Below are 57,671 nucleotides of genomic sequence, written 5' to 3'. Positions count from 1 at the left end.
AGAATCGTTTTAATTAGCTTTTATTATTTAATATCAAGCTTTGTCTTAGCATTATCTATTTGAACTGTATAAATACCTTTTGGTAAATAATATTTTCCATTACCAGATTTTTTAACCTTAATACTTGTATTTTCTTTCATTAAGGCTTTTTTTCCTTTTTCAGTTAATTCTAAATTGTAATCTACATAGTTAAAACCTTTATCAGCGTTAACCTTGATTCTATTTAGCTCTGCTCCTTTTTCTGATAAAATTTTAATTGTTTTTGATCCCGAATCAGCGCTATAAAATTGAATCGTTTCATTAGGCTCAAAAGCATTAGACCATTGACTACGCGAACTTCCCCAACGACCAGAAGAGCGGATAGGACTCATTTCGAAAATTGAAATCGTTTTAGACTGCATATCTGAATTCATCTTTTGCAACGTGGCAATATTCGCTTTATAAATACTTCGACCATGTGTACCTAATAATAAGTCTTTTGCCTCTGGTTGAATAACCATATCATGCACAGCAACATTTGGTAATCCGTTTGAAAACGCCTCCCAAGAGTCACCATTATTAAAAGACACATAAGCTCCATTATCGGTTCCTAAGTATAAAATACCTTCGTTTGAAGGATCTTCTTTAATTACATTTACCGGAGATGTTGGTATGTTACCACTTATATCTTTCCAAGTTTGTCCATAATTATCACTCATATAAACATATACTTTAAAGTCGTCCCAACGATATCCATTCAATGTTACATAAACACGTTCCTTTTTGTGTTGCGAAGCAATAACTCTACTTACCCATAAATCTTTTGGTAAATTTCCTGTAATATTGGTCCAACTGCCTCCAGAATTTTTAGTCACACTAACCATACCATCATCACTTCCAGCATAAATTAATCCGAATTGAAATGGACTTTCGCTAATAGAAGTTAAGGTGCCATAAGCCACATTTCCTTTTTTACCTCCATTGGTTAAATCTCCACTTATAGCTTCCCAATCGTTTCCTTTATTCATAGAACGCATTAATTTATTACCTCCTAAATACAAGATGTCTTGATTATGTGGTGATAATAAAATTGGTGTTTGCCAGTTGAATCTATAAGGTGTTTCGCCTAAAGTATGCTTTATATCTAAACGTTTAAACTCACCGGTTTCTCTATTTATTCTATAATAATTTCCGAACTGAAAACCAGTATATACTAAGTTTGCGTCTCTATTATCAATCTGTACTTGCATACCATCTCCTCCCATAATAGATTCCCATGGATATTTACCACTTTGGTGCCAGCTACTATTTTGTCTGGCATTGTTTGCACCAACCCAAACTCCATTATCTTGTAAACCACCATAAACATTGTATGGTTTTTCATTATCTACATTAATTGAATAAAACTGCCCTACTGAAAGTGAATTTAACTTTGTCCAATGCTCTCCATCATCGTAACTCATGTTTAAGCCTCCATCGTTACCATTAATTAAATGATTAGGATTGTTTGGATTTATCCATAAAGCCTGATGATCTGAGTGCACATTTTCACGACTAATAGAAGTGAATGATTTTCCACCATCTTTAGATTTTAAAAATGGAACTCCCATGATGTAGATTCCGTTTTCGTCTTTTGGACTTACTCTAATTTCTCCAAAATAATAACCATAACTAAAGTATAAGCCATCTATATAATCCTTGTGTGTTTTTTTCCATGTTTTTCCGCCATCAGTACTTTTGTAAACTTCGGCACCAACAACAGGAGTATCAAACAACATCGCATTAGCATCTTCTAGGTAGTGAGCTAAATCTATTGGTTTTACACTGCCACTACTTACTAATTGTTTAACGTTAGAAGCTCTGTATTTTTCTTGAAATCCATTAGTTTTTAAATAGGTGTTAAGCGCTTTGTCTTCGAGCTTCATAAAATCTGAAACACTCATGGTTTTAAAATCATCTTTCGTTAACCCAGAAGATTCTCTTTTTTTAGCCTCGCTTTTTCTATGAAACTGACTGTCGTGTAATGCATACACTATATTTTCGTTAAACATTGCAATACCAATTCTACCAACACCATCTCCTGTCGGAAAGCCGCTTTTTGCAGTGGACACTTTTTCCCAAGTATCTCCTCCATCTGTACTTTTATAGATGGCAGACCCTTCACCACTTCCTGTAAAATTCCATGCTTTTCGATCTCGTGTCCAAGACGATGCCATCATTACATCAAAATTACCTGGTGCGTGTTGCACATCAATAATTCCGCTCATAGTATCTACAAACAAGGTTTTGTCCCATGTTTTTCCTCCATCAGTCGTTTTATAAATACCACGTTCGTCATTAGGAGAATACAAATGACCAGTAGCTCCAATAACCACTTCATCCGGATTATTTGGATTAATAAGAATACGACCTATATGATGCGAATCTTCTAAGCCAACATGTTCCCATGTTTTACCATTATCTGTAGATTTTAATATCCCAATACCTGCATAACTAGATCGAGAGCTGTTATTTTCTCCTGTACCAACCCAAATGGTTCTGGTTTTCCAATCGACAGCAATATCTCCTACATTTTGAGTAACCGCATTATCTAAAATTGGTGTAAATGAGGTTCCATTATTAGTTGTATGCCAAACACCACCAGACGCATAACCTACATAAAACTCTGAAGGCATCTCTGGATTTGCATCTACATCGACCACACGACCACTCATCACTGTTGGTCCAATATTTTCAAAAGGCACATTTTTAACCAATGACGATTGCATCATTGCTTCTTTTTGTTCTAATGCTTTTTTTACAGTTTCAGCAGATGTTGCTGGTTGTTGCGCAATGGCAAAAAATGAGCTCACAAATAAGATGAGCGTTAGGAATTTTGAATGTGACATGTTGGTTGGTTTTTAGCTTTTTAAAACTGTCATAATTAGACAGTCTTTTTTACTTTATCAAGTTTCTAAAATTAATCATTTCCATCAGAATTATAAAGAACGACAACTAAAGTTTAACACTATCTGCTTTTTGTTTATTTGATAATTTTGACCCTCAAAATATATCAATTTCATTATTTTTTAACATTTTTTTAAATAATTTCATTACATTGAGCGCGATTAACTAATAAATTTATATTAAAATGGAAGAGTATTTACCTTTAATTATTCAATTGGTCAGCGGAGCTGTCGGTGGAAATATCGCTGGCAAGCTTATGAAAGGATCATCTTTAGGAACACTTTGGAATTCAGTCGTTGGAATTCTCGGTGGAGGACTTGGCGGAACCGTTATGGGCATGTTAGGCCTTGGTGGTGCTGAAGCTGCAGAGGCTTCTGCGAGTATGGATCTAACAAGCATTTTAGGCAGCGTTGCTGGAGGTGGTGTTGGTGGTGGTATCCTTATGGCTATTATTGGCATGGTGAAAAAAGCAATGGCTAAATAACTTTTACCAAATTATACAAATGAAGGCAATCTTATTACAGATTGCCTTTTTTTATGCCTAGCAAATTGGTATTTTTGAAACACTTAATTAAGATTTTGTTCAACAATTAGTTTTTGTCCATCTGAACTTGTTTCAGATTCTGAAATAAATTCAGAATGGCAACGATTTATATTGCAGATTAATACAATAAAAATTTTCAAATGAAATACGATTTAATAGACCGCAACCTCTTTATAAAAAACCGTAAAAACTTTGCCAAGTTTATGCAACCAAGCAGTTTGGCGGTTTTTAATTCTAACGATATTTACCCAATTAGTGCAGATAGCACCATGCCTTTTCAGCAACATAGAGATATTTTTTATTTAAGTGGTGTGGATCAGGAAGAAAGTATTTTGGTACTGTTTCCAGATTGTCCAAAGGAAAAGCATCGTGAGATTTTATTCTTAAAAGAAACCAACGAGCACATTGCTATTTGGGAAGGTGAAAAACTGACCAAAGAAAAAGCCTTTGAAACTTCTGGTATAAAAACTGTGTACTGGTTGCAAGACCTAGAAAAAGTGATGTTCGAAATTATGACCCAATGCGATACGGTTTATATTAACACCAACGAGCATTACAGAGCTAATGTAGAAACCGAAACACGCGAAGACCGTTTTACAAAATGGCTAAAAGACAAATATCCTGCGCATAGTGTGGCAAAGAGCAATCCTATTTTGCAACGTTTGCGTTCAGTAAAAGACCAGATTGAAATCGATTTAATTCAGCAAGCTTGTAACATTACCGAAAAAGGCTTTAGACGTGTTCTACAATTTACAAAACCAGGTGTTTGGGAATACAATCTCGAAGCCGAATTCATGCACGAATTCCTCAATAACCGTTCTAGAGGTTTTGCTTATACTCCGATTATAGGTTCTGGAAACAACGCTAACGTGTTACATTATATAGAGAACAACCAACAGTGTAAAGCTGGCGAATTGATTCTTATCGACGCAGGCGCAGAATATGCCAATTACTCGAGTGATATGACGCGTACCATTCCTGTTTCTGGTAAGTACAACGACCGCCAAAAAGCGGTTTACAATGCCGTCCTACGCGTAAAAAACGAAGCCACAAAAATGCTTGTTCCTGGTACGCTTTGGGAACAATACCATATTGAAGTTGGCAAACTTATGACGTCTGAACTTTTAGGTCTTGGCCTTTTAGACAAAGCCGATGTACAAAACGAAAACTCAGATTGGCCAGCCTATAAAAAATACTTTATGCATGGCACGTCGCACCATATGGGATTAGACACGCACGATTATGGTTTACTACACGAACCTATGCAAGCCAATATGGTCTTTACCGTAGAACCTGGTATTTATATTCCAGATGAAGGTTTTGGCATCCGTTTGGAAGATGATGTGGTGATACAAGACAATGGAGAACCTTTTAATTTGATGCGTAATATTCCTATTGAGGTTGAGGAGATTGAGGAGATTATGAATTCTTAAAAATATTATCAAAAATGAATAACGAGCAACGTTTATTACTTTTAGAAAAAGCAAAACAGTTTTTTAGAGATGAAATAGTTGAATCACATATTACCAGAGCCTGTGCAAAAGCTGGGAAATTATCGAATTACAATGTAAACCCTTTTCTGTTTAAGTATTTAGCTAATTTTTTAAAAGGTAACGATGACCCTAGAAGTATCGCTGAGGCTTTGGTACTACCTAGGGTATTAGGCTCATCAATCAACACTTCATTTGGTATGAGAATTCAAAAACTAATTAGTGAACTTTTTGAAGGATTCGGGTCTACAACACCAGGAATAGATATTGAATTTATTGATGCTATAGATGGTAGTAAAAAATATTGCCAATTAAAATCCGGACCTAATACAATAAACCACGATGACGTTGAAACCATATTTGGTCATTTTCAAGGGACTATTAACTTAGGCAGAACAAATAACTTAAACATCGGAATTAACGACATGATTGTTGGAGTTATCTATGGTGAGGAAATTGAATTAAGTTCACATTACAAAAGAATAAACGAAAGATACCCCGTAATTATTGGTAAATCGTTTTGGCATAGGTTAACAGGAAAAGATGATTTTTATTTTGAACTCATCGATGCTGTTGGTGATGTTGCCCTAGAAGTCGATGGAACAAAAGTATTAGAGGAAACTATTGATGCTTTATCAATAGAAATAGAAGCTAAATTTTCCTGATTATTCCGATAAAGTTTATTTAAAAACTTAATAATAGAATAACCAACTTCCAGACCCAAATTACAAGGAACTGCATTTCCTATTTGTTTATATTGCTGAGAAACAGAACCCATGAATTTCCACTCATCAGGAAATGTTTGAATTCTTGCATATTCTCTAACCGTAAAAGGTCGTGTTTCATCTGGATGACAACGCTCTGTTTGTTTTTGGGCAGGACTACATGTTAGAGTTAAGCTCGGCTCATCCCAACCAATTCTTCTTGCCATTCCTGTTTTTCCTCCCCCTAAATAAAAACTTTTACCCATAAATTCTTTCTGAATATCTAGTGGTAAATCTCTCCAATAACCTTTTGGAGGTACTAAATCTAAAACTTCCTTTTTATGTTGAGGGTATTTTGAGCCTTCAGATTTAGGAACATCAGAATCATATAAGTCCCCTTTTTTTAAAGCATCCACAAGATTATAAATTTTGTTATATGGTTTCGGATATTCATAATTAACTTCAACATCTTTTCTAATACCAACCAAAATCAATCTTTCTCGTTTCTGTGGAACATTATAATTGATAGCCTTTAACACCTTAACAGGAACAACATTGTATCCAATTTCGTCTAGAATAGATATCATACCCTGAAGTGTTTTCCCTTTTTCATGTGACAATAAGCCTTTTACATTTTCACCAATACAAATAGGAGGTTTAACCTCATTTACGACCCTTGCAAATTCATAAAACAGAGTTCCTCTTGCATCTTCTAACCCTAATTTCTTTCCTGCATAACTAAATGCTTGACATGGAAACCCACCTGTAACAACATCAACTACATTTCTATATTTTTCGAAATTAAAACTTTTGATATCACCTTCCAATACATTCCAATTAGGTCTATTTTCTCTCAGTGTTTGACAAGCCCATTTATCTATTTCATTTAAAGCAACACATTTTATTCCAGCTTTTTCTAAACCAATTGCAAGACCACCAGCTCCTGCAAATAATTCTAAAACTTTGTATTCCTTAAAAGGCTCTTCAAAATTATTCGTAGTTTCCTCAATTTCATCATCAAACAACCCAATTAAAGAATCAATTTCTGATTTCTTATAAATTCTATAATCACTAATGGGTTCTCTAGCTGCAATCAATTTTTCATCTCTATCCCATCTTCTAAGAGTTTCTTTACTTTTGCCAAGTTTTTCGGCAGCTTCTGAAAGCGAATAATAATCTTTTGTAACCATATTATACAACCTTATACAATGGTTACAAATTTAAACGTATTTTTTAAATATAAAAGATTTGATTTAAGATTTATTATACTAAATAAATTGTCAGAATAACATTCCTCTTAAACAAACTACCACACTGAGATGATTCTAGCCGATTTAAGCTCTTAATGATTTGATGATTTTTCTAAACTCCAACAACACTCTCCTCAAAAACATAACGCTGTAACTTCTGCAAGGTTTCTAACTTATCGCTAGTATTTACCAATAGTGAAATGTTGTTGTTACTACCTCCATAAGCAATCATACGTACATTAACATCTTGTAAGACTTGGAAGAGTTCTGGCGTGTCTGGATGGTAAATAATTTGGTTACCAACAAGGCAAACAATACTCATATAATCGTCGATTTCTACGGTGGCGAATTTTTCGAGTTCTTCTGTGATGGCTTCTAAATGGGTAACGTCGTCTATGGTTAAGGACACTGCAATTTCAGAGGTGGTAATCATGTCTATAGACGTTTCGTACTTTTCAAAAACCTCAAAGACTTTCTTTAAAAAGCCGTGTGCCAATAACATACGTACCGACTTTATTTTAATGGCTGTAATGCCATCTTTTGCGGCAATGGCTTTAATACCTTCACCATGAATTTGGTTGGTAATTAACGTACCATGTGCTTCTGGTGCCATGGTGTTTTTTAAGCGCAACGGAATATCTAAACTACGCACTGGCATTACCGTTTGTGGATGTAAAATTTTAGCGCCAAAATAGGCGAGCTCTGCAGCTTCGTCGTAAGACAAATGCGATAAGGCTGTAGTATCTTGCACAAAACGTGGATCGTTGTTATGGAATCCGTCAATGTCTGTCCAGATTTGCACCTCATCTGCTTCAATAGCTGAACCAATAATGGTTGCTGTGTAATCACTGCCTCCACGTTGTAGGTTGGTGATTTGGCCTTCAGCATCGAGACAAATAAAACCTTGAGTGATATAAATATCAGCGGCTTCAGAACTATTGATTAAACGATTTAGGTTTTGCTTGATGTAAAAATTATCAGGCTCGTTATTGCTATCAATTCGCATAAAATCTAAGGCAGGCAAAAGCCTTGCATTAAAACCTTCTTGTTGTAATAATCTGCTAAACATAAATGTGGATAACAACTCACCATTGGCTACTATAGTATTATGTAACAATGTGGAATGTGGTTGATTGACACATGCTAATAAGGCATCAAAAATTGAAGTAACGTACGTGCTGACTTCTTCGCGTAAGGTTTCCTGTTGAATTAAATCAGCAACCGTAGCCTTATAGGTTTGGTGCAATTGGCTAATTTTGTTTTTGGCCTGAGCAAGTTCGTTTGTTTTTATTAATTCCGAAATCTCTACCAAAGCATTTGTTGTACCAGACATTGCAGAAAGTACCACAATCTTTTTTCCGGTTGAACTTATGATGTCTTTTACATGGTTCATGTTAACTACAGAACCAACAGATGTGCCGCCAAACTTATATACTAACATAATGTGTCTATTTTAGGCTACAAATGTATAAGTGACGCTAAATATTTCCTTAGAAATGTAAAAATTAGTATAACTTTTTACAGAATGTTAATTATATAACATTTATCGGATCAATTTCAAAAACACGAATAAGTATTTGTTAAATCATATATGATATATTATATTTGATTCATGATAACGATACAAAACCTTAGAAAAGACGTTAAAACGATTTTGTTAAATCAGATGGCAGAAGGCAAAATAGCTCCTGGTCATCGTATCTCATTACCTAGTATTGCTGAGGCTTTAGAGGTTAGTGCGACTCCAGTTCGTGAAGCTTTAAGTCAATTGGTAGAAACAGGAATCGTGACGTACATTCCAAATCGTGGTTTTTTTGTTACCGAACTTAATACCAATGAAGCTTTAGAACTTTATGAACTGATAACAATGCTAGAAAGTGCTGCCGTAAAACAATCTTCATTTACAAAAGCACAGCTAGCTGAATTGAAACTGATTAATGCCAATTTTGCCAAAGCATCGCATGCTACAGAACGTCTTAAGCTGGATATGGCATTTCATAAATGCTTAATTAAATCGCACACCAATCAATATGCGCATAAACTCATAGAGGATATTCGTCTTAGGATATTTATCTATGAGCATGTGTATATGACACATGTACCACATAACAATTCTGTTGAGATGCATAACGCTCTTATCGATGCTTTAGAGAGCAATGCCCTTTCAAAAGCTATAAAAATTCTACAAGAGAATTGGGCGATTAGTATAAAACACATCAATCAAAATCATCATGAACAGTAAACACATCATAGGCTTCTTTAGCATTATTGTTTTTCTTTTAAGTTGCAGCAAAGACTCAAAAACAGAAACAAAAAGTCAGACCACTTTAGTAAAAACAGAATTAGGAAATCATATAGATAGCCTATTAACTCCTTACGTTAACAAACTCAGAACACTTACTGATAATACGACTGGTTTAGCCATTGGAATTACAAAAGGTGATGACATTATTTATGCTAAAACTTTTGGCTTTGCTAATATTGAAACCCAAGAAGAAGCTAGCTTTAAAACACGTTTTCATATCGCTTCTGTTTCCAAACCTTTTACAGCTGCAGCCATTGTAAAATTAGTTCAGCAAGGAAAACTAAAACTTTCGGATTCTATTGTGAAGTATATTCCGGAATTTACCATGAAAAGTGACGCTTATAAAAACATTACTATTCAACATATTCTTAATCACACTTCAGGTATTCCTAGACATGTAAGTGCGGACGATTGGTTAAGTCCTAAAGTTGGTATTAATGCATTGGAAGAAAATCTAGAAAACGTTAAAAACTTTGAGCTCGATTTTGAACCAGGCACACAGTTTAGTTATAGCAATTCGGCTTTTGATATTTTAGGTGTATTGATAACACGCGTAAGTGGAATGTCTTTTTCAGAATATGTTTCTAAGCACATACTCGAACCAACTGGTATGACAGAAAGCACGTATAATAAACCTATAGACAGTCTACCAAAACATTGGGCGAAATCCTATTCTTATGGACTAACTAACCAAGAATGGCAACCGTATCCGCATACAGATAAATATTTGCCAAGTTCTGGACTACAAGCAACACTATTAGACATGTGTAAATGGGGCATAATGCATGTAAACAATGGCACATACAATGGTCAGGAAGTTTTAGATAAAGCACACTTTAATAAGTTTGTTGAACCTACCTACGATACTCCTTGGGGAGATAAAATAGGTTTAAGTTGGTTTTTACAATCGTATTTAGACCGACCAATAATTATGCATACTGGAGCTGATACAGGCTTTGAGTCTATAATGTACATTTTTCCTGATGATAATATATCTATAGTAGTCATGGCCAATAGGGATTTTGCTAGAACTGGCCGAATTATTAATGCTGCTTCTGAAGTTATTTTTAATGAAAAACCAAAAGATTATAAGGTATCTGCGCGATATAAATTTTCTGAAACTTATAAATCTCAAGGATTAGATAAAGCCCTTTTACTTTGGAATGAAATGAAAACAGATACCACTGATATTTACTATGTAAATGATGAAGATATTTTAACTGTTGGTGCTATTTTAGAAAATGGTAAACATTGGAAAGACACGAAAGAAATTCTCAGCTACTACACTACAATTGATGACACATCCACTTACGCTTGGCGACTTTTAGGAAATGCACACCTTAATCTTCAAGATACCATAAATGCCAAAAAATGTTACGAAAAAACACTGGAGATTAATCCTAATTACGAAAAAGGGAAAGACGCCTTAATGCGACTAAATAACGAATAGATTAAGGATTGTAAATAAACAACCGCTCCACACTTTCTTTGGTCGATAGGTTTTCAGCATGCCAAGAAAAGGTAGTTTTTGAGCCTTTTTCCCAAATGCACTTAAAATCGTCTGGTGCATCATACTCACTTATAAAAACTTGATGGCCAGCTTTACTTTGCTGTCTGCACCAATCCCAAAATTGGTCGTGATTAAAAGCATCGCGATATTTAGTTGTTGAAGCATAAGGTGGATCGCAATACACAATGCTGTTTTTTGGAATGTCTAATTCTAAATACGATTTACAAGATAAAATCACACCATCTAAATTTGGTACTTGTTTGGTGATATTCCGATAGTGTTCGCCCCAATAATCGCGCTTACCTTCTTTATCCCGTCTGTAACCTGCAAACCATTTACCACCAAAAGAATTAAACCCAACATAACCTACCAAGTGTTTTGGGTAGTCTTCTTGGTTGTATTTTATATGCTTGTATTCTTCTTCGGTTACCAATTGTGGTGGATCCCAATTTTCAATAATTAAGGCTTGCCACATAGCCATAAGTTCTTGGTGTTGGTCATTAGCAATACGAATACCATCAACCTTGTCTATCATATTCATACCACCTGCAAACGGCTCGAGATACGTTTGGTTTGGCTGTCTATCTTTCAGAATTATAGGTAATAAATCTTTAGCAAAGCGTGCCTTGCTTCCCATGTACTTCATCCTAATTTTTTTTATTAAGTTGAAGTAGTGAAGTCAACACAAAAACGACTAAAGCAGGTAACACCCAACCCAAACTTTGACTAGCAAAAGGAATGTAACTCGTTACCGTTTTTAACCCTTCCGAAGGACTTAAAAAACCTATAACATCTGGAATGCTGAATATAAAAGTAACTATTACTACAGCTCTAAACACTAATGAGGTGGCTAGTTTTTCTGGTAATACATTCAAAAGAATTAGCACTATGGTTATAGGATAAATAAATAACAAAACCGGAATTGCCACCATTATAATACTATTAAAATCGAGCTGACCAACAACAACTCCTAGAATACAAGCAATTATTGCCGTAATAATATAAACGACTTGCGAATCGTTTAATAAGCCTTTAAAATAATCTGCGGTTCCGGCTACAATGCCAATCGCAGTCGTAAAACAAGCTAGAGAAATGAGAATACTTAAAACGGTATTTCCAAATTCACCTAAGGATGCTATACTAATGCCTCGCAGTAAATTAGCACGCTGCATATCGCTACTGAGTTCAGCGTTGACTTCAATTTCAGATCCATAATAGGCTCCAACCGAAATCAATCCTGCATAAATTACAAACAAGCCTGCACCCGCTATAAATCCGGATTGTCTGATGAGCTTGCGTTTAGATTCAAACTGACTCACCTTCATGTTTTTAAAGTTCAAGGACACAATAATTACAGCTCCAACAACGACGGCTCCAATAGCATCAAAAGTTTGGTAGCCTTCTAAAATTCCTGTAACAATTGGTGTTTCAAATTGTGAGATTCCTGTAGCAAATGTTGAAGTTGAAAGTCCAATACCAATGACTGCCAAGAGCATGATTACAATAAATGGAGTTAGAAACTTACCTATGAGATTCAAAATTTTTGAACGATTGAGGACAAATACTAAAACGAGTGAAAAGTAAATGGCACTGGTTAATAATGGACTTGTTCCAAAGGCAGGATGAATCGCAATTTCGTGCGTGGCAGCTGCTGTTCTTGGTGATGGAATTGCAACTGCTATGATATAAATAAGAATACAATAAATTAAACTAAAGGTTGGTGATACTTTTTTACCAAAATCGTATAAAGTACCTTGTAATCTCGCATGCGCTAAAATTCCGACAATAGGAATCACCACAGCAGTAATCATAAAACCTACAGTGACCCAAAACCAATTTTCACCTGCGTTATAACCTAATAATGGTGGTAATAACAAGTTTCCTGCTCCAAAAAACAGCGAGAATAAGGCAAAACTTGTGACTAAAAGTTCTTTACGTTGTATGTTCACTTAGTTGGTCTTTATTAGTTCTAAATCGTGAAAATCGAAACTAAAGTCGGTAATTGGCGCAATGTATTTCATGGTTGCAGCAACCGCTTCCTCTTTTTCATTAAAGGTGAATTGCATAAACACATCTGCATCATAACTTCGGTCATTCCATTTTACAACAAAAGTGGTTGCGTTGTATGGTAGCAGTTCACCAAACAATCTTGGCGAACGTTCACACTTAATACTGTAAGTTTTTCCATCATGAGAAATGATAATATCACCAAACCAATCATCAGTGTAGGTGCCTACAATTTGTTTTGAGTCTGGAATGGCAACGTTTGTTTTTGCTTTTTTAACCTTATTATAAACCTCAGCTTTTAAACTGTCGTTATATTTTAAGTAATCTGCATTACGTTTACCATAATTTTCTAGCCAATTACGGTTTTCATAACCTAAATACGAATCTTTAATGGTATTAGTAATAGTATTGAATGCCATACCATTCATCTGGTTCGTCAGCACAACGATGGCTAAATCTAAATCTGGAATCATGGTAAACTGCGTCACCGTTCCTATTAATCCACCTGTATGATACACTTGTTTATGACCTCCTTTTACATCTGTAAGAAACCAACCTAAACCATAACCTCTAAAGTTAGAATCGTAAATATCGGTTGCGCTTACTTTAAGCGGAGTTTGCAATTGCCAAAGCTCATGAAATTGTGCTACACTCAACAAACGTTCACCATTTTCAGTCACCGCATCATTCATTAAGAATTTTGCCCATGTTAACATATCTGGCACGTTACTTACAATGCCTCCAGCTGCATTAGCAGTTTCACTCCAATCGTGCGGAATCTGAATCACCTTACCTTCTGCTCTGGTATGAGCATCGATGATATTAGATTTATCTGTAACTCTGTTGTAGGATGCCTTAGAACTTGTCATTCCAACAGGTTTCATAATCTTGGTTTCAATAAAGTCTTCCCAAGACAAACCACTTACACGCTTTAAAACTTCACCAGCAATAATGAACATATTATTATTGTAAGCGAATTTGCTTCTAAATGAGGTTTCAGGTTCTAGATACTTTACGTTTTTAATGACATCGATAACGTTGAAATCATTTCCTTCAGGAAAAAACATTAAATCACCCGCTCCTAATCCCATACCACTTCTATGCGTCACTAAATCTCTAACTGTAAAGTTTTCGGTCACCCAAGGATCGTTTAACTGAAATTCTGGAATGTGTTTACGTACAGGATCATCCCAATTTAGCTTTCCTTCCTCAATCATCATCGCTAAAGCAAAACAAGTAAAACCTTTACTGTTGGATGCCACACCAACTAAGGTATTGGCATTCATATCTTTTTTATTGGTCAACGAACGCACTCCATGACCTTTGGCATAAACCACTTCTCCATCTTTAAAAATACCTACAGAAATGCCAGGCACATCAAAAGTGGTTAGGGTTTCCTTTATTAACTTATCGAGTTGTTGTTTTTCAATTTGAGCATATAACGTGGATGCTGAAATAAAAAGAATTACTGAAAATAAACGTTTTAAAAACATTCGATTTTTATTTAGTTTGAAAGAACTCAAATATACTAAAATGTTAGTGATGAATAGCTCTAAAGTATCTAATGAAATATATCTTTGCAGTTATGATTAAAGAATACAAAAACAGTACAATTCATTATAATGTCGAAGGAGAAGGGTCTGCAATAATTTTACTTCATGGATTTCTTGAAAATATTGATATGTGGCGAAATTTAACACCAGAGTTATCTCAAAACCACCAAATTGTTGCCATAGATTTATTAGGTCATGGAAAAACCGATTGTATAGGTTATGTGCACAGCATGGAAGCTATGGCTGAAGCAGTGCTTGCTGTTTTAAATCATTTAAATATAAATAATGCTCACTTTATCGGCCATTCTATGGGAGGTTATGTGGCTTTAGCATTAGCAGAAAACCAACCAGAATTATTTAACGGTTTGTGTTTAATGAATTCTACTTTTGAAGCTGATGATGACGAACGAAAGCTCATAAGATCAAGAGCTAATGAAATGGCAAAAACTCATTTTGAATCTTTAGTTAATATGTCTTTTGCTAACTTATTTGCTGCAGAAAGCAGAACGAAATTCGAAAAAGAATTTAATGAAGCTTTAGAATTAGCATTACATACTTCTGTCCAAGGGTACATTGCTGCGCAAGAAGGTATGAAACTAAGGCCTAATAGATTTGAAGTTTTTAATAACCTAAATTGTAAGAAGTTAGTAATACTCGGTAAAAAAGACTCATTAATTGATATTGAAAAACACGTTGAGAAAATAAAACACACTTCTATTAATTATATAGAATTGTCAGAAGGACATATGAGTCACATTGAAAATAAATCAGAATTATCTTACTTTTTAAAACACTTTGTCGAAAAATAATTCACTTAAACGTTTTATTTATCTTTTTTTTCTAAGTTTATACTCGAGATTAAAAAAATAAATGTAAACCACCATGCCATGACACCTACTAAACTTTACTGCGATTTCTTTGGTCATAACTATCAGATGACAAAAAAAGTAACCAACCATGTTAAAGAGTACACATGCAAATGCTGCAAAAAGCAATTAACTACAAATAGTAATGGTAGATTAACTGAACTGACTCCAAAATATCAAGAAATAAATTCGGCATTAGAACGTATTTACAATAATAGAATGATGCGTTTGAAGCAAAAAACACTCAGTTCGTCGATTTATTAAATGTTAATAACTTGTGAACAACTCATTTTGTTATCTTTAAGGCTCTAACACCTTTTAATCCCTTAAGAGACTAAATAAAAAATGAAAAACGTTTACTGTTCACTATTTGGCCATGACTATAAAGTCTCCAAAAATGTGACTTACCATGTTAAAGAGTATAAGTGTAAAAACTGTAAATCTGAGATGACCATTGATGGAAATGGTAATTTTATTCCTTTAACTCCAAAATTTAAAGAAATTAATTCTGTACTAAATCGCGTTCATGTGAAGCGTCTAGAAAAAAGTCAGAAGTTTGTTATGATTGATCTTTAAGTGCATTCCAACCTTTGGCAATTATAGGAATTTTTTCCTCTGCTCTAGTTACTAAATGCATTCCTCTATCTTCATCTGTCATATACCCAATTATCGTAAGATTAGGGTTTCCTTTAATCTTCGGAAAATCCTCCTGCGAAATAGTCATTAATAATTCATAATCCTCACCTCCATTTAGTGCAATTGTTGTACTATCTATATTAAACTCCTCACATGTTGAAATAACCTGTGGATCTAACGGAATTTTATCTTCATATATATCTACACCTACTTTACTTTGCTTACATAAATGAATAACCTCAGATGATAAACCGTCACTTACATCTATCATACTTGTTGGTTTTACATTAAGTTCATTTAATAACTCTACAATGTCCTTTCGTGCTTCCGGTTTTAATTGGCGCTCAACAATATAAGTGTACATTGATAAATCTGGTTGATTATTTGGGTTGACTTTAAAGACTTCTTTTTCGCGTTCTAAAATTTGTAATCCCATATATGCACCTCCTAAATCTCCAGTGACAACTAATAAATCATTTGGTTTTGCACCTGAACGCAATACAACCTTATCCTCGTCAACCTCTCCAATGGCCGTAACAGAAATTATTAATCCAGATGTTGACGATGTAGTATCACCTCCAACCACATCAACATTATATAATTTTGCTGCGGTAGTAATACCAGCATACAACTCTTCTAAAGCTTCAAGAGGAAAACGATTAGAAACTGCAATAGATACTGTAACCTGAGTAGCAGTAGCATTCATTGCATACACATCAGATAGGTTAACTATCAACGCTTTGTAACCCAAATGCTTTAAGGGTACATAACTCAAATCAAAATGAACTCCTTCAACTAATAAGTCAGTAGAAACGACCACTTGTTTCTTTTTAAAACTTAATACTGCAGCATCGTCACCAATACTCTTAACAGTCGACTTTTGAGAGACTTTAAAATGTTTAGTTAGGTGTTCAATAAGTTTAAACTCTCCTAAATCACTTAATGGAGTACGCTGTGGATTTTTATCTTCTATCATATTGCAAAAATATTATGCCTTTTTTGAATAGCAAGACATTAATGGCATTATTTATGAGGCTATTTATTACAAATGTATTTTTTACAGTAAATTGCTAAAAAAAGAGTCCATGAAACGAAATGCCCTAAAGAATATTATTTCAATTTTATCGATATGTGTAATCTGTATGTTCTTGCAAAACTGTTCTAATGAAGATACAGATAATCCTAATTCTGATATTGATAATGACACTATTTTAAATGCATTTGATAATTGCCCTTCTATTGCAAATGTAGACCAACTAGATTCTGACAATGATGGCATTGGTGATGTTTGTGATGATGACGATGATAATGATGGTGTGTTAGATGTAAATGATAATTGCCCATTAATAGCAAATCCAGGTCAAGAAGATAGTAATAATAATGGTCTTGGGGATAGTTGTGATGGTGACAATCTTCCTCAATTTCCATGTGTCAATGGCTTAGCTGGAGGTTATCCATGTAGCGGTTTTGATTTAATGAGTCATATTTCTGCTGAAGAATTAGGTGGTTCTGGTGCTGAAGGCAATGATTCTTGGGGTTGGACAGATCCTGACACTGGTAAAGAATATGCTTTAGTTGGCACAACTTCAGGCTCAGCATTTGTTGATATTTCTAGTCCGGCAAACCCAATTCTCTTAGGTCGACTACCAACAGCTACTACGACTAGTCTTTGGAGAGATATAAAAGTTTATAATAATCATGCTTTTATCGTTAGTGAAGCTACAGATCATGGCATGCAAGTTTTTGATTTAACACGTTTAAGGAATGTAGCTAATCCACCAGAAACATTTTCAGCCGACGCTAATTATAACGGTTTTGGTAGTGCTCACAACATTGTGATAAATGAAAATTCTGGTTTTGCTTACGTTGTAGGTTCTAACACGTTTAGTGGAGGCCCTCATTTTATAAATATTCAAAACCCAACTAATCCTATAGCAGCAGGAGGTTACGCTAGTGATGCTTATTCTCACGACGCTCAAGTTGTAACGTACAATGGACCAGATGCGGACCATACAGGTAAAGAAATTTTAATTGGAAGTAATGAAAACGAAGTTGTAATTATAGATGTTACCAATAAAAATGCACCAACTCAAATTTCGAGTATAGATTATAGTAATATTGGCTATACACATCAAGGATGGTTTACAGAAAATATGCAGTACTTTTTACTGGGAGATGAAATTGATGAAATTGACTTTGGTGGGAACTCAAGAACTATTGTATTCGATTTTACAGATTTAGATAACCCAGTATTTCATATGGATTATTTTGGGCCAACAGAAGCTATTGACCATAATGGTTATGTGGTCGGTAACACTTTTTACATCGCTAATTATGCCGCTGGAATGCGCGTTATTGATATCTCAAACATTGCTTCTGGAGTAATGACGGAAACTGGATATATTGACACTTATATTGCTAACGACAATACCGACTTTAATGGTGCTTGGAACATTTATCCATTTTTTGAAAGTGGAAATATCCTTATAAGTGATATTGAAGGAGGTATGTTTATTGCTAGAGCAAATAACTAAGACATGTTATTTAAGGCCTCACGTTATATTATATTTTTTCTGTTACTTCTAAATTGTAATAGTAGTGACGACTCTAGCCCTATTGATAACACTGTAACCTATGTAAAGACCTTTGGTGGAAGCAAAAATGATAGTGCGCAATCTGTTGTGGCAACCACTGATGGAGGTTATGCAATTTTAGGTTTTACCCAAAGCATGGATGGAGATATTACTGATAAGCAAAATGAAAGTTTTGATTATTGGGTTTTAAAATTTAATGCTGAAGATGAATTGCAATGGCAAAAAACTTATGGTGGCACTGCAGATGAAAGAGGTAGTGACATTATACAAACACAAGATGGAGGATATGCAATTCTTGGTTATAGCTTCAGTAGCGATGGAGATCTAACAGAAAATGCAGGTTTACAAGATTATTGGCTAGCAAAACTAGATGCTAACGGAAATATATCTTGGCAAAAATCGTTTGGATATCAAGGAGCAGATTCTGGTATATCAGTGATTCAAACTAATGATCAAGGGTATTTAATCTCTGGTATATTAGATGTAACCGCTTCTGGTGGTTTGGGAAATTCTTCTCGAAGTGGAGAAAGTCTGCATGCAGGTGGCGATTATTGGGTTTTAAAATTAAACGCATCTGGTAATGTTGAATGGAGCAGATACTTCGGTGGCAATTTTACTGATACTCCGGAAGGAATAATCCAAACAGATGATAATGGTTTTATTATCGCAGGAGGTTCAGATAGTGATGACACAGATATTTCTAACAATATTGGCTCTTATGATTTTTGGGTGATTAAAATTTCCGCTTTAGGCGATTTAATTTGGGAAAAATCATATGGTGGAGATCAAATTGACGAAGCAAGAGCTATTGTAAAGTCTAGTGATGGTAATTTTATAATTGCTGGCGACACAAGAAGTGATAATAATGATGTCTCTAATAATATTGGAGCTGCAGATTTGTGGCTAATTAAAATATCACCAAACGGAAATTTACTTTGGGAAAAAACTATTGGAGGTTCAAGTTTTGATGTATCTCGTTCTATCGTAAAAACTCAAAATAATAGCTTTTTATTAGCTGGAAGTTCTAGAAGCAGCGATATAGATGTATCTGAAAATAAAGGTCAAAATGACGCATGGGTTTTAGAAGTAGATGCAAATGGAAATCTGCAATGGGAAACCACCATTGGAGGTTCTAATGTTGATTTTGCATATGGAATTGCACAACTTAACGATGCCTCTATTATTGCGGTTGGAGATAGCACAAGTAATGATGGAGACATCATAGAAAATAAAGGTTTCACTGACTTACTAATTATTAAAATTGATTAAAAATGAAGAAAATTTTGCCTCTTTTCTTAATTACACTACTCGGTTTTTACTCTTGCAGTGAAGACAATGATGATAATTTAACTCCAAATGTATCAACAACTTTTAATTTTACTCATAATTGGGATGAAACGATAATTACTAATACCGATTTCAACACCATTCAATTTACTAATGCCAATGGAGACCAATTGAGTATTGAAAGACTACGCTATGTCATTTCCGATATTACTTTTACATCTAGTACAAATGAAATTATTGAATTAGACGTTTATAATTTAGTGGATGTCACCAACAATACCAATTTAAGTTTTACACCAGAAACCCAAATACCAACTGGCAACTACAATGTGTCATTTACCTTTGGATTAGATAATGAAGACAATGCTGAGAATTATCTCGATTTAAATTCTGAATCTTTTAATGTACCAGACATGTTAGGAGGCGGTTACCACTATATGCAGTTCGACGGAAAGTTTATCAATTCAAACGCACAAGAACAAGGATTTAATTATCATGTTATTCGAGCTGTTGATAATCCTGGAGCAAATCCCACATTTCCTCAAGACACTTTTTTTAAAGTAGATTTAGGTGAAATTGCAATAACCAACAACATTGATATTGAAGTAAATATGAACATCGCAGAGTGGTTTAAAAATCCTAATCTTTGGGATTTAAATGATTATAACCAAATGCTAATGCCAAATTCTACAGCCCAAATCATGATGTTTGAAAATGGGCAGAATGTTTTTAGTTTGGGAGATGTTAATCAATAATTAGTTATTTATATGCTTAAAAAGTGGTTATATATAGTTCCTTTGAGTATTTTTTGTTTGAGCTGTTCAAATGAAGAAACAGGCTATGAACCTACTCCTCAACCACTAGATATTCCAATAATATTTTCAGATAATATTATTCCTCCCGTAATTCCAAATGATAATCCACAAACGGTTGAAGGTATAGCTCTTGGAAAAAAACTTTTTTTTGATAAAATACTTTCTGCCAATGGAACACAAGCTTGTGCTAGTTGTCATGCACCTCAAAATGCATTTACTGATAATACTCCCACAAGTAGTGGCATAGACGGTGTTTTTGGAACTCGAAATTCCATGCCACTTTTTAATCTCGCATGGAATTATAATGAACGTTATAACTGGGACGGAACTGCGCTTAGCTTGGAGAGACAAGCGGAAGAACCCGTAGAAAATCCTATTGAATTGCACAGCAATTGGGATGACGTAGTAGATAGACTTCAACAACATCCTGAATATCCCGAATTATTTAGATTAGCTTTTAAAACTAGTACGATTACAAAAGAGTTAACCACAAAAGCTATTGCACAATTTGAACGCACATTAATCTCTGCCAATTCAAAATTCGATAAATATACTCTAGGACAAGCAAATTTAACATCTCAAGAACTAAATGGCCTAGATATTTTTTTAAGAGAAGATAAAGGAGATTGCTTTCATTGTCATGGCAGTCCAAATAACCCGTTATGGACTGATAATTTGTTTCATAATAATGGCTTAGACAGTAGTTTTTTAGATTTAGGATTAGGAGAAGTCACAGGCGACCCTAATGATAACGGAAAATTTAGATCACCTTCGTTACGTAACTTGGCATTCACAGCTCCTTATATGCACGATGGTCGTTTTAGTACCTTAGATGAGGTTATTAATCATTATAGTGAAGGACTTCAAGATTCTCCTACAATAGATCCATTAATGAAAAAAATTGACGAAGGAGGCGTACAATTAACTACTCAAGAAAAAGCAGATTTAAAAGCATTTCTATTATCCCTTTCTGACCCATCTTATATAAATAATCCTGAATTCCAAAACTAAATTTGTAAGAAAAGGATTATGTTTTTAAGTATTTCATCGAAAAATGAAGTATTTAAGCATTTTTTAGGTACTATTTTTGCTAAATTGTTTTTCCCTAAATTAACCCTACTTATGAAATCTAATACAAACAAAAACCTACCATGTGCCATTTTTGGGCATAATTATATAAGATCAAAAACCAACATAGATTACACAGTAGAACTGACTTGTACTCATTGCGATGTAGTTGTTGTTACTGACGATAATGGTAATTTCGATACTAATACTGTCACCAATACACAACTTAAAGACACACTACAAAAGTTGTATCGACTTAAACAACGCACCTTAAAAACTAAAGCATCTTAATACCTACTTAATTAGTTCTTAAAACTTCATAACCAAAGACTATTAAATCATATCCTAATATAATGTTAGGTTATATGGTAAAAAGAGACTTATATCGTATCTTTGCCCTCTATTTAGAGATAATCTATATAAGAATATGATAAAAGTTTCTGAAACAGCTAAAAAGAAAGTCGTAGAATTAATGACTGACGACGGCTTTAATCCCACAACCGATTTTGTTAGAGTTGGTGTAAAAAGTGGTGGTTGCTCTGGTCTATCCTACGATTTAAAATTCGACAATAAGCAGGCAGAAGAAGATAAAGTCTTTGAAGATAATGGTGTTAAAATTATTGTTGACAAAAAAAGCTTCTTATACCTTATTGGAACAACTTTAGAATATTCAGGAGGATTAAACGGAACTGGCTTTGTTTTTAACAACCCAAATGCCAACCGAACATGTGGTTGTGGAGAATCATTCTCACTTTAAAAAAGATTTATGAGTAAGTATACAGAAGACGATTTAAGGGAAGAATTAAAAACCAAAGAATATGAATATGGTTTTTACACAGATATAGAATCTGAAACATTTCCGGTTGGTCTAAATGAAGATATTGTAAGAGCTATTTCTAAGAAAAAGGAGGAGCCAGAATGGATGACAGAATGGAGATTAGAGGCTTTTAAATCTTGGAAAGAAATGACCGAGCCAGATTGGGCTAATGTGCATTATAAAAAACCAGATTTTCAGGCTATTTCATATTATTCGGCACCAAATAGCAAACCAAAATATGATAGTATTGACGAAGTTGACCCTGAGCTTTTAGCAACTTTTGAAAAATTAGGGATTTCGTTAGACGAACAAAAAAAGCTTGCTGGTGTTGCAATGGATGTCGTTGTAGATTCTGTTTCAGTGGCTACAACATTCAAAAAAACCTTAGCGGAAAAAGGTATCATCTTTATGAGTATTTCTGAAGCGATTAAGGAGCATCCAGAATTAGTAAAGAAATATATTGGTACTGTTGTACCTCAAAAAGACAACTTTTATGCAGCATTAAATTCTGCTGTGTTTAGCGATGGATCGTTTTGCTATATTCCAAAAGGAGTACGTTGCCCTATGGAATTGTCAACCTATTTCAGAATTAACCAAGCAGGTACAGGTCAGTTTGAAAGAACATTAGTTATTGCAGACGAGGGTAGTTATGTAAGTTACCTAGAAGGATGTACAGCGCCTAGCAGAGATGAAAATCAATTGCATGCTGCTGTAGTAGAACTTATTGCTCTTGATGATGCTGAAATAAAATATAGTACTGTACAAAACTGGTATCCAGGAAATGCTGAAGGTAAAGGTGGTGTTTTCAACTTTGTAACCAAAAGAGGTCTTTGTGAGAAAAATGCGAAAATCTCATGGACTCAGGTTGAAACAGGTTCTGCTGTAACATGGAAATATCCTTCATGTATATTAAAAGGTGATAATTCAGTAGGTGAATTTTATTCAATTGCTGTGACTAATAATTATCAGCAAGCAGATACTGGTACAAAAATGGTTCACTTAGGAAAAAACACCAAGTCAACTATTATTTCTAAAGGAATTTCAGCTGGTAAATCTCAAAATTCTTATCGTGGGTTAGTTCAAATAAATTCTAGAGCAGATAATGCACGTAACTTTTCTCAGTGCGATAGTTTACTAATGGGTAATGAGTGTGGTGCGCACACATTTCCGTATATAGAAGCAAAAAATAAATCAGCCCAAATAGAACATGAAGCTACAACTAGTAAAATTGGTGAAGACCAGATTTTCTATTGTAACCAACGTGGTATTGATACAGAAAAAGCTATAGCACTTATTGTTAATGGCTTTAGTAAAGAAGTATTAAATAAACTCCCAATGGAATTTGCTGTAGAAGCTCAGAAATTATTAGAAATAAGTTTAGAGGGAAGTGTAGGTTAAATTCAAATTAAAAAGATTCCTGCCTTTGCAGGAATGACAAAGAAAAATGAAAAAAATAATTGTCATTTTAATTGCTTTAATTAGTTTTTCAAGTTGCAAAAACGAAGCAAAACAAAAGGTTAATCTCGAAGAGAATCGAGCAAAGTCTTACGACGCTAACGACGGATTAATAACAATGAGAGGCGAATATGTGTACTATACTGATGCAGCCGTTTTACAAACAGCAAATGAAATTTATGGTGTTGTTATAGATGATAATTTACAGCTTTTAGAAGAACAAGTTAAACCGTTTAAAAAAGAAGCAACCGATATGGTTCCTGTAACTGTTAGGGTAAGGAAATTTGAAAAACCCGAAGGTGAAGAAGGCTGGCAATACAGAGTAGAAATTAAAGAAATTTTAAAGGTGGAAGCACCAGACCAAAATAAAGAAGACGTTATAAAACTAGGAAATTAAGACTATGTTAAAGATAAATAACTTACATGCAAGTGTAGAAGATAAAGGAATTTTAAGAGGTATTAACCTAGAAGTTAAAGCAGGAGAAGTACATGCTATAATGGGACCAAATGGTTCTGGAAAAAGTACTTTAGCCTCTGTAATTGCTGGTAAAGAAGAGTATGAAGTTACTGAAGGAAATATATTACTAGAAGGTGAAGACATTGAAGAATTAGCTGCAGAAGAACGCGCTCACAAAGGTGTGTTTTTGTCGTTTCAGTATCCTGTAGAAATTCCTGGAGTTAGTGTTACTAACTTTATGAAAACTGCAATCAACGAAACACGTAAGGCAAAAGGATTAGAAGATATGCCGGCTAATGAAATGCTAAAAATGATTCGTGAAAAATCAGAACTTCTAGAAATAGACCGTAAATTCTTGTCTCGTTCGCTTAACGAAGGGTTTTCTGGTGGTGAAAAAAAACGTAACGAAATCTTTCAAATGGCTATGTTAGAGCCAAAATTAGCCATCTTAGATGAAACTGATTCTGGTTTAGATATCGATGCGCTTCGTATTGTTGCTAATGGAGTTAATAAATTAAAATCTAAAGACAATGCCGTAATTGTAATTACACATTACCAACGTCTATTAGATTATATAGTGCCGGATTATGTACATGTACTGCATAATGGTAAAATTGTAAAATCCGGAACTAAAGAATTAGCACACGAACTAGAAGCTAAAGGTTACGATTGGATTAAAGAAGAAGTAGGAGCGTAAATTAATATAGTTTGTTATTCCTGCGAAAGCAGGAATCCAAAATAAACTATAAGTTAATATTAAAAAGATTCCTGCCTTCGCGGGAATGACAGAAATATGGAATTAAAAGAAAAACTAGTATCGTCGTTCATGGCCTTTGAAAATACAGTAGATGTAGATTCTCCTATACATGATATACGAACTGAAGCCATAAAAACATTTGAAACTGAAGGTTTTCCTACCAAAAAGCAAGAAGCTTGGAAATACACCTCGTTAAATTCTGTTTTAAAACACGACTATAGCGTATTTCCTAAGCACGATAATGCTATTGAGTTTAAAGATGTTAAGAAGTATTTTATTCATGATATTGATGCCTATAAAATCATTTTTATTGATGGTAAATATGCGTCGCACTTATCTCAAACTACTCATGATGGCATAGATGTTTGCTTAATGTCTTCTGCCCTTTCAAAACCAAAGTACAGAATATTAATTGAAAATTACTTCAATAAAATTGCTTCTAAGGATAGCTTATCGTCTTTAAATACGGCATTTTCTTCTGAAGGAGCCTATATTCATATTCCAAAGAATAAATTGGTAGATAAACCAATACAAATTATTCATTTTTCTACAGGTAATGAAGCTGCTTTGATGTTGCAACCTAGAAACTTGGTTGTTGTAGATGAGAATTCTCATGTACAAATTATTGAGCGTCACCAAAGTTTAACGGATAATCCTGTTTTAACAAATTCTGTGACAGAGATTTTTGCAAATAAACGGGCTATTGTAGATTATTACAAGATTCAGAACGACAGAGAATCTGCTTCTTTAATAGACAATACTTTTGTTAATCAAAAACAAGAAAGTTTAGCTAAAGTGCATACGTTTTCATTTGGAGGAAAATTAATTAGAAACAACCTCAACTTTTATCAAAATGGTGAGCGTATAGATTCTACAATGAAAGGCATTACTATTATTGGTAATAAACAACATGTAGACCATAACACATTAGTACATCACATAGAACCAAATTGCGAGAGCCATCAAGATTATAAAGGCATTTTTAATGATAGTTCTACTGGTGTTTTTAATGGAAAAGTCGTAGTAGAAAAGGAAGCTCAAAAAACAAATGCGTTTCAAGCAAATAACAACATTCTAATAAGTGATAAAGCAAGCATTAACACTAAACCTCAATTAGAAATTTTTGCCGATGATGTAAAATGTTCTCATGGTTGTACAATTGGGCAATTAGATGAAAGTGCTATGTTTTATTTACGTTCTCGTGGAATTCCAGAAAAAGAAGCTAGAGCTTTATTAATGTTCGCCTTTAGTAATAACGTTTTAGATTCCGTGAAAATTCCTGAAATTAAGAGTAGAATTACTAAGATAATTGCTAACAAACTTGGTGTTAATATTGGGTTTGATTTGTAATTAAATTTAAAAGGATATTTTTAGAATCAAAACCAATCACTAATATGAAAAAATTATTTCTACTAGCATTTCTTTTAATTTCATTCTTGGTTCAGTCGCAAGACTTTTCTTATGGAGCCTTATTCGGTTCTAACCTATATAAAACTTCAATTGATGGTGATTTGCGCAATAAAGGTGGTTTAACAGCTTTTAACATTGGTATCTTCGGAAGCAAAAAAATTAATGAAAGCTTTGGCTTACAACTCAATGCCTTCTTTGGTAAGTCTGTAGAAAATGGTTATAGCTCTTACGATAGTGATACTTTTGATTTCACAGGTAAGATAAACGTGAACAAATTCAATACTCAATTACTTTTAAAATATGATGTTAATGAGTCTTATGGAACAGGCCTTTATTTTCTTATAGGTCCTAGATTAACTTTCATTTCAGAAGCAAAGAAAAGATCTGATGAGACAGACTTTTCAAATCTCTATAAAGATTCTAATATAGGTCTAAGTGGTGGTTTCGGTTCAGACTTATTAAATCATTTTAATATTGAATTTCTCTTAGATTATGGTATACCTAGCGTTATTGATGTAAAAAATAACAAAGCGAGTACTTTTGGCGGCTATCTTAACATTTTAGTTAATATTGAATCAATAATTAATAACTAATGTTAAACGTAAGTGAAATAAGAAAAGACTTTCCAATCCTTAACCGCAAGGTTAACGGAAAACCTTTGATCTATTTTGATAATGCCGCAACCTCACAAACACCACAGCAAGTTATTGATGTTATTGTAGATTATTACAGTAACTATAATGCCAATATTCACAGAGGTGTTCATAGCTTAAGTCAAGAAGCAACTGATGCCTACGAGCAAGCACGACTAAAAATTCAAAAGCATTTTAACGCTAAGCACCCTTACGAAGTAATTTTTACTTCTGGTACAACACATGGTATCAATTTGGTTGCTAATGGGTTTTCTTCACTTTTAAAAAAAGGAGATGAAATCATTGTTTCTGCTTTAGAGCATCATAGTAATATAGTACCATGGCAAATGCTATGTGAACGTACAGGTGCAAGCCTGAAGGTTATTCCTATGAACGAAAGCGGTGAATTAATACTGTCTAAATACGATACTTTATTAAATGAAAACACAAAACTGGTTTTTGTAAATCATATTTCTAATGCTTTAGGCACAATTAATCCTATTGAAACTATAATAGAAAAAGCTCATAAGGTTGGAGCTGCTATATTAGTAGATGGAGCACAATCTTGTCCTCATATAAAGCCAGATGTTCAAAAATTAGATGTAGATTTTTATGTCTGTTCTGCACATAAATTATGTGGTCCTACTGGAGTTGGAATGCTCTATGGAAAAGAGGATTGGCTAAAGAAATTACCACCTTATCAAGGAGGAGGCGAAATGATTGCCGAAGTTACTTTTGAAAAAACTACATACGCAGACTTACCGCATAAATTTGAAGCTGGTACTCCAAATATTAGTGGAGGCATTGCTTTTGGAGCAGCCATAGACTATATGAACAGTATTGGTTTTGATAACATTGCCGCTTACGAACATGAACTTTTAGACTATGCAACTCAGCAACTTCAACAAATTGAAGGTTTAAAAATTTATGGAACTGCGAAAGAAAAAACCTCTGTTATTTCTTTCAATGTTGGCACTATTCATCCATACGATGTTGGCACTATTTTAGATAAAATGGGTATTGCTGTACGTACTGGTCATCATTGTGCACAACCCATTATGGATTTTTATAAAATTCCTGGTACTATTAGAGCGTCCTTTATGTTCTATAATACCAAAGAAGAGATTGATACATTCGTTGCCGCTCTAAAAAAGGCAATTATGATGCTGTCTTAAACTTTGGCATCAAAAGTGTAACTTACAGTTTTAAACACTTATATAAATGAAATTTTTACTTAGCATATTTACACTTATAATAGTTGCTCAATCTTGCAATACTACGAAAGAAACTATAGAGAACGAGAACTTAAATAGTATGAAAAAAGAACACATTACACTTTCTGGAAGTTATACTATTTCTCAAGTTGGTGATAACAAATCATTATCTCCTAAACTCAATATTTCATTTGATGAAAATTCTAATAAAGTTACTGGTTTCTCTGGTTGCAATACTTTCTTTGGTACTTATGCTGTTGAAAACAACAAAATAAGTTTCAGCCAAATGGCTACATCTAAGAAATTATGTCGTCCAGAAATCAACGACATAGAAAGTCAAATTTTAAAAGCATTGAACGATGCAGATTCTTTTTCTATAAATGGTGAAGACCTAATATTATTGAATAACCAAACGGTTCTATTAAATGCAACAAAATCAATTATTGCAATAAAAAATAAAGTTTCTAGAGGTAATTCTGGGATTGGTGTAACCTACCAAATTACATCGAGAGGTATTTTTGAATATATTCATATTTCCGAATCCACAATTTATTATTCTACGGATAGAGGATTAAAATCTATACATAACTATAGTAATAACAAAGAAGATTGGACTCAAATCAACACTTTAATTGACGCTATTGATATAGAAAATTTGAGAAATTTAGAAGCTCCTTCTCATAACAGAGCAACTGATGGTGCTGCAGAAGCTACTTTAAGCGTTAAAATGGGAGATGTTTTGCATATCTCACCTTCATTTGATCATGGAAATCCGCCAGAAGAAATTAAAGCATTAGTTAATAAAGTGTTATCCATTAAAGAAAATACAGTAAAGCAATAGCTATTTTGTAATTTTGCATTAAAGAATTAGACTATGACAATAGAAGAAGTTCAAAATGAAATAATAGATGAATTTTCAATGTTTGAAGATTGGGAAGAACGTTACCAATACATGATAGACTTAGGGAAAACATTGCCGCTTATTGACGAAAAATATAAAACCGAAGACAATATAATTAAAGGTTGCCAAAGTAAAGTTTGGGTGCATGCAGATATGCAAGAAGATAAGGTAAACTTTACAGCAGATAGTGACGCGATAATTACCAAGGGTATCATTGCTATATTAATTCGTGCTTTTTCTAATCAACATCCAAAGGATATTATTGAAGCCAATACAGACTTTATTGATAAAATCGGTTTAAAAGAGCATTTATCACCAACAAGAGCTAATGGCTTAGTGAGCATGATTAAGCAAATAAAAATGTATGCAATAGCATACCAAACACAATTAAATTAAAATGAGCGATACAACTATAGATACAAACGTACTTGGAGATAAAATAGTAAGGGTTTTAAAGACTATTTATGATCCTGAAATTCCAGTAGATATTTACGAATTAGGATTAATCTACGATGTTTTTGTTAACGAAGATTATGATGTAAAAATCCTTATGACATTAACAACTCCAAACTGTCCTGTGGCTGAAACTTTGCCATTAGAAGTAGAAGAAAAAGTAAAATCACTCAATGAAGTAAAGGATGCAGAAGTAGAAATTACTTTCGATCCACCTTGGACTCAAGATTTAATGAGTGAAGAGGCCAAGCTAGAACTTGGTATGCTATAAAATTAGTTGGCAGTATTCGATTTCAGTTTTAAGTACGTACTAGAGCTCTAAAACTAATTTTAGTTTAATATCTCACAGGCTAAAACTATAAATTAGTGCTAAATTTTCAGTTTTTCTTAAACTTAAAAAAAGAATAACAATCAATGCCAAGACGCACACCTACCTCTTTAAAAGATGCTAAAAAAACTAGTATTAAATCTTCATTTAATGCCTTAGTTTACATTCCTAGATTTTTTAAAGAAATTTGGAAGGTTAACAAAAAACTCTTCCTGTTATCTGCATTTTGCAGACTTATCGGAGCTTTACTTCCTGTTATTATTTTATGGGTTGGTAAATTGATTATTGACGAAATTATTTTACAAGTATCAATAGACAATCCAGACTATTATTTGCTTTGGACTTATTTGGCCATTGAATTTGGGTTAATTGTTATTTCAGATTTAATTAGTAGAGCCATTTCGTTAACCGATGGTTTACTTGGCGATGAATACAATATTGCAACTTCGGTTACTATCATAAAAAAAACGAATAAAATTAATATTAGTTTATTAGAAGATTCGGAATTTTATGATAAGCTCGAGCGTGCCAGAACACAGACTACAGGTCGTGTGGCATTAATGTCTAATGTTTTAGGACAAGCGCAAAGTACCATATCTATCGCTACGCTTGTTGCTGGTTTAATTTATTTTGAACCTTATCTTATTATTCTTCTGGTATTAAGTATTATTCCATCTTTTATAAATGAAGTGCGTTTTAGTCAACAACAATATTCCTTAGCTAGAAGTTGGACATCTGAACGTAGAGAATTAGATTATTTGCGATTTATTGGAGCAAATGATAAAACGGCAAAAGAAATTAAGCTCTTTGGGTTAACTGATTTTGTTGTGGACCGTTTTAAAAATCTTTCGGAAGAGTATTATCAACTCAATAAAACGTTAGCCATTAAACGTTCTGCTTTAGGGTTTGTATTTAACGTTTTAGGTTCTCTAAGTTATTATGGCGCTTACGTATTTATCATTTACCGTGTGCTTTCCGGAGCCATAACACTTGGTGAACTTACTTTTTTATCAGGCTCGTTTAACCGATTGATGCGTAATCTTCAAGACTTCTTTTCGAAATTCACGCGAATTTCAGAAAGTGCATTATACCTAAAAGATTACTTCGATTTTATTGATATTTCAATTGTATCAAAAACTAAAGAAGACATGTCTTTACCTAAAAAGATTGAAAAAGGCTTTGAATTTAAAGATGTACGGTTTGCATATCCAAATTCTGAAATTGAGATATTAAAAGGTGTAAGTTTTACACTTAAAGCTGGTGAGAAATTAGCTTTTGTGGGTCAGAATGGTGCTGGCAAAACTACTTTAATCAAATTATTGTTACGCTTTTACGAACCTACTTCTGGCGAAATATTATTAGATGGTGTAAATATTAATCGTTTTAACTTGGCAACATATCAAGAGTTTTTTGGTGTTATATTTCAAGATTTCTTTAGATATGAATTTACAGTGAAAGAAAATATAGCCATCGGAAATATAGATGAACTAGATAACCAACCAAAAATTGAAAACGCTGCAGAACTCAGTTTGGCAAATGACGTTATTGCCGAATTGAAAAACGGATATAACCAACAATTAGGCAAGCGTTTTTTAAACGGACAAGAACTGTCTGGCGGACAATGGCAAAAAGTAGCATTGGCAAGAGCTTATATGAAAAATGCTGAAGTAATGATTTTAGACGAACCAACATCTGCATTAGATGCCAAAGCAGAAAGTGAAGTTTTCGGTCGTTTTATAGGCTTAACAGAAGGTAAAACAAGTATTATTATTTCGCATAGATTTAGCACAGTGAGACAAGCAAATAGAATTTTAGTATTAGAGCATGGTAAAGTTTTAGAAATAGGAACACATGAAGAACTTATGAAAAACAAAACGTTGTATTCTGAATTGTTTACTCTCCAAGCAGAAGGCTATCAGTAAAACAATTATCTTTGTAGAATGGCAGAAGAGATTATAAATAGAGTTGCTAATAGTAAACTAAAAGTCATAGATTTAGAGGACTATTACCCAATAGGTCAACGGGTACTTTTTGATATAAAAGATTGGTTGCTAGAAGGTTTAGTACTTAGAGAAAAAGACTTTAGGGCTTTTGTTATTGAGCACAATTGGTCGCAATATCAAGATTGCTATGTCGCATTACATTGCTCAACGGATGCTATAGTACCAGATTGGGCTTATATGCTTATTTCATTAGAGTTAGAAGCATATTCTAAACTTACAATAATTGGTGATTTAGAGCAGTTAGAATCTATTATTTACACTACGATTATTTCAGAATTAGATACATCTTTGTATAAAGATTTGCCTGTAATTATTAAAGGCTGTTCTCAGAAACCTGTGCCAGCAAATGCATTGGTTTTATTGTCTCAACGACTAAAACCGGTTGCAAAATCTATAATGTTTGGAGAAGCATGTTCCTCTGTTCCGCTATTTAAAAGAAAATAAAACTCTAAAAGTGTGACTTTGAGTAAATTTTATGGTCTAAAAAGTGATTTCAAACTTTTAGATAGAAATCAATTAAACTTATATTTGCAACTTATAAAAATTAACACAATTTATTATGAACAAAAAATTATTATTAATAGCAATTTTAATGTTAGGCGTTACTTTTGGTTATGCTCAAACAAAAGAAGAGTTACAAGCTCAAAAAGCTGAAAAACAGGCTGAAGCAGATAAATTTCAGGGTGAAGCTAATGCAATACAAGCTCAAATCGATGCTTTACCAGGATGGCGCAAAGGTGCTTTTGGTACTATAGGCGGAAGTTTATCTAACTTCAGTGATTGGTATTCTCAAGGCACTCCAAATAACGTGTCTGGTAATATTGGTATTACTGCAAACGTATTTGCAAACAAGATTGAGGAAAAGTATTTCTGGAGAAACGCACTTACAGCTAATTTAAATTGGGTTAAATTAGACGATAAAGATAACGGTACAGATGCTGATGACGATTTTAACCCAACTACAGACGTATTTAATATTTCGTCTCTTTATGGTCGTAATATTAGTAAAACATGGGCTGTATCTGGTTTAGCAGAATACAGAACAACATTATTAGATAATTTTAATGATCCTGGATTCTTAGATATTGGTGTTGGTGCTACTTGGACTCCTATTGAAAATTTAATTGTTGTAATTCACCCATTAAACTACAACTTTGTATTTGCTGATAATGATGCAGCCTTCGATTCTTCTGCAGGTGCTAAAATCGTAGCTGATTATACTAGACAAATTGGTGCAATTAATTTTAAAACTAATTTCTCTACTTTTCAGAGTTATAAAGATGGAGACCTTTCTAACTTTACTTGGACCAACTCTTTCAGCTATACATTATGGAAAATGATTGGTGTAGGTTTTGATTTTGCTTTAAGAAGCAACAAGCAAGAAGCTGCAAACTTTCAAGGTGTTGACTTAAAAGATGCTGATAATAAGTTACAGTCTTACTACACAATTGGTTTAAGCTACGCTTTCTAAATAAAACTTTTTAACCATAAAAAAAACCTGTCAATTTCTCGACAGGTTTTTTTGTTTTAATTAAACTTCTTCTTTTTATTCTTTTTCTTAAATAAGCGCTTTATAAACCCATCACGTTTTGTAGGCTCACAACTTAAATCTTCTAAAACATCTTCAGTTGTTGTTTCAAATTTAGCGTTTGTAATTTTATCAAACCTTTTATCCTTATTGAGCTTCTGATAAAACTTAGCAAAAATTGGTAATGCTGAATTTGATCCTTGTCCTATTGCAGTCGATTTAAAACCGATACTATGGTTATCATTGCCAACCCAAGTAATGGTCACTAAATTTGGCGTTAGTGCTACAAACCATCCATCTCTATTATGTTGTGTGGTACCTGTTTTGCCAGCTATAGCATTATTTAACCCGTAAGTATTTCTTAATCTTGATGCTGTGCCTTTATTTACAGTAGATTTCATCATTTCTAACATTACTTGTCTTGTATAATTACTAAAAGCTTGTTTTTTAGAAACGTCTGGATTAAAACTAGCAATAACATTTCCAAATTTATCTTCAATTTTAGTGATATAGAAGGGTTTTACTGCTTTACTGTTATTTACATAACTAGCATAGGCACCAGTTAATTCTTTTAGATTAATTTCACCAACACCTAGTGCCAATGAGGGTTTATTTGGCAGTTCTTTAGAAATTCCTAATTTTTCTACCTGTTCTAATACTTTAGGTATACCAACTTTCTCTAAAACTTTAACTGAAATAGTGTTTACAGAATTACTTAAAGCATTCTCTAAAGTGTAATTAATATATGGGTCTTCTTCCTTACTTCCAGCATTGCTTGGCGTCCAATCGTTATAATTGGTATAAGTAACTTCATTTAATGAAAAGTAAGTACATGGATCTAGACCATCTTCAATGGCTGCAGTATAAACAAAGGGTTTAAAGGTAGAACCCACTTGCCGTTCACTTTGAGAAATATGATCGTATTTAAAAAATCGGTAGTCTATACCACCAATATAAGTTCGCACAGCACCAGTAGATGGCTCAATAGACAGCATACCTGTGTTTAAAAACTTTAAATAATGTCTTAAACTGTCGATAGCAGAAATATTTCTAATAGTATCACCTTGCCAACTAAATAATTCTACATTGCGTTTTAAACTCAAGGAATCTTCAATTTGAGAATCACTTAATCCTAAAGCCTTGTAACGCTTTACAACTGGTAAATTGTTTATAACTGATTTCAAGATTTTTGTATTCTGATTCCAAGGAGCTTTCTTACCATATGATGCTTCAAAATCGTGCTGCAGTTTACTTACATGAGATTTCATTGCAGTTTCGGCAATTTCTTGCATCTCATAATCTAAAGTGGTATGAACTACCAAACCATCTTTATATAAATTATAAGAATCACCATCTGGAGTTTTTATGGAATCTAAAATAGCCAATAACTGCTTCTTTACTTCTTCTCTAAAATAAGGGGCTACACCAACATCATGATTAAAAGAACGATAGTCTAATTTGAGCTCTTGATTTGTATAATATTCTAAAGAATCCACTGAAAGATAATTGTAGTTAACCATTTGATTTAGTACCACATCTCTTCGACCTTTGCATCGTTCTAAATGCAATCTTGGGTTATAATAGGTATTTGCCTTTAAGGTTCCTACCAGAGTAGCAGCTTCATTTTTAGATAATTCATTTACACTTTTATTAAAAAATTTAAGCGATGCGCTTTCTATACCATAAGTATTATCAGAAAAAGGAACTGTATTAAGGTAAAGCGTTAGAATTTCGTTTTTAGAGTAAATTTCTTCAATGCGTTTTGCTATTATAGATTCTTTAAACTTATTAATAAGCATACTAAACATGGCATAGTTCTTTCTGCCATACAAGTTTTTTGCAAGTTGAAGTGTTATTGTGCTTCCACCACCTGCAGATTTATCTTGAAGAATTAAATTCTTTACAAAAACACGCATTAAACTTATATTGTCTATACCATCGTGCTCATAAAATCTACTATCTTCTGTGGCAACCAAAGCGTCAATTAGATGTTGAGGTAAATCATTGAAAGTCACAGGCTGTCTATCGAAGATGTAATATTTACCTATTAATTTTCCGTTTTTATCTAATAGTTGTGTTGCTTGTTCTTGTTTTATAGAACTTAGATCTTCTGTTGTTGGTAATTTTCCGAAAAAACCAAAGTAAATACTAATATACAAACCAACTAAAAATAATAAAATGGATGTAATTACAATTACAATCCATTTTACCCATTTATTTTTCGTTATTTTTTTTAACCAAACTCTAAAATCCATGTAGACTACGTTTTCTATTCTATATCTTCAACGTCTGGATATAGAAAATGATTGTAAGGAAAACGAGTTATATGAATCTCTCTCACTTCTTTATAAACACGCTTTCTAAATTCATCGAGATTTTCTTTGTTTAAAGCTGATATAAACAAGGCGTTATCACCCACTCTAGACATCCATGTTTTTTTCCATTCTTCAATAGAATAATTTGCCTCAGTTCGCTCGGCTATTAAATCGTCCTCATCAAAAGGTTCGGCTTCATAAGCATCGATTTTATTAAACACCATAATAGTTGGTTTGTCCTTACTATCTATATCATCTAAAATCTGATTAACCGATTCTATATGTTCTTCAAAATTAGTATGAGAAATATCTACCACATGTAATAATAAATCAGCTTCTCTTACTTCATCGAGCGTACTTTTAAAAGACTCTACTAGCTGTGTTGGCAGTTTTCTAATAAAACCTACAGTATCACTAACTAAAAAAGGTAAGTTACCAATAACCACTTTACGCACAGTAGTATCGAGTGTAGCGAACAATTTGTTCTCAGCAAAAACATCGCTCTTACTTATAACATTCATTAAAGTTGATTTCCCCACATTGGTATAACCAACTAAGGCGACTCTAACCATTTTACCACGATTACCGCGTTGCACAGCCATCTGCTTATCAATGGTTTTAATCTTAGCTTTTAATAAAGCAATTTTATCACGTACAATACGTCTGTCTGTTTCTATCTCTGTTTCACCAGGTCCACGCATACCAATTCCACCTTTTTGTCTTTCGAGGTGTGTCCACATACCTTTTAATCGAGGTAATAAATATTCGCATTGTGCTAATTCTACTTGTGTTCTGGCATAACTAGTTTGTGCGCGTTGAGCAAAAATATCTAAAATGAGGTTGGTTCTATCTAGAATTTTACAATTAAGAATCTTACTTATATTTCTTTCTTGTGCAGGTGATAATTCGTCATCAAAAATTACAGTGCCTATATCATTTTCTTCAACAAAATGCCTTACATCTTCCATCTTCCCTGTTCCAATAAAGGTCTTTGGATTAGGCATCGCCATTTTTTGGGTGTAACGTTTTATAACTTCACCGCCAGCCGTATAAGTTAAAAATTCTAATTCGTCTAGGTATTCTTTAGACTTTTCTTCGTCCTGATCTTGTGTAACAACACCTATTAAAACAACTTTTTCTAGTGCTATATCTTTTTTTTCTATCATATACTATATAAAGTACAAAGTTAAACAAATGCTGTATTCAAAATAAGGTTTTAAAATCATATATTTATTGCATGGCAAATAATGATTCTAATAAATTCTCCATTGCATTTTATAATATCGAAAACTTGTTCGATATAGAAAATGATCCCAATACTAATGACGATGACTTTTTACCAACTTCTAAAAAAAGATGGACCCAAAAGCGTTACCAAAATAAACTAATGAAATTAGGATCTGTAATTTCAAAAATAGGAGAAGATAAGACTAATACTGCACCTGCAATAATTGGATTGGCCGAAGTTGAAAACAGTAAAGTATTATCGGATTTGGTTAGAAGTAAAAACTTAATTAATGAAGCTTACAGCTATGTGCATTACGATTCATCTGATGAGCGTGGTATAGATGTAGCACTACTGTATAAAAATGATGTTTTTAAAGTTGAAAATTCTGAAACCTTTTCTGTATACCTTCAAAATGAATTAGGAGAACAAGATTACACAAGAGACATTCTTATGGTTCAGGGCAAATTGCACCATGAAAGTGTTTATATTATAGTTAACCATTGGTCATCTAGAAGAGAAGGTGAAAAAGAAACTGAGTACAAACGTATAGCAGCTGCAAATAAGGTAAACACTATTATTTCTATGCTAAAAAAGGATGAACCAAATGCTAAGATTATTGTTATGGGAGATTTTAATGATAACCCAAATAGTAACAGTATCATCTCAATGGAAAAAGAGAATAATTTGTATAACCCTTACAAGACCGTTTGGTCTCGAGAAAAAGGAAGCTTAAACCATAATTTTCAATGGAATCAATTTGACCAGATATTGTTTTCAACAAACTTTTTTGATCTTAATACTACCTCCCTAAGTTTTGATCATGCAAATGTCTTTAACTCTAAATTCTTAACACAATACCATGGCAAATATAAAGGACAACCTTTTAGAACCTATGTAGGTAAAAAATACAAAGGAGGTTATAGTGACCATTTTCCTGTGTATATAGTATTAAAGGCATCATAAAAAAATGCCTTAGTCATTTTATCGATTAATAAAGCACTTCATCTATTATAACATTGTTAACATCTTGTTAATAGCCATTTTTTATATATTCGGTACTGCATTGAAAAACACGACTAACCAACGTAGCTAATGCAATCAACTGCCCCTTATTATTATTAACATTTCAATTCCTTTATAATCAAGATATTATAGAGGGATAATAATTTTTAACAAACCGATTAATAATGAAAAAGATTACTCTAATTTTATTTATGCTAGGGTTTTTCCTAACAGCTAGTGCGCAATATGACTTTGCTCCGATTGTTGGCCCTACAAATGTAGCTTCAGGATCACCTGTTACTATTAACCTCAATGATGCAGCCAATGCAGCAGGTGTGACAGCATCCACTACTGGATCGTATGATTCCTTTTCTATAACAGTAGATTGGGTCGCTGGTGGTGGAAATCCTTGGTCTAGTGAAGCTGATATTACAGTAACAACGACTGCTGGTGCTGTTCTTATAGATCCACCAACTGCTGGTGGTCTTGGAAGTAATGCAAATACCACCCTTACCTTTGAAGGTGATTTTACTGCAATTTACGATCCTACAACCGATGGTTATATAGATTTAATACTTAACCAAAGTTTTGGTGGTTCTAATGCAGATTGGTCAAATATTACTGTAACGTTATTTGAAAGTCCTTCATGTATAGAACCTTCTAGCATGAGCGTATCGGGTGTAACTTCAGACTCAGCAATTTTAGACTGGGTTGCAGGAGATGCTGAAACTTCATGGAATATTGAATATAATAGTGGTGCAGATTTTACACCTGGAAATGGAGAAGAAGAAAATGCTTTGTCAATTACAACTTCACCCAATACAACTTTAACAACTCTAACACCTGCAACTACTTATTATGTATATTATCAAGCAGATTGCGCCGCAAACGGCCTAAGTCTTTGGGTTGGACCTTTTATTTTTGGTACTGAGTGTGTAACGTTTACTGCACCATTTACTGAAGATTTTGAAAATGCAGGTGATATTCCATTATGTTGGTCTATGACAGGTGAAAATTGGTTGTTTGATGATGATGCGTCTGGTAGCCATGTAGGTGATAATGGAACTATAACTGGAAGTACAGCGTCTAACAATTATTTTGCATGGAGTGATGCCTCAGGAAATGATGGACCAAGAACATTAACGAGTCCATTGGTAGATGTAAGTGGCTTAACAACGCCAGCACTTTCTTTTTACGAAATTAGTGATAACGAAGGTAATGCAAATAGTAATTTAAACGTTGAAGTATGGGATGGTGCTGCTTGGAACGATATGGGAACTTTTAACACTAATACTGTTGGTTGGGAGCTCAAAATAATCGACTTAGGTAGTTTAACAATCACTGGAGATGTGCAAGCTCGATTCACATTTTCTGAAACTGAAACTGGAGATTTTTATGATGACATTGCAATTGATGATGTTACTTTCGATGAAGCTCCAAGTTGTTTTAACCCTTCTATGCTAATGGTTAACGCTATAACATCAAATAGTGCAGAATTTAGCTGGACTCAAGGTGGTACAGCAGTATCATGGAATGTTGAAATTGTACCTGCAGGTACGGCACCAACAAGTACACCAACTGCGTCTAATGTTACTAATCCGTATGACGCATCTAGTTTAAGTGCAGTAACAAGCTATGATTTTTATGTGCAAGCAAATTGTGGAGCTGAATTAAGCGGATGGACGGGACCACTTACTTTTACAACATTATGTGATGTTTTTGTACCAGATTATATTGAAAACTTTACTACAGTTACTGCTACTGTTCCTCCAAATTGTTGGGAAGAGGCAGATAGTGGTAACGCAACAACTGGTCCAGGTGATTTAGGTGCAGGTTCATGGACAGCTGATGAGTTTCTTAATGTTGGAACAGATGACGGAGCATATAAAATTAACTTGTTTGCTGCTTCTAAAAGTGATTGGATTATTTCACCACAATTTGACTTAACTGGTGGTCCATTTCAAGTAGAATTTGATTTTGCTATAACAACTTGGAATAGCAGTACAGCTACTGAACCATTAGGTTCTGATGATACCGTACAATTATTAATTACTACAGATAATGGAGCCAATTGGACTGAATTATTATTATACGATAGCTCTTCTGTAGTTCCTATTCCTGGTATACACCCAGTAGTAGATTTAACAGCATACAGTGGTCAAATTGTACAGTTTGGTATATACGCTTCAGAAGGTACTGTTAATGACCCTGAAGACATTGATGTTTTTGTAGATAATTTTAGAGTTAGAAATATACCAACTTGTCCAGAACCAACAGATTTAACTGCTACTAGTATAGACTTAACTTCAGCAGAAGTTAGTTGGACAGAAGCTGGAACTTCAGCAGCTTGGAATATAGAATATGGTGAAACTGGTTTTGCTTTAGGAACAGGAACTGTTGAAGCAGGTGTTTCAACAAACCCTTTTACTTTATCAAATTTAAATCCAGATACAAGTTACGAGTTTTATGTTCAAGCGATTTGCGCACCAGGTAATGAAAGTTCTTATGCTGGACCTTTCCAATTCTTTGTAGGTTATTGCGAATCCTTACCTTCAAGTAACGATGGTAGTGGTGTAAATAATGTAACTATTGGTATAATAGATTTCCCTAGTTTAGGAGATGTAACGTATGAAAATCAAACTTCACCTGTTATTAATGTTTTTCAAGGTATTAATACTACAGTAGAAATAGAATTTGGCCATACATTCTCTTATGACACTAATATTTGGATAGATTTTAATGATGATGTTGTCTTTGATGCATCAGAATTAGTTTTCCAAGGAGAATCTACAGGTGGTAGTAATCCACACACATTAGATGCCTCTTTTGTAATGCCATTAACAGCAACATTAGGAGAGCATAGAATGCGTATTGGCTCTGCTGATTTTGGTCAAGCAACGCCAGATCCATGTTATGACGGTGCTTGGGGTGTAACTCTTGATTTTACAGTAAACATTCAAGAATTAACGTGTACACTTCCTGAGGCAGACTATACTGTAGTGCCAGATTGTGATAATGATCAATTTTATATAGATGTAAATGTTACAAGTTTAGGAGATGCTACATCTTTAGAAATTTCAAATAATCTAGATACTTCAACAGTACAAGCTACAGCAACACAGGTGTATCAAGCTGGTCCATTCCCATTTGGTAGTACTGTAAAAGTATTTGTAACCAATGAGCAAGACAATAATTGTGTAATTAGTAGTGAAAACTTTGAAGTGTTGGCTTGCCCACCACTCAATGATGATTGTGTTGGAGCAATTGCTGCTGTTGTTAATGCAACTAGTACTTGTGATGACGTTACTTCTGGTACTATTTTGGCAGCAACACCTTCTGGAGTTCCTGATGGTACTTGTACTGGTAGCACAAATGATGATGTTTGGTTTACTTTTGAAGCCTTAGCAGAGCTACAAATCATTTCCATACTTAACATCACAGGTGGAACCTTTAATATAGATCACGCTGTATATAGTGGCTCATGTGGAACCTTAACAGAATTATATTGTTCTGATGATGATGCTAGTGTAACACCTCAATTAACAATAGGTGAAACCTATTATATTAGAGTTTTTAGTGGAGGTAGTCAACCTGAAACTTCTACTTTCGATTTATGTATTAGACCTGCACCTACAAATATTATTTGTGAGAATGCTGAAAATTTCTGTTCAGTTGGTGGAGGTCCACTTACAACACCAAATATTATTGGAATACCAAGTAGTGGTCAAGTAGCGTGTTTATTTACAGCACCTAACCCAACTTGGAATATTATTCAGATAGGTGATCCTGGTTTAATTGAAATTGAAATTAACCAACAAGATTCTAATGGAAATGGTCTGGATGTGGATTTTGTGATTTGGGGACCTTTCACCTCTGTTGAACAAGCTTGTACTGATATTTTATTAGAAGATTGTCCAACATGTCCGAACAATACTACAAACCCTAATTTCTATCCGTTTGGTAATATCGTAGACTGTAGTTATTCTGCAGCTTCTGTAGAAAACCTTACAATTGATAATGCTCAATCTGGTGAAATTTATATGTTATTAGTTACTAACTTCAATGGTAATGCTGGAGATATAACTATTGAACAAACTAATACTGGTGGAGGTAATATTGAGGCAGAAATTACAGCTGAAATTACAAGTAACGAAGTTGTATTTATAGATACAGATTCTAATCCTGCTACTCCAGTAGAAGCTAATGTTTGTGGTTTTGATTCTGTAACCATTGAAACAAACTCACCTTTTGCAGATGAATTTGTTTGGTATAAAGATGGTTTTGTAATGGAAGGAGAAACTTCTTCTACTTTAGTAGTAACAGAATCTAATAATTACCAAGTACAGGCTTATGATAATCAATGTGGTGCTGAAGCTTTTTCAGATATTGTAATTATAAACTTATATACAGATCCTGGAAATATAGATCTTGAGCCTATTTCTGTTTGTGATAGCCAAACATCTTTAGGTGAAGAATTCGATCTTGGTGAATATACAACATCGCTAAATCTTGGAGATCAATATGCTATAAGCTATTATACAAATACAACAGATGCTAATCAGGCTATTAACCCTGTGGGTCCTATATATACATCAACTGGAGAAACTTTAGTTGTACGAATTGAAGATATAAATGCTTCAAACAATGGGTTCTTAGGTTGTAGATCTTTAGTAGATCTAGAATTAATTGTTGGTCCAGACTTATGTGTTTTCCCTCAAGGAATTTCACCTGGAGTATCACCTGGTATTAACGATAGTTTTGATCTTAGCAATTTTGATGTGACCAAGCTTGAAATTTTTAATAGAAATGGTACACTAGTATATTCTAAAAAGAATTACACTAATGAATGGGTAGGACAAACCAATGATGGAAAAGAACTACCAGTAGGTACTTACTTTTACACTATGGAATATGCAGGTGGTACGCAAGTAAGAAGTGCTTGGATATATATAAACAGATAATCGACTAACTGAATCAACTTAAATTATAATATGAAAAAACTCTCTATTATAGCGGTTTTGCTTTTAGCATTGCAAATGCACGGGCAACAAGACCCTCAGTACACACAGTACATGTATAATATGAATATCATTAATCCAGCCTATGCAGGCTCACGAGAGAATCTTTCTTTCGGACTATTGTACAGAAAACAATGGAAAGGTATTGATGGTGCTCCAGAAACAGGAACATTTTTTGCACACTCACCTGTTGGTAATAATCTTGGATTAGGTATGTCTGTTATTGCAGACCAAATTGGTCCTGTAAAAGAAACTAATGTTTATGCAGATGTCTCTTACACCTTAAATTTAGGTGGTGAGCACAAACTAGCTTTTGGTGTCAAAGGTGGTGTTACTTTACACAACATTGGATTAAATGATTTAGATGTTATTGATGCATCTGATCCTTTTTTTAGTGAAAATGTAAATGAAATGACACCAAATATTGGTGCAGGTTTCTTTTATTACACTAACAATTACTATTTATCCTTATCTGTACCTAACTTATTATCATCAGTACATTTAGATGCAAATGGTTTTAAACTAGGTTCAGAAACTCAGCATTATTTCTTTACTGGTGGATATGTTTTTGATTTATCAGAAAATACAGAATTAAAACCATCGTTTATGGTAAAGTCTGCATTTGATGCGCCAACATCGTTTGATGTAAATGTAAATGCGCGTTTCTATAGAACATTTGAAGTGGGATTATCTTATAGACTAGATGATTCGTTCTCTGGGTTAATTAATTTCGCCCTTACACCGTCTTTGAGAATAGGTTATGCGTATGACGCAATAACATCAGATATTAAGGCATATGCACCAGCATCTCATGAGATAATGTTGTTATTCGATCTTAATTTCCCAACACGAGTTTCTCGTTCACCTAGATACTTTTAATCAGTTAAGCTAAATCAATTATGAAAAACTTTAAAACATTATTATTTATTACGTTGATGAGTAGTTTTTGCTTAACTGCTCAAAACAAAGACACCAAAAAAGCAGATAAGCAATTTTCGCGATTTGAATTTGTGGATGCGGCAAAAAGCTATAATAAACTTGTAGAACAAGGTAAAGCTGATACATATGTATATGGTCAGTTAGCAGAAAGTTATTATAACATTTTTAATACAGTTGAAGCAGAGCGTTGGTATGCCAAAGCTTTAGAAACTTCTGATGACGCAGAAATGGTTTACAAGTACGCTCAAATGCTAAAGGCAAATGGTAAGTACGAAGCTTCTAACCAACAAATGGAACGTTTTGCTACAATGCGACCATCGGATGATAGAGCTACAGCTTATAGAAAAAACCCTAATTACCTTCCAAAAATTTTAGAACAAGGTAAAAAGTTTAATGTGCAAAATGCAGATTTTAACTCAGAGCAGTCAGATTTTGGTGGCACTTTACATGATGGTAAATTATATATTACTTCTGGTCGTAACGATAACCGTAAAACTTACGGATGGAACGAGCAACCATTTTTAGATATTTACTCAATGACTAAAAATAGTGATGGTTCTTACCAAGCTGCAGAATTAGCCAACAATAAATTAAACACAAAATATCACGAAGGTTTAGTAACATTTACACCAGACGGAAATACCATGTATATGTCTAGAGAGAGTTACTTTGAAAAAGATTACCAAAAAGATTCTTTAAGTAGTACTCGTTTTGGTCAGTTGTACCTATATAAGGTAACTAAATTAGGTTCAGACTGGGATACTGTAGAGAGTTTAGCAATTAATAGCTACAACTATTCAGTTAAAAATCCTTCTGTTAGTCCAGATGGTAGTACTTTATACTTCTCATCTAATATGCCAGGTGGTTTTGGAGATTTTGATATTTACAAAGCACCTATAAATGAAGATGGAACATTAGGAGAACCAGTGAATTTAGGTCAAAAAGTTAATACGGAAGGTCAAGAAATGTTTCCTTTTATCAGTAGTAACAATACACTTTATTTCTCATCTAATGGTCACTTAGGACTTGGTGGAATGGATGTGTTTTTTACCAGAGAAATTGATGGAAAGATGGCACCAATAAGAAATGTAGGAATCCCTGTTAATAGTAATGCAGACGATTTTGCATTTTCAATTGATGAAGAATCTGAAGAAGGTTTTGTATCATCAAATAGAGAAGGTGGAAAAGGTAGTGACGATGTTTATCTAATTAAGAAACTACAACCTTTATGTGATGTCTTAGTAAGTGCAACTGTTTTAGACGATAAAACACGTGAACCTATTAGCGGTGCTTCTGTATCTCTTTATGATGCTGAAGGTAATAAAGTAACTTCTAAAACAACAAATGATGAAGGTATTGCAGAATTTATCATTGAATGTGAAGAGGATACAGAATTAGAAGTTGTAATGGACGGCTTTGATAGTAAAAAAGTAGCTGTAAAAGGTTCTAGCGAAGAGGAAAACAATGTTCAGATTTCATTAGATCCTATTGAAAAGCTAATTGTTGAAGATAAAATTGAACTTGCGCCTATTTATTTTGAGTATGATAAATCTAACGTGACTGCTCAAGCAGCATTTGAATTAGATAAATTAGTACAGATAATGAATAAATATCCAGATTTAGTGATAAGTGCAACTTCTCACACTGATTATATAGGTTCTAATTCTTACAACTTAAGATTATCTGATCGTAGAGCAAAAACTACAGTTCAATATGTTATTTCAAAAGGTATTGATGCATCTCGTATCTCTGGAGTTGGTAAAGGAGAAACTGAACCAAAAATAGATTGTGGTACAAAATGTACAGATGAAGAACGTCAATTAAATAGACGTTCTGAATTTATCATTGTTAGTGGTGGACCACAACCACAATAAACTAATATTTTTAAATAAAAAAAGGCTCTGAAAATTCAGAGCCTTTTTTATTTTATCTTAAAGGTAACCCTTTTCCTGCCCACCAAGGATGCATTTCTATTACCAAACGACCGGCTTTTACCATCGGATCAGAATTTGCTAGACTATCTGCCATCGTTAAAGTTGGTACACTATAAATAGTAATTCCTCTTATATCACCATCATCACCAAACGGACCTGAAATATCCGCATAACCCAATTCATACATTTTACCTAAGTGTGCCAAATGCTCTTTTTGAAGTCTTGCGGCTTCTTCCTCATTTTGGTTACGAATGGGTCCTCTTTTTAAAAAAGCAATAAAATACTGCTGCATTAACATAGTATCTTGCGTTTTCTCATTGACGTAATCAAAAACTTGATAGCCCTTTTCAATAAGTTTAGCTTTTAGTTCTGTAGTTGATGGTTCTGTGATGTTTTCCTTATTATCTTCTATGGACTGAGAATTGTTAGTCTCTTCAACAACCATTTTAGACTTAATATTAGAGTCGTTTTTACATGCCACAATCGTGCAACAAAAAATTAATGCTAAAAATGTCTTTTTCATTATTTCCAGTTTTTAAAGGGTTTTTTACTTAATTGCGAATTATAATATTTTATATCTCCCGTGACTTCTTTTCCTAACCAGTCTGGCTTTATAAACATTTCATCTTTAGTGTTTAATTCTACCTCTGCAATCACTAGGCCTTTGTTATCGCCAAAAAATTCGTCAACTTCAAAGGTGTGGTTTCCATATTTCACTTCAAATCTTATTTTATCAATGATGCCTTCTTCACATATTTGTAAAAGATGCTCCGCTTCTAGTTTAGGTATTTCTCTTTCCCATTCAAATCGAGATAAGCCATCATCACTAGACTTACCTTTTATAGTTAAATATCCTTTATCTTTTTTTAATCTTACGCGAACTGTTCGTTCTTTTTCACTATTTAAAAAGCCTTGCTTTATAGCATAACTATTAAATGCTTCCGTTTTAAAATTATTAGATGTAACTAAATATTTACGTTCTATTTCTATCATGAAAAAGTAAAAAAGATATTTAATGTCTAAATTTACAGTATGCTTAACGATTTACCAATAAGAAAGATAATTCATGTAGATATGGATGCATTTTATGCGTCTGTAGCACAATTGGACAATCCCGAACTTAAAGGAAAAGCGATCGCCGTTGGTGGTGGAGGAAAACGCGGTGTAATAAGTGCTGCAAGTTACGAAGCTCGAAAATTTGGCGTAAGAAGTGCTATGTCTGGACAATTAGCCATAAAACTTTGTCCAGAATTAATTTTTGTACGCACAGATTTTGAACGCTACACAGAAATATCGAAACGCATTCGAAAAATTTTTTATGAATACACGGATTTAGTAGAACCGTTATCGCTAGATGAAGCTTACCTGGACGTTACAGAAAATAAAAAAGGGCATCCTAGTGCCACTTTAATTGCCCAAGAGATAAGAACAAAGATATTTAACGAAGTAGGCTTAACAGCTTCCGCAGGTATATCAATTAATAAGTTTATTGCTAAAGTTGCAAGTGATTACAATAAACCCAATGGACAGAAAACAGTTAATCCAGAAGATGTGCTCCAATTTTTAGAAGATTTAGACATAAGAAAATTCTATGGAGTTGGTAAAGTTACTGCCGAAAAAATGTACCAAAAAGGCATTTTTACGGGTAAAGATTTAAAATCGAAAAGTATAGAATACTTAGACGAAAATTTTGGGAAATCTGGTCGTTATTATTATTACGTTGTACGCGGTATACATAATAGCGAAGTAAAACCGAATCGTATAAGGAAATCTTTAGCCGCAGAACGAACGTTTAGCGAAAATTTATCTTCTGAGATATTTATGTTAGAAAAATTACAGCACATAGCCGAAGAAGTTTCTAAAAGATTAAATAAAAGTAAAGTCTCTGGTAAAACGATAACACTTAAAATAAAATATAGCGACTTTACTTTACAAACAAGAAGCAAAACATTACCTTATTATGTATGTGAAAAAGCTATAATTCTAGAAACTGCAAAAGATCTACTTTATCAAAATACCCTCAATAATTCCGTAAGACTTTTAGGCATTTCCATATCTAATTTAAACACCGACCTTAAGAAGCCTAAACCATCACAAAAAGAAAAAGAATCTGTTAGTGTACAGTTAAAATTTGAATTTTAATGTTGTGATTTTCTTAAGTTTAAGATATCTATTAAATAATTACTCATGAAATTAATTAATCTATTACTATTTATAGTTTCCTTTTTAGTACTAATATCGTGTAAAGAGAAGGAAACTATAATACCAGAAACTACCACTAAACAAATAGAAACCACCAAAAATGGTGTGCAACCTTTTGCAGAACACATCTTTTCTAAATTTACTAATGTTAGGGATTTTACAATTAATTCGGAGGAAAACGAAGCTTATTTTACATTGCAAAGTCCAGCAAGAGAACTTTCTGTAATCATGAAAATTGAAAAAAAAGCTAATGAATGGCAAACACCTCAAATATGTAACTTCTCAGGAAAATATACAGATTTAGAACCTTTCTTATCACCAGATAATCTAAAACTTTTTTTTGTGTCCAATAGACCTATTGCAGTAGATAGTACCAACACAAAAGATATGGATATTTGGTATGTTGAGCGCAAAACTAAAACAGCAGCCTGGTCTAAACCAAAAAATATTGGTGCACCAATAAATACAGAGGCTGATGAATTTTATCCTTCAGTGGCAACTAATGGAAACCTTTATTTTACTACTATTAAAAAAGAATTAGCATCTGAAGATGATATTTTTATGAGTAAATGGAAAAACAATGCCTACTCAGAACCAACAATTTTAGGTGAAGGCGTCAATACCAAAGGAGCAGAATACAATGCCTTTATTGCACCAGACGAATCTTATATAATCTTTGGTGGTTGGCGACGACCAGATGCACTTGGCTCAGGGGACATGTATATTAGTAAAAATGTAGATGGCAAATGGACAACAGCCGAAAACCTAGGTAAAACCATTAACTCTAAAGGGATGGAGTTTTGTCCTTTTGTAATGAATGGCACATTATATTTTACGAGTAGAAGAAGCAATGTAACCATGAATGAAGATGGTTTTAGTGACGCTGAAGAATTATTTTCTGAGATTAATAAATATGATAATGGCGCAAGTCGCATTTATCAAGTAGATTTTAAAACTTTTATAAGCCAATGATTATTACCATAAATAATATTGAAATTAACAAATACGAATTGCTTCATTTAATCAATAATGGTAAAAAGCTAAGTGCCATAAAGTTAATTAAAGACAAAACTAAATTGAGTTTAAAAGACTGTAAAGATATTGTCGATAATTTAGAAGTAAATTCTAATTACTATGAAGGAGACACTGTTTTAAAAACGGAAGTAAGTAGTTTAAAAGTGCATAACCGAACTGTACAGCGTAAAAAAGGAAATCATATCATATCAAGCAATTCTTCTAATACTAAGAACTATATCATTGTATTTTTATTGATTGGCATAGCTATTTTACTTTATATGTATAATATGAAGTAATTTTTCTTTAACCCTTGACTTTCTGAAAAATTTCAACGAACTTCGTTAACTTCTGATATAAGTTATTGAAACAAAATCATATCATTATAGTTGTAATTCATATGAGAAAAATCATTTACATATTAATTTCAGTCGGACTTTTTAGCTGTAATGAACCAGCTAAAAAACAAATAATAGAAGAAATTGTACCAAGACAATTAATAATTTATGAAATGGATACAATTAAGAGAAAAGATGACTATAAATTGACTATAAAAAATAAAGATAGTCTTATCCAATATGAATACATAAATCTGGTGGATTCAACCAAAAATATGGATTTTAAATTTATTAAAAGTTCTAACAAAATCCATTTTGGAAATACAGAATTTTTACTTGAAGAAAAAAACCTAATTCAAAACAAATATAAATTTGACAGATACGAAACCAAACCAGTTACAGACGGTATGGGTTCACTATATTTCAATTTAGATTATGGAGTTTTAGGATTTGATAATGGCTGGGGAATGCAATTTCATTATCTGACAGAAGAAAATAAGTCACAATTCGATTTACCACTCTTTTATATAATAGGTGACTCGGAACAATAAAATACGTGTTACAACAACGTAAATAAAAAATCGCGCGAGTCTTGGCTAACACAAAGGTTTGGGCATTTTTGAAAAGTCTTCAAATTTTTAAATTTGACGACTTTTCAAAAATAAAATAATTAATAAAGTTTAAAACTTCGGCTTATATTTAATCCAAAAATTATCGCTTATTTCAGTGGTACTTTTCGTATACAAGACCGTTAACGAAAAATTCTCTTCTAAAAACTACAACTCTCTATCTCAGTAACTCTTAGAGTATTTACCATACCTTTGGCTTGTATTGGCATTGCTGCTAAGCTAATAAGCATATCACCAACATCTAAGTAGCCTTTTTTACAAGCAATGGCATTTACATCTTCTATAGTTTCGTCTGTACTTACAAACTTATCGTAATAGAATGCTTTTACTCCCCAAAGTAAACTGAGTTGGGTTAAAATACGCCTGTTAGATGTAAATACTAAAATATGAGCAGAAGGTCGCCACGCAGAAATCTGAAATGCTGTATAGCCACTATTAGTTAATGTAGAAATGGCTTTTGCATTAATTTCATTAGCCATATTAGCAGCATGGTAACAAATCGATTTTGTAATGTAACGTTTGGTACGAATATGAGGTGGAGATTGTGGTACTTCAATTAATGGCGAATCTTCTACACTGCGTATAATATTTGCCATTTGGCGAATCACTTGCACAGGATATTGACCAACAGACGTCTCACCAGATAACATTACTGCATCAGCACCATCCATAACAGAATTGGCAACATCATTAACCTCGGCACGTGTTGGTGTTAAACTTGTAATCATTGTTTCCATCATTTGGGTGGCAATAATCACTGGTATTCTGGCACGTTTGGCTCTAAGTACTAATTGTTTTTGAATTAATGGTACTTCCTCTGCAGGAATCTCTACACCCAAATCGCCTCGAGCTACCATTAAACCATCGCAATAAGCTACAATTTTATCAATATTCTCAACAGCTTCCGGTTTTTCAATCTTAGCTATAATCGGAATTTTATGATTACTGTGCTCATTGATAAGCTTTTCTAACTGCATTAAATCTTCGGCATGTCTTACAAAAGATAATGCTATCCAATCTACTTTTTGGCCTATTGCAAAAATGGCGTCCTCAATATCTTTTTCGGTTAAAGCTGGTTGCGAGATGTTTGTATTTGGTAAGTTAACACCTTTCTTAGATTTTAAAGGACCACCTTGTATAACTTTAGCTTTTACCTCAGTTTTCTTATCCGTAGAAACAACTTCAAAAATTAATTTTCCATCATCTAATAAAATGCGTTCTCCTGGTTTAGCGTCTTGTGGGAAACTATCATAGGTCATGTAAACTCTATCTTTTGTACCTTCAAAACGTTTTCCTGTCGCAAAAATAATTTCATCCCCTGGATTTACAACCACCTCACCTTTCATTACACCAACTCGCAATTTAGGGCCTTGTAAATCACCCAAAATTGATGCATTGTAACCAAACTCATCGTTGAGCTCTCGTATCATTTTTATACGTTCTTCAACATCTTTATAATCTGCATGCGAAAAGTTGATTCTAAATACATTAGCACCTTCATCTAACATTGCTTTTAAAACATCTTTACTGCTTGTTGCAGGACCTAATGTTGCTACTATTTTTGTCTTTTTATTTGGCATTAATTCAAAAAATTAAATGGTCTTTAGATTTTATTTTTAACGGATCTACCGTATAACTTGTTATAATTTGTGGAATGGCTTGTAACTTACTTAAGATTAGCTTTTCATTTACATTCTGTATTTCATCAGAAATTTTAATGAAATAATCTACTCGATTGTATTCAGAAATTAAATGAAATGTTTTTAGAACCTTTTCACTAGTCTCAAACAATGTACCTGTACTAGACAAACTATCTTCTTCCTTTTTACATACATTAGAAATTAAATTCCAAGTAATGTATTCTGTCTCATTATTCCATTCAAAAAAACTATAAGACGATTCTAAATATTTAATATCTATGTCTTCTGCTTTTCGTTCTAGATTTATGTCTAAATTCTTGTTAAGCAAATAGGCTAAACGATAATCCTCTAGCCTACAATGAATAGCAATAAGCTTGTAGGTATCGTCATAGAAATCATCTACCAGAAGTTTGTGTAAAGCCATATTCTATAAGCTTGAATGGTAAATATAGTATAATAAAAGCTTAGTTTTATTAAGATTTGGTTAATCTTATCCTATAAAATTTACGAAAACGTTATAGTTGTAAGGTATTGAATACGGATAGTTAAATGAGCTTGGTAATTTGATTCTGAAATGCAAAGAATGCACGTTTAGAGGCTTTTTCTTCTGCCTTCTTTTTTGAAGTTGCTCTTGCTTTAGACACCACTTTATCGTTGATACTTAATTTTACAGAGAAATGTTTAAGTTCGTCATTGCCTGTATCTTCATACACTTCATAATCGAAAGTGTTTTTCTCTTTTTGACACCACTCTATAAGTAAACTCTTGTAACTGATTACTTTACCTTCTAAAGTTTCTATATCTACATAAGGGTTAATAACACGTCTGTAAATAAATTTTTCACAAAACTTATAACCTTTATCTAAATAAATAGCGCCAACTAAAGCTTCAAAAAGATTGCCATGAATATTATTTCCGAAATTAGATTTTGAGATTCTACTTTGTACCAAATCTATAAGCCCTAAATCTTTTCCTAACTCGTTAAGGTGCTCTCTACTAACTACTTTAGAGCGCATTTTTGTTAAGTATCCTTCATCACCATGTGGTACTTTCTCAAACAAATAGGCTGCTATAACAGAACTTAGCATTGCGTCTCCCACAAACTCTAAGCGTTCGTAGTTAACCGCATTCCCCTTTTTGTCCTTAATATTCATAGAACGATGGGTAAATGCCTTAATATATAGTGATTTAGATTTCGGTTTAAACCCAAGAATTGTTTTGAGTTGTAAAAAAAAATTCCCGTCTTCTTCAGTACGGGAATTTTTTAATATGTTACGAATGATGCTCATTCGGGATTTAATCTAATTTTTTAAATAATACACAAGCGTTGTGACCGCCAAATCCAAATGTATTACTCATTGCTACTTTAATATCTCGTTTCTGAGCTTTATTGAGCGTTAAATTTAATTCTGGATCTATGTTTTCATCAACCGTTTCGTGGTTAATTGTTGGTGGTATAATACCATGCTCCATGGCTAAAATTGAAGCAATAGCTTCAATAGCTCCAGCAGCACCCAACAAATGACCTGTCATAGATTTTGTAGAATTAATATTTATGTTTTTAGCATGGCTACCAAATACTTCTGATATAGCTTTTAACTCTGCAACATCACCTAATGGTGTTGATGTTCCATGTGTATTAATATGATCTACATCTTCAGGATTTAAGCCCGCATTTTCTAAACAATTTTTCATTACCGCTATAACACCAATACCTTCAGGATGTGGTGCTGTCATATGATATGCGTCAGAAGATAAACCACCACCTACAACTTCTGCATAGATTTTAGCTCCTCTTGCTTTTGCATGTTCGTACTCTTCTAAAACGATAGAACCTGCTCCTTCACCTAATACAAAACCATCTCGGTTTGCATCAAAGGGTCTAGATGCTGTTTCTGGACTATCATTACGCGTACTCATGGCATGCATAGCGTTAAAACCTCCCATACCAGCAATAGTAACTGCAGCTTCACTTCCACCTGTAATTACAACATCACAATGTCCTAAACGAATTGTATTTAGAGCATCGATCATTGAATTTGCAGAAGATGCACAAGCAGAAACTGTTGTGTAGTTTGGTCCCATAAAACCATATTTTATAGATATGTTTCCTGGCGCTATATCAGCAATCATTTTTGGGATAAATCTTGGATTAAATCGAGGTGTACCATCACCAGCAGCAAAGTTTAACACCTCTTCTTGAAATGTTTCTAAACCACCAATTCCTGCTCCCCAAATGACTCCAACTCTCAACTTGTTTATAGCGTCTAGATCTAATTTTGAGTCTGCAATTGCTTCATCCGAAGCTACCATTGCATACTGCGAAAACTTATCCATTTGACGCGCTAACTTTCTGTCAATAAAGTCAGTAACTTCAAAGTTTTTTACTTCACAAGCGAACTGTGTTTTGAACTTTTCAGCATCAAAATGCGTCACAGGTGCAGCACCACTTTTTCCACTAATTAGGGCATTCCAATATTCATCTTTGGTATTGCCTATTGGTGTAAGTGCACCTAAACCGGTAACTACGACTCGCTTTAATTCCATAAAAATAAAGTTATTATTTTGCTTCTTCTATATAAGAGATAGCTTGACCAACTGTTGCAATGTTCTCAGCTTGATCGTCTGGGATTTGAATATCGAATTCCTTTTCAAATTCCATTATTAATTCTACAGTATCTAATGAATCCGCTCCTAAATCGTTAGTGAAGCTAGCTTCAGTTACAACTTCGTTTTCATCAACACCTAATTTATCTACGATAATCGCTTTTACTCGTGATGCAATGTCTGACATAATTTTTTAATTTTAAGTTTTAATTAGATGGCAAAAATAAAAAACTTTATTTGATTAATCACCTTTACCGATAAAATGTGCTTTTAATTTAGTAAAAATAAAGATAAAGTATTTTGGTTTTACCCTAATTGTTAATTATTATTCTTTTTTTTGTTTTGAATAATTGAAGAAATATACCTGTAAATGAAACGTGTTGTAATTTTTGCGTCCGGAAGTGGCTCTAATGCTGAAAATTTAATTAAGTTTTTTCACAACAACGATAATGCGTCTGTTATTCAGGTATTAACTAACAATCCTTATGCCAAAGTATTGGATCGCTGTAAAAAACTCAATGTTAGCGCATTATCTTTTAATAGGGTTGCGTTTTCTAAATCAGATGACGTTTTAAATATACTAAAAGCTTCGCGGCCAGACCTTATTGTGTTGGCTGGTTTTCTTTGGAAATTTCCTGAGTTTATTTTAAAAGAATTTGAGAATAAAGTTATTAATATTCATCCTGCATTATTACCAAAATATGGAGGAAAAGGTATGTATGGTATGCATGTTCATGAAGCTGTAGTCGCCAATAAAGAAACTGAAACAGGCATTACAATCCATTACGTAAACGAAAATTATGACGAGGGTGCTATTATTTTTCAGGCCAAATGTGAAGTAAGCAATTCAGATTCTGCTAAAGATGTTGCTGAAAAAATTCATTTATTGGAAATGGAGCATTTTCCTATCGTGGTGGATGATTTACTCAAATCCCAAATTTCAAAAACTAAAATCCAAAGTGATTAGTGAAAATTAGTGTCAAAATAATTTATGTCAAAAAAAAAGAAAAAATATTACACTGTTTGGAAAGGTCACAAAACAGGAGTTTTTGAGAAATGGGATGACTGCAATGCCCAAATTAAAGATTTTAAAGGAGCTCAGTATAAATCATTTTCAACTTTTGAAGCTGCAAAAAAAGCCTTAAACATTAATTATAAAGATTACATTGGTAAATCTAAATCTTTTAAAAGTGAACTCACCGAAGTGCAACTAAAAAAAATAGGTCTGCCCAATTATAATTCTATTTCTGTAGATGCGGCTTCAAGCGGAAATCCTGGAAAAATGGAATATAGAGGTGTAGATACAAAAACTAAAAAACAACTTTTTATTCAAGGGCCATTTGAAGAAGGGACTAATAATATAGGTGAATTTTTAGCATTAGTACACGGCTTAGCCTTTTTAAAACAACATAATAGTGACCGCATTATGTATACAGACTCAAAAACAGCAATGAGTTGGGTACGAAAAAAAAAGTGCAACTCTAAATTAAAGCGTAACGCAAAAAACAAACCTGTTTACGATTTGGTAGAGCGTGCAGAAGAATGGCTAAAAACCAATGAATATACCACTACCATTGTAAAATGGGAAACCAAAGCTTGGGGAGAAATTCCTGCTGATTTTGGGAGGAAATAATATCTCTTTAAAGACAAAATCATTATTTCACAAGGAATATATTTTATGTAAATTTGCACTCTAATTCAAAATTACTTTATGAGTAAATTAGTAATTGTCGGGACAGTAGCTTTTGATGCTATTGAAACTCCTTTTGGTAAAACCGACAAAATTCTAGGTGGTGCAGCCACTTATATAGGTTTATCTGCTTCAAACTTTAATGTGGATTCCGCAGCAGTCTCTGTTGTTGGTGGCGATTTTCCAAAAGAATATCTAGATCTTTTAGAAAATAGAAATGTAAACATAGAAGGTATTGAAATTGTTAAAGATGGTAAAACCTTCTTTTGGAGTGGAAAATATCATAATGATATGAACTCTCGTGATACATTGGTTACTGAGCTAAATGTATTAGAGTATTTTAATCCTGTTGTGCCTAATAATTATAAAGATGCTGAAGTGGTAATGTTAGGGAATTTGCATCCTGCAGTACAACAAGGTGTGTTAGATCAAATGACTAAAAAACCAAAATTAGCCATTTTAGACACCATGAATTTTTGGATGGATATAGCGTTAGATGATTTATTGTCTGTAATTAAAAATGTGGATCTAATTACCATTAATGATGAAGAAGCAAGACAATTATCTGGTGAATATTCTTTAGTGGTTGCTGCAAGAAAGATTCATGAAATGGGACCTAAATATGTAGTGATTAAAAAAGGAGAACATGGAGCTTTATTGTTTCATAATGATAATGTTTTCTATGCGCCAGCTTTACCATTAGAAGAAGTTTTTGATCCAACTGGTGCAGGCGACACATTCGCTGGAGGTTTTGCTGGATATTTAGCTAAGACAAATGACTTTTCTTTTGAGAATATGAAAAAGGCCGTAATATACGGATCTACATTAGCATCATTCTGTGTGGAGAAATTTGGCACAGAAAGAATGCTTAACTTAACAGATAAAGAAATTTATAAACGTTTAGACCAATTTAAAAGTCTAACACAATTTGATATAGAATTAACTTAAACTAACGCGCTCAAAATTGAGCGCGTTTTTTTATCCTAAATAAGTTTAGGATCTAATTAAAAATAAACGAACAGCGTAATTATACCATGAGTGATGCTTTAAAACATGAGTGCGGTATTGCACTTATTAGACTTTTAAAACCATTAGAATACTATAAAGAAAAATATGGTAGTGCTTTTTATGGAGTTAATAAAATGTATTTAATGATGGAAAAACAGCACAACCGTGGACAAGACGGAGCTGGTTTTGCTAGCATTAAATTAAACACCAATCCAGGAGAACGTTACATAAGTAGAGTGCGTTCTATTGCACAACAACCAATTCAAGATATTTTTGCTCAAATTAACGAGCGTATTAATAAAGAGTTAACTGCACATCCAGAATATAATAATGACGTTGCTGCTCAAAAAAAGAACATACCTTATATAGGTGAAGTTTTATTAGGACATGTTCGTTATGGTACTTTTGGAAAAAACAGTGTAGAAAGTGTTCATCCCTTTTTAAGACAAAATAACTGGCAGCATAGAAACTTAATTATGGCAGGAAACTTTAACATGACTAATGTTAAAGAGCTTTTTGGCAACCTTATAGATTTAGGACAGCATCCAAAAGAATACACAGACACCATTACAATAATGGAGAAAATTGGTCATTTTCT

The 57,671-nt window shown here is 33.4% G+C and carries 53 protein-coding genes (1 of these 53 only partly in view); 37 read left to right on the top strand and 16 right to left on the bottom strand.

The genetic code is table 11. From position 1 onward, the window contains the following. Positions 1-23 precede the first annotated feature (23 nt). Complete coding sequence (locus H8K90_RS05915) at positions 24-2,867, bottom strand: WD40/YVTN/BNR-like repeat-containing protein (RefSeq protein WP_186844996.1); 2,844 nt, start codon at positions 2,865-2,867, stop codon at positions 24-26. A 242-nt stretch (positions 2,868-3,109) separates the two neighbouring features. Here H8K90_RS05915 and H8K90_RS05910 point away from each other — a divergent pair, with 242 nt between their 5' ends. The 3 genes from H8K90_RS05910 (at position 3,110) to H8K90_RS05900 (ending at position 5,624) form a co-directional block, all read left to right on the top strand. After that, entirely contained in the window at positions 3,110-3,409 is a 300-nt protein-coding gene (locus tag H8K90_RS05910) for a hypothetical protein (RefSeq protein ID WP_186844995.1), read from the top strand. A gap of 200 nt (positions 3,410-3,609) precedes the next feature. Then, entirely contained in the window at positions 3,610-4,902 is a 1,293-nt protein-coding gene (locus H8K90_RS05905; RefSeq protein WP_186844994.1) for an aminopeptidase P family protein, read from the top strand. Positions 4,903-4,916: 14 nt separating this feature from the next. Beyond that, the gene (locus tag H8K90_RS05900; RefSeq protein ID WP_186844993.1) at positions 4,917-5,624 is read left to right on the top strand and encodes a PmeII family type II restriction endonuclease; all 708 of its coding nucleotides are present in this window, start codon (positions 4,917-4,919) and stop codon (positions 5,622-5,624) included. On the opposite strand, the gene dcm is transcribed toward H8K90_RS05900, so the two are convergent. Then, positions 5,510-6,853 carry a DNA (cytosine-5-)-methyltransferase gene (gene dcm / locus H8K90_RS05895; RefSeq protein WP_186844992.1) on the bottom strand — a complete coding sequence of 448 codons (1,344 nt, stop codon included), beginning with the start codon at positions 6,851-6,853 and terminating at the stop codon, positions 5,510-5,512. The two genes, H8K90_RS05900 and dcm, sit on opposite strands and share 115 nt — an antisense overlap. Positions 6,854-7,025: 172 nt before the next feature. Further along, positions 7,026-8,354 carry an aspartate kinase gene (locus tag H8K90_RS05890; RefSeq protein ID WP_186844991.1) on the bottom strand — a complete coding sequence of 443 codons (1,329 nt, stop codon included), beginning with the start codon at positions 8,352-8,354 and terminating at the stop codon, positions 7,026-7,028. Positions 8,355-8,525: 171 nt separating this feature from the next. Between H8K90_RS05890 and H8K90_RS05885 the strand changes: the two genes are divergently transcribed. Beyond that, positions 8,526-9,155, top strand: coding sequence for a GntR family transcriptional regulator (locus tag H8K90_RS05885; protein WP_186844990.1), 630 nt, complete (start codon positions 8,526-8,528; stop codon positions 9,153-9,155). Next, positions 9,145-10,668, top strand: a complete 1,524-nt coding sequence (locus tag H8K90_RS05880; protein WP_186844989.1) for a serine hydrolase — start codon at positions 9,145-9,147, stop codon at positions 10,666-10,668. The genes H8K90_RS05885 and H8K90_RS05880 overlap by 11 nt, the downstream gene beginning before the upstream one ends. Before the next feature lies 1 nt (position 10,669). Here the strand turns inward: H8K90_RS05880 and H8K90_RS05875 are convergent, their stop codons facing one another. Genes H8K90_RS05875 through H8K90_RS05865 form a run of 3 tightly spaced genes read right to left on the bottom strand, consistent with a single transcriptional unit; the run spans position 10,670 to position 14,228 of the window. Further along, entirely contained in the window at positions 10,670-11,365 is a 696-nt protein-coding gene (locus H8K90_RS05875) for a DNA adenine methylase (protein ID WP_186844988.1), read from the bottom strand. A gap of 10 nt (positions 11,366-11,375) precedes the next feature. After that, positions 11,376-12,677 (bottom strand): branched-chain amino acid transport system II carrier protein, encoded by a 1,302-nt coding sequence (gene brnQ, locus H8K90_RS05870; protein WP_186844987.1) that lies wholly within the window; start codon positions 12,675-12,677, stop codon positions 11,376-11,378. Further along, a complete protein-coding gene (locus H8K90_RS05865) occupies positions 12,678-14,228 on the bottom strand; it encodes a serine hydrolase (RefSeq protein WP_186844986.1) in 1,551 nt (516 codons plus the stop codon). A gap of 71 nt (positions 14,229-14,299) precedes the next feature. Here H8K90_RS05865 and H8K90_RS05860 point away from each other — a divergent pair, with 71 nt between their 5' ends. Continuing rightward, positions 14,300-15,097, top strand: coding sequence for an alpha/beta fold hydrolase (locus tag H8K90_RS05860; protein WP_246457531.1), 798 nt, complete (start codon positions 14,300-14,302; stop codon positions 15,095-15,097). A 78-nt stretch (positions 15,098-15,175) separates the two neighbouring features. Next, positions 15,176-15,418, top strand: a complete 243-nt coding sequence (locus tag H8K90_RS05855; RefSeq protein WP_186844985.1) for a hypothetical protein — start codon at positions 15,176-15,178, stop codon at positions 15,416-15,418. A 295-nt stretch (positions 15,419-15,713) separates the two neighbouring features. Here H8K90_RS05855 and thiL read toward each other — a convergent pair whose 3' ends face one another. Continuing rightward, complete coding sequence (gene thiL / locus H8K90_RS05850; RefSeq protein WP_186844984.1) at positions 15,714-16,766, bottom strand: thiamine-phosphate kinase; 1,053 nt, start codon at positions 16,764-16,766, stop codon at positions 15,714-15,716. Between the two features lie 109 nt (positions 16,767-16,875). Between thiL and H8K90_RS05845 the strand changes: the two genes are divergently transcribed. The 18 genes from H8K90_RS05845 to H8K90_RS05760 all read left to right on the top strand — a co-directional run bounded on the left by H8K90_RS05845 (position 16,876) and on the right by H8K90_RS05760 (position 33,452). Further along, positions 16,876-18,324 (top strand): choice-of-anchor B family protein, encoded by a 1,449-nt coding sequence (locus H8K90_RS05845; RefSeq protein ID WP_186844983.1) that lies wholly within the window; start codon positions 16,876-16,878, stop codon positions 18,322-18,324. A 3-nt stretch (positions 18,325-18,327) separates the two neighbouring features. Then, positions 18,328-19,653: a hypothetical protein gene (locus H8K90_RS05840; RefSeq protein ID WP_186844982.1), complete on the top strand. Its 1,326-nt coding sequence runs from the start codon at positions 18,328-18,330 to the stop codon at positions 19,651-19,653. A gap of 2 nt (positions 19,654-19,655) precedes the next feature. Next, complete coding sequence (locus H8K90_RS05835) at positions 19,656-20,426, top strand: MbnP family protein (RefSeq protein WP_186844981.1); 771 nt, start codon at positions 19,656-19,658, stop codon at positions 20,424-20,426. Positions 20,427-20,483: 57 nt separating this feature from the next. Then, complete coding sequence (locus H8K90_RS05830) at positions 20,484-21,497, top strand: cytochrome-c peroxidase (RefSeq protein WP_343043635.1); 1,014 nt, start codon at positions 20,484-20,486, stop codon at positions 21,495-21,497. Between the two features lie 111 nt (positions 21,498-21,608). Continuing rightward, complete coding sequence (locus tag H8K90_RS05825; protein ID WP_186844979.1) at positions 21,609-21,845, top strand: hypothetical protein; 237 nt, start codon at positions 21,609-21,611, stop codon at positions 21,843-21,845. 136 nt (positions 21,846-21,981) lie between these two features. Beyond that, a complete protein-coding gene (locus H8K90_RS05820; protein ID WP_186844978.1) occupies positions 21,982-22,311 on the top strand; it encodes a HesB/IscA family protein in 330 nt (109 codons plus the stop codon). Positions 22,312-22,320: 9 nt separating this feature from the next. Then, positions 22,321-23,769, top strand: coding sequence for a Fe-S cluster assembly protein SufB (gene sufB / locus H8K90_RS05815; RefSeq protein WP_186844977.1), 1,449 nt, complete (start codon positions 22,321-22,323; stop codon positions 23,767-23,769). A 46-nt stretch (positions 23,770-23,815) separates the two neighbouring features. Further along, positions 23,816-24,223 (top strand): hypothetical protein, encoded by a 408-nt coding sequence (locus H8K90_RS05810; protein WP_186844976.1) that lies wholly within the window; start codon positions 23,816-23,818, stop codon positions 24,221-24,223. Positions 24,224-24,227: 4 nt separating this feature from the next. Next, a complete protein-coding gene (gene sufC, locus H8K90_RS05805; protein WP_186844975.1) occupies positions 24,228-24,980 on the top strand; it encodes a Fe-S cluster assembly ATPase SufC in 753 nt (250 codons plus the stop codon). 96 nt (positions 24,981-25,076) lie between these two features. Further along, a complete protein-coding gene (sufD, locus tag H8K90_RS05800; RefSeq protein ID WP_186844974.1) occupies positions 25,077-26,390 on the top strand; it encodes a Fe-S cluster assembly protein SufD in 1,314 nt (437 codons plus the stop codon). A 44-nt stretch (positions 26,391-26,434) separates the two neighbouring features. Then, positions 26,435-27,043 carry an outer membrane beta-barrel protein gene (locus H8K90_RS05795; RefSeq protein WP_186844973.1) on the top strand — a complete coding sequence of 203 codons (609 nt, stop codon included), beginning with the start codon at positions 26,435-26,437 and terminating at the stop codon, positions 27,041-27,043. Then, on the top strand, positions 27,043-28,257 hold the full coding sequence (locus tag H8K90_RS05790; protein ID WP_186844972.1) for an aminotransferase class V-fold PLP-dependent enzyme: 1,215 nt from the start codon (positions 27,043-27,045) through the stop codon (positions 28,255-28,257). The genes H8K90_RS05795 and H8K90_RS05790 overlap by 1 nt, the downstream gene beginning before the upstream one ends. A gap of 46 nt (positions 28,258-28,303) precedes the next feature. Then, entirely contained in the window at positions 28,304-29,137 is an 834-nt protein-coding gene (locus H8K90_RS05785) for an META domain-containing protein (RefSeq protein ID WP_186844971.1), read from the top strand. 33 nt (positions 29,138-29,170) lie between these two features. Beyond that, positions 29,171-29,593 (top strand): SufE family protein, encoded by a 423-nt coding sequence (locus H8K90_RS05780; RefSeq protein WP_186844970.1) that lies wholly within the window; start codon positions 29,171-29,173, stop codon positions 29,591-29,593. Position 29,594: 1 nt separating this feature from the next. Beyond that, positions 29,595-29,921, top strand: coding sequence for a DUF59 domain-containing protein (locus H8K90_RS05775; protein WP_186844969.1), 327 nt, complete (start codon positions 29,595-29,597; stop codon positions 29,919-29,921). Positions 29,922-30,064: 143 nt separating this feature from the next. Further along, a complete protein-coding gene (locus H8K90_RS05770) occupies positions 30,065-31,900 on the top strand; it encodes an ABC transporter ATP-binding protein (RefSeq protein WP_186844968.1) in 1,836 nt (611 codons plus the stop codon). Positions 31,901-31,918: 18 nt separating this feature from the next. Then, positions 31,919-32,425: a DUF2480 family protein gene (locus H8K90_RS05765; RefSeq protein ID WP_186844967.1), complete on the top strand. Its 507-nt coding sequence runs from the start codon at positions 31,919-31,921 to the stop codon at positions 32,423-32,425. Between the two features lie 115 nt (positions 32,426-32,540). Beyond that, positions 32,541-33,452 (top strand): DUF3078 domain-containing protein, encoded by a 912-nt coding sequence (locus H8K90_RS05760; RefSeq protein WP_186844966.1) that lies wholly within the window; start codon positions 32,541-32,543, stop codon positions 33,450-33,452. Positions 33,453-33,508: 56 nt separating this feature from the next. Here the strand turns inward: H8K90_RS05760 and H8K90_RS05755 are convergent, their stop codons facing one another. Together H8K90_RS05755 and hflX are read right to left on the bottom strand one after the other, a co-directional pair. After that, positions 33,509-35,764, bottom strand: a complete 2,256-nt coding sequence (locus H8K90_RS05755; protein WP_186844965.1) for a penicillin-binding protein 1A — start codon at positions 35,762-35,764, stop codon at positions 33,509-33,511. Positions 35,765-35,778: 14 nt separating this feature from the next. After that, positions 35,779-36,990, bottom strand: a complete 1,212-nt coding sequence (gene hflX / locus H8K90_RS05750; protein ID WP_186844964.1) for a GTPase HflX — start codon at positions 36,988-36,990, stop codon at positions 35,779-35,781. Between the two features lie 71 nt (positions 36,991-37,061). Here hflX and H8K90_RS05745 point away from each other — a divergent pair, with 71 nt between their 5' ends. From H8K90_RS05745 to H8K90_RS05730, 4 genes are all read left to right on the top strand, one after another. Further along, on the top strand, positions 37,062-38,015 hold the full coding sequence (locus H8K90_RS05745) for an endonuclease/exonuclease/phosphatase family protein (RefSeq protein WP_186844963.1): 954 nt from the start codon (positions 37,062-37,064) through the stop codon (positions 38,013-38,015). 224 nt (positions 38,016-38,239) lie between these two features. Next, positions 38,240-43,015 carry a fibronectin type III domain-containing protein gene (locus tag H8K90_RS05740; protein WP_186844962.1) on the top strand — a complete coding sequence of 1,592 codons (4,776 nt, stop codon included), beginning with the start codon at positions 38,240-38,242 and terminating at the stop codon, positions 43,013-43,015. Positions 43,016-43,045: 30 nt separating this feature from the next. Continuing rightward, positions 43,046-43,951 carry a PorP/SprF family type IX secretion system membrane protein gene (locus tag H8K90_RS05735; RefSeq protein WP_186844961.1) on the top strand — a complete coding sequence of 302 codons (906 nt, stop codon included), beginning with the start codon at positions 43,046-43,048 and terminating at the stop codon, positions 43,949-43,951. Between the two features lie 20 nt (positions 43,952-43,971). Beyond that, positions 43,972-45,885: an OmpA family protein gene (locus H8K90_RS05730; protein ID WP_186844960.1), complete on the top strand. Its 1,914-nt coding sequence runs from the start codon at positions 43,972-43,974 to the stop codon at positions 45,883-45,885. 52 nt (positions 45,886-45,937) lie between these two features. Here the strand turns inward: H8K90_RS05730 and H8K90_RS05725 are convergent, their stop codons facing one another. Beyond that, positions 45,938-46,468: a YciI family protein gene (locus H8K90_RS05725; RefSeq protein WP_186844959.1), complete on the bottom strand. Its 531-nt coding sequence runs from the start codon at positions 46,466-46,468 to the stop codon at positions 45,938-45,940. After that, positions 46,468-46,938 (bottom strand): CYTH domain-containing protein, encoded by a 471-nt coding sequence (locus H8K90_RS05720; RefSeq protein ID WP_186844958.1) that lies wholly within the window; start codon positions 46,936-46,938, stop codon positions 46,468-46,470. Before H8K90_RS05720 ends, H8K90_RS05725 begins: the two co-directional genes overlap by 1 nt. 39 nt (positions 46,939-46,977) lie before the next feature. Here H8K90_RS05720 and dinB point away from each other — a divergent pair, with 39 nt between their 5' ends. The 4 genes from dinB to H8K90_RS05700 all read left to right on the top strand — a co-directional run bounded on the left by dinB (position 46,978) and on the right by H8K90_RS05700 (position 50,050). Then, positions 46,978-48,087: a DNA polymerase IV gene (gene dinB, locus H8K90_RS05715; protein WP_186844957.1), complete on the top strand. Its 1,110-nt coding sequence runs from the start codon at positions 46,978-46,980 to the stop codon at positions 48,085-48,087. Positions 48,088-48,132: 45 nt separating this feature from the next. Next, positions 48,133-49,119 (top strand): TolB-like translocation protein, encoded by a 987-nt coding sequence (locus tag H8K90_RS05710; RefSeq protein ID WP_186844956.1) that lies wholly within the window; start codon positions 48,133-48,135, stop codon positions 49,117-49,119. Next, entirely contained in the window at positions 49,116-49,460 is a 345-nt protein-coding gene (locus H8K90_RS05705; protein WP_186844955.1) for a hypothetical protein, read from the top strand. Before H8K90_RS05710 ends, H8K90_RS05705 begins: the two co-directional genes overlap by 4 nt. A 101-nt stretch (positions 49,461-49,561) precedes the next feature. Continuing rightward, a complete protein-coding gene (locus H8K90_RS05700) occupies positions 49,562-50,050 on the top strand; it encodes a hypothetical protein (protein WP_186844954.1) in 489 nt (162 codons plus the stop codon). Between the two features lie 218 nt (positions 50,051-50,268). Here H8K90_RS05700 and pyk read toward each other — a convergent pair whose 3' ends face one another. The 5 genes from pyk to H8K90_RS05675 all read right to left on the bottom strand — a co-directional run bounded on the left by pyk (position 50,269) and on the right by H8K90_RS05675 (position 54,562). Continuing rightward, complete coding sequence (gene pyk, locus H8K90_RS05695; protein WP_186844953.1) at positions 50,269-51,708, bottom strand: pyruvate kinase; 1,440 nt, start codon at positions 51,706-51,708, stop codon at positions 50,269-50,271. A gap of 4 nt (positions 51,709-51,712) precedes the next feature. After that, positions 51,713-52,192, bottom strand: coding sequence for an IPExxxVDY family protein (locus tag H8K90_RS05690; RefSeq protein WP_186844952.1), 480 nt, complete (start codon positions 52,190-52,192; stop codon positions 51,713-51,715). Positions 52,193-52,313: 121 nt separating this feature from the next. Next, positions 52,314-53,057 (bottom strand): ribonuclease III, encoded by a 744-nt coding sequence (rnc, locus tag H8K90_RS05685; RefSeq protein ID WP_186844951.1) that lies wholly within the window; start codon positions 53,055-53,057, stop codon positions 52,314-52,316. Positions 53,058-53,064: 7 nt separating this feature from the next. Next, positions 53,065-54,315, bottom strand: coding sequence for a beta-ketoacyl-ACP synthase II (gene fabF, locus H8K90_RS05680; RefSeq protein WP_186844950.1), 1,251 nt, complete (start codon positions 54,313-54,315; stop codon positions 53,065-53,067). Positions 54,316-54,328: 13 nt separating this feature from the next. Further along, positions 54,329-54,562: an acyl carrier protein gene (locus tag H8K90_RS05675; RefSeq protein ID WP_008269813.1), complete on the bottom strand. Its 234-nt coding sequence runs from the start codon at positions 54,560-54,562 to the stop codon at positions 54,329-54,331. A gap of 183 nt (positions 54,563-54,745) precedes the next feature. On the opposite strand from H8K90_RS05675, the gene purN reads away from it, so the two are divergent. The 4 genes from purN to H8K90_RS05655 all read left to right on the top strand — a co-directional run. After that, a complete protein-coding gene (purN, locus tag H8K90_RS05670; protein ID WP_186844949.1) occupies positions 54,746-55,342 on the top strand; it encodes a phosphoribosylglycinamide formyltransferase in 597 nt (198 codons plus the stop codon). A gap of 24 nt (positions 55,343-55,366) precedes the next feature. Beyond that, entirely contained in the window at positions 55,367-56,008 is a 642-nt protein-coding gene (locus H8K90_RS05665; RefSeq protein WP_186844948.1) for a ribonuclease H1 domain-containing protein, read from the top strand. A gap of 78 nt (positions 56,009-56,086) precedes the next feature. Beyond that, entirely contained in the window at positions 56,087-57,013 is a 927-nt protein-coding gene (locus H8K90_RS05660) for a PfkB family carbohydrate kinase (protein ID WP_186844947.1), read from the top strand. A gap of 86 nt (positions 57,014-57,099) precedes the next feature. After that, on the top strand, positions 57,100-57,671 hold the start of the coding sequence (locus tag H8K90_RS05655; RefSeq protein ID WP_186844946.1) for an amidophosphoribosyltransferase. Its footprint extends 1,327 nt past the window's final position; 572 of the gene's 1,899 nt are visible here — the first part of the coding sequence; it begins with the start codon at positions 57,100-57,102; the stop codon falls past the right edge of the window.

This window comes from Winogradskyella echinorum, assembly GCF_014297365.1.
Classification (GTDB): Bacteria; Bacteroidota; Bacteroidia; order Flavobacteriales; family Flavobacteriaceae; genus Winogradskyella; species Winogradskyella echinorum.
This window is presented reverse-complemented; position numbering and strand designations above follow the sequence as displayed.

Coding starts and splice junctions, on each gene's coding strand:
- H8K90_RS05915 (WP_186844996.1), bottom strand. CDS start 2,867: ATGTCACATTCAAAATTCCTAACGCTCATCTTATTTGTGAGCTCATTT.
- H8K90_RS05910 (WP_186844995.1), top strand. CDS start 3,110: ATGGAAGAGTATTTACCTTTAATTATTCAATTGGTCAGCGGAGCTGTC.
- H8K90_RS05905 (WP_186844994.1), top strand. CDS start 3,610: ATGAAATACGATTTAATAGACCGCAACCTCTTTATAAAAAACCGTAAA.
- H8K90_RS05900 (WP_186844993.1), top strand. CDS start 4,917: ATGAATAACGAGCAACGTTTATTACTTTTAGAAAAAGCAAAACAGTTT.
- dcm (WP_186844992.1), bottom strand. CDS start 6,853: ATGGTTACAAAAGATTATTATTCGCTTTCAGAAGCTGCCGAAAAACTT.
- H8K90_RS05890 (WP_186844991.1), bottom strand. CDS start 8,354: ATGTTAGTATATAAGTTTGGCGGCACATCTGTTGGTTCTGTAGTTAAC.
- H8K90_RS05885 (WP_186844990.1), top strand. CDS start 8,526: ATGATAACGATACAAAACCTTAGAAAAGACGTTAAAACGATTTTGTTA.
- H8K90_RS05880 (WP_186844989.1), top strand. CDS start 9,145: ATGAACAGTAAACACATCATAGGCTTCTTTAGCATTATTGTTTTTCTT.
- H8K90_RS05875 (WP_186844988.1), bottom strand. CDS start 11,365: ATGGGAAGCAAGGCACGCTTTGCTAAAGATTTATTACCTATAATTCTG.
- H8K90_RS05865 (WP_186844986.1), bottom strand. CDS start 14,228: ATGTTTTTAAAACGTTTATTTTCAGTAATTCTTTTTATTTCAGCATCC.
- H8K90_RS05860 (WP_246457531.1), top strand. CDS start 14,300: ATGAAATATATCTTTGCAGTTATGATTAAAGAATACAAAAACAGTACA.
- H8K90_RS05855 (WP_186844985.1), top strand. CDS start 15,176: ATGACACCTACTAAACTTTACTGCGATTTCTTTGGTCATAACTATCAG.
- thiL (WP_186844984.1), bottom strand. CDS start 16,766: ATGATAGAAGATAAAAATCCACAGCGTACTCCATTAAGTGATTTAGGA.
- H8K90_RS05845 (WP_186844983.1), top strand. CDS start 16,876: ATGAAACGAAATGCCCTAAAGAATATTATTTCAATTTTATCGATATGT.
- H8K90_RS05840 (WP_186844982.1), top strand. CDS start 18,328: ATGTTATTTAAGGCCTCACGTTATATTATATTTTTTCTGTTACTTCTA.
- H8K90_RS05835 (WP_186844981.1), top strand. CDS start 19,656: ATGAAGAAAATTTTGCCTCTTTTCTTAATTACACTACTCGGTTTTTAC.
- H8K90_RS05825 (WP_186844979.1), top strand. CDS start 21,609: ATGAAATCTAATACAAACAAAAACCTACCATGTGCCATTTTTGGGCAT.
- H8K90_RS05820 (WP_186844978.1), top strand. CDS start 21,982: ATGATAAAAGTTTCTGAAACAGCTAAAAAGAAAGTCGTAGAATTAATG.
- sufB (WP_186844977.1), top strand. CDS start 22,321: ATGAGTAAGTATACAGAAGACGATTTAAGGGAAGAATTAAAAACCAAA.
- H8K90_RS05810 (WP_186844976.1), top strand. CDS start 23,816: ATGAAAAAAATAATTGTCATTTTAATTGCTTTAATTAGTTTTTCAAGT.
- sufC (WP_186844975.1), top strand. CDS start 24,228: ATGTTAAAGATAAATAACTTACATGCAAGTGTAGAAGATAAAGGAATT.
- sufD (WP_186844974.1), top strand. CDS start 25,077: ATGGAATTAAAAGAAAAACTAGTATCGTCGTTCATGGCCTTTGAAAAT.
- H8K90_RS05795 (WP_186844973.1), top strand. CDS start 26,435: ATGAAAAAATTATTTCTACTAGCATTTCTTTTAATTTCATTCTTGGTT.
- H8K90_RS05790 (WP_186844972.1), top strand. CDS start 27,043: ATGTTAAACGTAAGTGAAATAAGAAAAGACTTTCCAATCCTTAACCGC.
- H8K90_RS05785 (WP_186844971.1), top strand. CDS start 28,304: ATGAAATTTTTACTTAGCATATTTACACTTATAATAGTTGCTCAATCT.
- H8K90_RS05780 (WP_186844970.1), top strand. CDS start 29,171: ATGACAATAGAAGAAGTTCAAAATGAAATAATAGATGAATTTTCAATG.
- H8K90_RS05775 (WP_186844969.1), top strand. CDS start 29,595: ATGAGCGATACAACTATAGATACAAACGTACTTGGAGATAAAATAGTA.
- H8K90_RS05770 (WP_186844968.1), top strand. CDS start 30,065: ATGCCAAGACGCACACCTACCTCTTTAAAAGATGCTAAAAAAACTAGT.
- H8K90_RS05765 (WP_186844967.1), top strand. CDS start 31,919: ATGGCAGAAGAGATTATAAATAGAGTTGCTAATAGTAAACTAAAAGTC.
- H8K90_RS05760 (WP_186844966.1), top strand. CDS start 32,541: ATGAACAAAAAATTATTATTAATAGCAATTTTAATGTTAGGCGTTACT.
- H8K90_RS05755 (WP_186844965.1), bottom strand. CDS start 35,764: ATGGATTTTAGAGTTTGGTTAAAAAAAATAACGAAAAATAAATGGGTA.
- hflX (WP_186844964.1), bottom strand. CDS start 36,990: ATGATAGAAAAAAAAGATATAGCACTAGAAAAAGTTGTTTTAATAGGT.
- H8K90_RS05745 (WP_186844963.1), top strand. CDS start 37,062: ATGGCAAATAATGATTCTAATAAATTCTCCATTGCATTTTATAATATC.
- H8K90_RS05740 (WP_186844962.1), top strand. CDS start 38,240: ATGAAAAAGATTACTCTAATTTTATTTATGCTAGGGTTTTTCCTAACA.
- H8K90_RS05735 (WP_186844961.1), top strand. CDS start 43,046: ATGAAAAAACTCTCTATTATAGCGGTTTTGCTTTTAGCATTGCAAATG.
- H8K90_RS05730 (WP_186844960.1), top strand. CDS start 43,972: ATGAAAAACTTTAAAACATTATTATTTATTACGTTGATGAGTAGTTTT.
- H8K90_RS05725 (WP_186844959.1), bottom strand. CDS start 46,468: ATGAAAAAGACATTTTTAGCATTAATTTTTTGTTGCACGATTGTGGCA.
- H8K90_RS05720 (WP_186844958.1), bottom strand. CDS start 46,938: ATGATAGAAATAGAACGTAAATATTTAGTTACATCTAATAATTTTAAA.
- dinB (WP_186844957.1), top strand. CDS start 46,978: ATGCTTAACGATTTACCAATAAGAAAGATAATTCATGTAGATATGGAT.
- H8K90_RS05710 (WP_186844956.1), top strand. CDS start 48,133: ATGAAATTAATTAATCTATTACTATTTATAGTTTCCTTTTTAGTACTA.
- H8K90_RS05705 (WP_186844955.1), top strand. CDS start 49,116: ATGATTATTACCATAAATAATATTGAAATTAACAAATACGAATTGCTT.
- H8K90_RS05700 (WP_186844954.1), top strand. CDS start 49,562: ATGAGAAAAATCATTTACATATTAATTTCAGTCGGACTTTTTAGCTGT.
- pyk (WP_186844953.1), bottom strand. CDS start 51,708: ATGCCAAATAAAAAGACAAAAATAGTAGCAACATTAGGTCCTGCAACA.
- H8K90_RS05690 (WP_186844952.1), bottom strand. CDS start 52,192: ATGGCTTTACACAAACTTCTGGTAGATGATTTCTATGACGATACCTAC.
- rnc (WP_186844951.1), bottom strand. CDS start 53,057: ATGAGCATCATTCGTAACATATTAAAAAATTCCCGTACTGAAGAAGAC.
- fabF (WP_186844950.1), bottom strand. CDS start 54,315: ATGGAATTAAAGCGAGTCGTAGTTACCGGTTTAGGTGCACTTACACCA.
- H8K90_RS05675 (WP_008269813.1), bottom strand. CDS start 54,562: ATGTCAGACATTGCATCACGAGTAAAAGCGATTATCGTAGATAAATTA.
- purN (WP_186844949.1), top strand. CDS start 54,746: ATGAAACGTGTTGTAATTTTTGCGTCCGGAAGTGGCTCTAATGCTGAA.
- H8K90_RS05665 (WP_186844948.1), top strand. CDS start 55,367: ATGTCAAAAAAAAAGAAAAAATATTACACTGTTTGGAAAGGTCACAAA.
- H8K90_RS05660 (WP_186844947.1), top strand. CDS start 56,087: ATGAGTAAATTAGTAATTGTCGGGACAGTAGCTTTTGATGCTATTGAA.